The organism is Pseudomonas sp. Y39-6 (genome assembly GCF_023651955.1).
Lineage (GTDB): Bacteria > Pseudomonadota > Gammaproteobacteria > Pseudomonadales > Pseudomonadaceae > Aquipseudomonas > Aquipseudomonas veronii.
Window position 1 is genome coordinate 6,703,631 of the sequence record NZ_CP069594.1, and the last position, 55,554, is coordinate 6,759,184.

The 55,554-nt window shown below is 62.3% G+C and carries 54 protein-coding genes and 1 other RNA gene (2 of these 55 only partly in view); 25 read left to right on the forward strand and 30 right to left on the reverse strand.

All coding sequences use genetic code 11. The features are described 5' to 3' along the window. From JN756_RS30650 to JN756_RS30675, 6 genes are all read left to right on the forward strand, one after another. Nucleotides 1–1,382: the 3' portion of a GspE/PulE family protein gene (locus JN756_RS30650; RefSeq protein ID WP_201021632.1), read on the forward strand. Its footprint begins 301 nt before the window's first position; 1,382 of the gene's 1,683 nt are visible here — the last part of the coding sequence; its start codon lies beyond the left edge, outside the window; the stop codon is at nucleotides 1,380–1,382. Between the two features lie 77 nt (nucleotides 1,383–1,459). Further along, nucleotides 1,460–2,380, forward strand: coding sequence for an SPFH domain-containing protein (locus JN756_RS30655; RefSeq protein ID WP_046381704.1), 921 nt, complete (start codon nucleotides 1,460–1,462; stop codon nucleotides 2,378–2,380). A 10-nt stretch (nucleotides 2,381–2,390) separates the two neighbouring features. After that, nucleotides 2,391–2,837: an NfeD family protein gene (locus JN756_RS30660; protein WP_017845100.1), complete on the forward strand. Its 447-nt coding sequence runs from the start codon at nucleotides 2,391–2,393 to the stop codon at nucleotides 2,835–2,837. A 69-nt stretch (nucleotides 2,838–2,906) separates the two neighbouring features. Further along, nucleotides 2,907–3,221 carry a DUF2388 domain-containing protein gene (locus tag JN756_RS30665; protein WP_003176799.1) on the forward strand — a complete coding sequence of 105 codons (315 nt, stop codon included), beginning with the start codon at nucleotides 2,907–2,909 and terminating at the stop codon, nucleotides 3,219–3,221. Between the two features lie 183 nt (nucleotides 3,222–3,404). Then, complete coding sequence (locus JN756_RS30670; protein WP_046381703.1) at nucleotides 3,405–4,070, forward strand: outer membrane protein; 666 nt, start codon at nucleotides 3,405–3,407, stop codon at nucleotides 4,068–4,070. Nucleotides 4,071–4,227: 157 nt separating this feature from the next. Beyond that, nucleotides 4,228–5,367: a DegT/DnrJ/EryC1/StrS family aminotransferase gene (locus tag JN756_RS30675; RefSeq protein WP_017845102.1), complete on the forward strand. Its 1,140-nt coding sequence runs from the start codon at nucleotides 4,228–4,230 to the stop codon at nucleotides 5,365–5,367. Nucleotides 5,368–5,409: 42 nt separating this feature from the next. Here JN756_RS30675 and gcvH read toward each other — a convergent pair whose 3' ends face one another. The 8 genes from gcvH to JN756_RS30715 form a co-directional block, all read right to left on the reverse strand. Continuing rightward, nucleotides 5,410–5,793 carry a glycine cleavage system protein GcvH gene (gene gcvH, locus JN756_RS30680; RefSeq protein ID WP_046381702.1) on the reverse strand — a complete coding sequence of 128 codons (384 nt, stop codon included), beginning with the start codon at nucleotides 5,791–5,793 and terminating at the stop codon, nucleotides 5,410–5,412. A 51-nt stretch (nucleotides 5,794–5,844) separates the two neighbouring features. Next, nucleotides 5,845–6,927 carry a glycine cleavage system aminomethyltransferase GcvT gene (gene gcvT, locus JN756_RS30685; protein WP_046381701.1) on the reverse strand — a complete coding sequence of 361 codons (1,083 nt, stop codon included), beginning with the start codon at nucleotides 6,925–6,927 and terminating at the stop codon, nucleotides 5,845–5,847. A gap of 156 nt (nucleotides 6,928–7,083) precedes the next feature. Continuing rightward, on the reverse strand, nucleotides 7,084–8,700 hold the full coding sequence (locus tag JN756_RS30690; protein WP_201021633.1) for an ABC transporter permease: 1,617 nt from the start codon (nucleotides 8,698–8,700) through the stop codon (nucleotides 7,084–7,086). Between the two features lie 82 nt (nucleotides 8,701–8,782). Then, nucleotides 8,783–9,787, reverse strand: a complete 1,005-nt coding sequence (locus JN756_RS30695) for an extracellular solute-binding protein (RefSeq protein ID WP_079444903.1) — start codon at nucleotides 9,785–9,787, stop codon at nucleotides 8,783–8,785. 158 nt (nucleotides 9,788–9,945) lie between these two features. Continuing rightward, the gene (locus JN756_RS30700) at nucleotides 9,946–11,163 is read right to left on the reverse strand and encodes a 2-octaprenyl-3-methyl-6-methoxy-1,4-benzoquinol hydroxylase (protein ID WP_164887041.1); all 1,218 of its coding nucleotides are present in this window, start codon (nucleotides 11,161–11,163) and stop codon (nucleotides 9,946–9,948) included. Nucleotides 11,164–11,248: 85 nt separating this feature from the next. Next, a complete protein-coding gene (ubiH, locus tag JN756_RS30705) occupies nucleotides 11,249–12,436 on the reverse strand; it encodes a 2-octaprenyl-6-methoxyphenyl hydroxylase (RefSeq protein ID WP_046381698.1) in 1,188 nt (395 codons plus the stop codon). Beyond that, complete coding sequence (gene pepP, locus JN756_RS30710) at nucleotides 12,433–13,755, reverse strand: Xaa-Pro aminopeptidase (protein WP_046381697.1); 1,323 nt, start codon at nucleotides 13,753–13,755, stop codon at nucleotides 12,433–12,435. Before pepP ends, ubiH begins: the two co-directional genes overlap by 4 nt. Nucleotides 13,756–13,775: 20 nt before the next feature. Continuing rightward, entirely contained in the window at nucleotides 13,776–14,333 is a 558-nt protein-coding gene (locus JN756_RS30715) for a YecA/YgfB family protein (protein ID WP_017845110.1), read from the reverse strand. 137 nt (nucleotides 14,334–14,470) lie between these two features. Here JN756_RS30715 and JN756_RS30720 point away from each other — a divergent pair, with 137 nt between their 5' ends. The 4 genes from JN756_RS30720 to JN756_RS30735 all read left to right on the forward strand — a co-directional run bounded on the left by JN756_RS30720 (nucleotide 14,471) and on the right by JN756_RS30735 (nucleotide 15,890). After that, the gene (locus tag JN756_RS30720; RefSeq protein ID WP_017845111.1) at nucleotides 14,471–14,680 is read left to right on the forward strand and encodes a TIGR02449 family protein; all 210 of its coding nucleotides are present in this window, start codon (nucleotides 14,471–14,473) and stop codon (nucleotides 14,678–14,680) included. Continuing rightward, nucleotides 14,677–14,994, forward strand: a complete 318-nt coding sequence (locus JN756_RS30725; protein ID WP_017845112.1) for a cell division protein ZapA — start codon at nucleotides 14,677–14,679, stop codon at nucleotides 14,992–14,994. Before JN756_RS30720 ends, JN756_RS30725 begins: the two co-directional genes overlap by 4 nt. A gap of 30 nt (nucleotides 14,995–15,024) precedes the next feature. Further along, nucleotides 15,025–15,203, forward strand: a non-coding RNA gene (ssrS, locus tag JN756_RS30730) — 6S RNA. 57 nt (nucleotides 15,204–15,260) lie between these two features. Continuing rightward, nucleotides 15,261–15,890, forward strand: a complete 630-nt coding sequence (locus JN756_RS30735; protein ID WP_201022331.1) for a 5-formyltetrahydrofolate cyclo-ligase — start codon at nucleotides 15,261–15,263, stop codon at nucleotides 15,888–15,890. Between the two features lie 7 nt (nucleotides 15,891–15,897). On the opposite strand, the gene JN756_RS30740 is transcribed toward JN756_RS30735, so the two are convergent. Beyond that, entirely contained in the window at nucleotides 15,898–16,047 is a 150-nt protein-coding gene (locus tag JN756_RS30740; protein ID WP_090234720.1) for a hypothetical protein, read from the reverse strand. A gap of 195 nt (nucleotides 16,048–16,242) precedes the next feature. Between JN756_RS30740 and JN756_RS30745 the strand changes: the two genes are divergently transcribed. The 4 genes from JN756_RS30745 (at nucleotide 16,243) to JN756_RS30760 (ending at nucleotide 21,629) form a co-directional block, all read left to right on the forward strand. Next, on the forward strand, nucleotides 16,243–16,692 hold the full coding sequence (locus JN756_RS30745) for an EVE domain-containing protein (RefSeq protein WP_057003990.1): 450 nt from the start codon (nucleotides 16,243–16,245) through the stop codon (nucleotides 16,690–16,692). Between the two features lie 139 nt (nucleotides 16,693–16,831). Beyond that, nucleotides 16,832–17,797, forward strand: a complete 966-nt coding sequence (locus JN756_RS30750) for an HlyD family secretion protein (protein ID WP_057003991.1) — start codon at nucleotides 16,832–16,834, stop codon at nucleotides 17,795–17,797. Next, the gene (gene rbbA / locus JN756_RS30755) at nucleotides 17,794–20,511 is read left to right on the forward strand and encodes a ribosome-associated ATPase/putative transporter RbbA (RefSeq protein ID WP_108524982.1); all 2,718 of its coding nucleotides are present in this window, start codon (nucleotides 17,794–17,796) and stop codon (nucleotides 20,509–20,511) included. Before JN756_RS30750 ends, rbbA begins: the two co-directional genes overlap by 4 nt. Beyond that, nucleotides 20,511–21,629, forward strand: coding sequence for an ABC transporter permease (locus tag JN756_RS30760; protein WP_057003992.1), 1,119 nt, complete (start codon nucleotides 20,511–20,513; stop codon nucleotides 21,627–21,629). The genes rbbA and JN756_RS30760 overlap by 1 nt, the downstream gene beginning before the upstream one ends. 96 nt (nucleotides 21,630–21,725) lie before the next feature. Here JN756_RS30760 and JN756_RS30765 read toward each other — a convergent pair whose 3' ends face one another. Continuing rightward, on the reverse strand, nucleotides 21,726–22,133 hold the full coding sequence (locus JN756_RS30765; RefSeq protein ID WP_017845119.1) for a flagellar basal body-associated protein FliL: 408 nt from the start codon (nucleotides 22,131–22,133) through the stop codon (nucleotides 21,726–21,728). A gap of 150 nt (nucleotides 22,134–22,283) precedes the next feature. On the opposite strand from JN756_RS30765, the gene JN756_RS30770 reads away from it, so the two are divergent. Next, on the forward strand, nucleotides 22,284–23,270 hold the full coding sequence (locus JN756_RS30770; RefSeq protein ID WP_017845120.1) for an NADPH:quinone oxidoreductase family protein: 987 nt from the start codon (nucleotides 22,284–22,286) through the stop codon (nucleotides 23,268–23,270). 105 nt (nucleotides 23,271–23,375) lie between these two features. Here JN756_RS30770 and JN756_RS30775 read toward each other — a convergent pair whose 3' ends face one another. Continuing rightward, nucleotides 23,376–24,029: a gamma-glutamylcyclotransferase gene (locus JN756_RS30775; RefSeq protein WP_017845121.1), complete on the reverse strand. Its 654-nt coding sequence runs from the start codon at nucleotides 24,027–24,029 to the stop codon at nucleotides 23,376–23,378. Between the two features lie 240 nt (nucleotides 24,030–24,269). Here JN756_RS30775 and JN756_RS30780 point away from each other — a divergent pair, with 240 nt between their 5' ends. Then, nucleotides 24,270–24,752 (forward strand): hypothetical protein, encoded by a 483-nt coding sequence (locus tag JN756_RS30780; RefSeq protein ID WP_017845122.1) that lies wholly within the window; start codon nucleotides 24,270–24,272, stop codon nucleotides 24,750–24,752. A gap of 38 nt (nucleotides 24,753–24,790) precedes the next feature. Here the strand turns inward: JN756_RS30780 and JN756_RS30785 are convergent, their stop codons facing one another. The 6 genes from JN756_RS30785 to JN756_RS30810 form a co-directional block, all read right to left on the reverse strand. Continuing rightward, nucleotides 24,791–25,759: a CDP-6-deoxy-delta-3,4-glucoseen reductase gene (locus JN756_RS30785; protein WP_057003993.1), complete on the reverse strand. Its 969-nt coding sequence runs from the start codon at nucleotides 25,757–25,759 to the stop codon at nucleotides 24,791–24,793. Continuing rightward, nucleotides 25,759–27,225 carry a 4-hydroxy-3-polyprenylbenzoate decarboxylase gene (gene ubiD, locus JN756_RS30790; RefSeq protein WP_046381692.1) on the reverse strand — a complete coding sequence of 489 codons (1,467 nt, stop codon included), beginning with the start codon at nucleotides 27,223–27,225 and terminating at the stop codon, nucleotides 25,759–25,761. The genes JN756_RS30785 and ubiD overlap by 1 nt, the downstream gene beginning before the upstream one ends. Before the next feature lie 59 nt (nucleotides 27,226–27,284). Further along, complete coding sequence (locus JN756_RS30795; RefSeq protein ID WP_201021634.1) at nucleotides 27,285–29,267, reverse strand: acyltransferase family protein; 1,983 nt, start codon at nucleotides 29,265–29,267, stop codon at nucleotides 27,285–27,287. Between the two features lie 157 nt (nucleotides 29,268–29,424). Beyond that, nucleotides 29,425–30,684: a transcription termination factor Rho gene (gene rho, locus JN756_RS30800; RefSeq protein ID WP_017845130.1), complete on the reverse strand. Its 1,260-nt coding sequence runs from the start codon at nucleotides 30,682–30,684 to the stop codon at nucleotides 29,425–29,427. A gap of 234 nt (nucleotides 30,685–30,918) precedes the next feature. Beyond that, the gene (gene trxA / locus JN756_RS30805; protein WP_046381690.1) at nucleotides 30,919–31,248 is read right to left on the reverse strand and encodes a thioredoxin TrxA; all 330 of its coding nucleotides are present in this window, start codon (nucleotides 31,246–31,248) and stop codon (nucleotides 30,919–30,921) included. Nucleotides 31,249–31,369: 121 nt separating this feature from the next. Next, nucleotides 31,370–32,065 carry a FadR/GntR family transcriptional regulator gene (locus JN756_RS30810; RefSeq protein ID WP_017845132.1) on the reverse strand — a complete coding sequence of 232 codons (696 nt, stop codon included), beginning with the start codon at nucleotides 32,063–32,065 and terminating at the stop codon, nucleotides 31,370–31,372. A gap of 255 nt (nucleotides 32,066–32,320) precedes the next feature. On the opposite strand from JN756_RS30810, the gene JN756_RS30815 reads away from it, so the two are divergent. The 4 genes from JN756_RS30815 to JN756_RS30830 are packed head-to-tail and all read left to right on the forward strand — an operon-like array spanning nucleotide 32,321 to nucleotide 35,167. Then, nucleotides 32,321–33,106: a transporter substrate-binding domain-containing protein gene (locus JN756_RS30815; protein WP_046381688.1), complete on the forward strand. Its 786-nt coding sequence runs from the start codon at nucleotides 32,321–32,323 to the stop codon at nucleotides 33,104–33,106. Nucleotides 33,107–33,127: 21 nt separating this feature from the next. Next, nucleotides 33,128–33,796, forward strand: a complete 669-nt coding sequence (locus JN756_RS30820; RefSeq protein WP_046381687.1) for an amino acid ABC transporter permease — start codon at nucleotides 33,128–33,130, stop codon at nucleotides 33,794–33,796. Beyond that, on the forward strand, nucleotides 33,793–34,443 hold the full coding sequence (locus JN756_RS30825; protein ID WP_046381686.1) for an amino acid ABC transporter permease: 651 nt from the start codon (nucleotides 33,793–33,795) through the stop codon (nucleotides 34,441–34,443). Before JN756_RS30820 ends, JN756_RS30825 begins: the two co-directional genes overlap by 4 nt. Further along, nucleotides 34,430–35,167, forward strand: coding sequence for an amino acid ABC transporter ATP-binding protein (locus tag JN756_RS30830; protein WP_017845136.1), 738 nt, complete (start codon nucleotides 34,430–34,432; stop codon nucleotides 35,165–35,167). The genes JN756_RS30825 and JN756_RS30830 overlap by 14 nt, the downstream gene beginning before the upstream one ends. Here the strand turns inward: JN756_RS30830 and JN756_RS30835 are convergent. The 4 genes from JN756_RS30835 to JN756_RS30850 all read right to left on the reverse strand — a co-directional run bounded on the left by JN756_RS30835 (nucleotide 35,139) and on the right by JN756_RS30850 (nucleotide 39,668). After that, entirely contained in the window at nucleotides 35,139–35,687 is a 549-nt protein-coding gene (locus JN756_RS30835; protein WP_108524830.1) for a DUF1120 domain-containing protein, read from the reverse strand. The genes JN756_RS30830 and JN756_RS30835 overlap by 29 nt on opposite strands. Next, entirely contained in the window at nucleotides 35,677–38,178 is a 2,502-nt protein-coding gene (locus JN756_RS30840) for a fimbria/pilus outer membrane usher protein (protein ID WP_201021635.1), read from the reverse strand. Before JN756_RS30840 ends, JN756_RS30835 begins: the two co-directional genes overlap by 11 nt. A gap of 7 nt (nucleotides 38,179–38,185) precedes the next feature. Further along, nucleotides 38,186–38,902 (reverse strand): fimbria/pilus chaperone family protein, encoded by a 717-nt coding sequence (locus tag JN756_RS30845; protein WP_206614658.1) that lies wholly within the window; start codon nucleotides 38,900–38,902, stop codon nucleotides 38,186–38,188. Between the two features lie 106 nt (nucleotides 38,903–39,008). Next, nucleotides 39,009–39,668 (reverse strand): DUF1120 domain-containing protein, encoded by a 660-nt coding sequence (locus JN756_RS30850; protein ID WP_046381682.1) that lies wholly within the window; start codon nucleotides 39,666–39,668, stop codon nucleotides 39,009–39,011. Nucleotides 39,669–40,149: 481 nt separating this feature from the next. Here JN756_RS30850 and ppx point away from each other — a divergent pair, with 481 nt between their 5' ends. Beyond that, a complete protein-coding gene (ppx, locus tag JN756_RS30855; protein WP_017845141.1) occupies nucleotides 40,150–41,652 on the forward strand; it encodes an exopolyphosphatase in 1,503 nt (500 codons plus the stop codon). Nucleotides 41,653–41,786: 134 nt separating this feature from the next. On the opposite strand, the gene ppk1 is transcribed toward ppx, so the two are convergent. Further along, complete coding sequence (gene ppk1 / locus JN756_RS30860; protein WP_046381681.1) at nucleotides 41,787–44,012, reverse strand: polyphosphate kinase 1; 2,226 nt, start codon at nucleotides 44,010–44,012, stop codon at nucleotides 41,787–41,789. Between the two features lie 18 nt (nucleotides 44,013–44,030). Beyond that, nucleotides 44,031–45,044, reverse strand: a complete 1,014-nt coding sequence (gene hemB / locus JN756_RS30865) for a porphobilinogen synthase (RefSeq protein WP_057003998.1) — start codon at nucleotides 45,042–45,044, stop codon at nucleotides 44,031–44,033. A gap of 207 nt (nucleotides 45,045–45,251) precedes the next feature. On the opposite strand from hemB, the gene JN756_RS30870 reads away from it, so the two are divergent. Further along, nucleotides 45,252–45,899, forward strand: coding sequence for a DedA family protein (locus JN756_RS30870; protein ID WP_017845144.1), 648 nt, complete (start codon nucleotides 45,252–45,254; stop codon nucleotides 45,897–45,899). Here JN756_RS30870 and JN756_RS30875 read toward each other — a convergent pair. After that, nucleotides 45,880–47,115 carry a sterol desaturase family protein gene (locus tag JN756_RS30875; RefSeq protein WP_046381679.1) on the reverse strand — a complete coding sequence of 412 codons (1,236 nt, stop codon included), beginning with the start codon at nucleotides 47,113–47,115 and terminating at the stop codon, nucleotides 45,880–45,882. The two genes, JN756_RS30870 and JN756_RS30875, sit on opposite strands and share 20 nt — an antisense overlap. 115 nt (nucleotides 47,116–47,230) lie before the next feature. Between JN756_RS30875 and elbB the strand changes: the two genes are divergently transcribed. After that, nucleotides 47,231–47,896 (forward strand): isoprenoid biosynthesis glyoxalase ElbB, encoded by a 666-nt coding sequence (gene elbB / locus JN756_RS30880; protein ID WP_079444912.1) that lies wholly within the window; start codon nucleotides 47,231–47,233, stop codon nucleotides 47,894–47,896. Here elbB and JN756_RS30885 read toward each other — a convergent pair. From JN756_RS30885 to JN756_RS30905, 5 genes are all read right to left on the reverse strand, one after another. Then, nucleotides 47,893–48,348 (reverse strand): YaiI/YqxD family protein, encoded by a 456-nt coding sequence (locus JN756_RS30885; RefSeq protein ID WP_017845147.1) that lies wholly within the window; start codon nucleotides 48,346–48,348, stop codon nucleotides 47,893–47,895. The genes elbB and JN756_RS30885 overlap by 4 nt on opposite strands. A 2-nt stretch (nucleotides 48,349–48,350) precedes the next feature. Then, the gene (locus tag JN756_RS30890; protein ID WP_046381677.1) at nucleotides 48,351–50,246 is read right to left on the reverse strand and encodes an FTR1 family protein; all 1,896 of its coding nucleotides are present in this window, start codon (nucleotides 50,244–50,246) and stop codon (nucleotides 48,351–48,353) included. Nucleotides 50,247–50,540: 294 nt separating this feature from the next. Next, nucleotides 50,541–51,173 carry a LysE family transporter gene (locus JN756_RS30895; protein WP_026139801.1) on the reverse strand — a complete coding sequence of 211 codons (633 nt, stop codon included), beginning with the start codon at nucleotides 51,171–51,173 and terminating at the stop codon, nucleotides 50,541–50,543. Nucleotides 51,174–51,261: 88 nt separating this feature from the next. Continuing rightward, nucleotides 51,262–51,834 (reverse strand): mechanosensitive ion channel family protein, encoded by a 573-nt coding sequence (locus tag JN756_RS30900; RefSeq protein WP_046381676.1) that lies wholly within the window; start codon nucleotides 51,832–51,834, stop codon nucleotides 51,262–51,264. After that, complete coding sequence (locus tag JN756_RS30905; RefSeq protein ID WP_017845151.1) at nucleotides 51,834–53,744, reverse strand: ATP-binding cassette domain-containing protein; 1,911 nt, start codon at nucleotides 53,742–53,744, stop codon at nucleotides 51,834–51,836. The genes JN756_RS30900 and JN756_RS30905 overlap by 1 nt, the downstream gene beginning before the upstream one ends. Nucleotides 53,745–53,794: 50 nt before the next feature. Here JN756_RS30905 and JN756_RS30910 point away from each other — a divergent pair, with 50 nt between their 5' ends. Beyond that, nucleotides 53,795–54,259 carry a TIGR02444 family protein gene (locus JN756_RS30910; protein ID WP_104904263.1) on the forward strand — a complete coding sequence of 155 codons (465 nt, stop codon included), beginning with the start codon at nucleotides 53,795–53,797 and terminating at the stop codon, nucleotides 54,257–54,259. On the opposite strand, the gene JN756_RS30915 is transcribed toward JN756_RS30910, so the two are convergent. Continuing rightward, nucleotides 54,256–55,323, reverse strand: a complete 1,068-nt coding sequence (locus JN756_RS30915; protein ID WP_128192382.1) for an AlgP family protein — start codon at nucleotides 55,321–55,323, stop codon at nucleotides 54,256–54,258. The two genes, JN756_RS30910 and JN756_RS30915, sit on opposite strands and share 4 nt — an antisense overlap. A gap of 192 nt (nucleotides 55,324–55,515) precedes the next feature. Between JN756_RS30915 and JN756_RS30920 the strand changes: the two genes are divergently transcribed. After that, nucleotides 55,516–55,554, forward strand: partial view of an FKBP-type peptidyl-prolyl cis-trans isomerase gene (locus JN756_RS30920; protein WP_046381674.1) — the start only. Its footprint extends 639 nt past the window's final position; 39 of the gene's 678 nt are visible here — the first part of the coding sequence; the start codon lies at nucleotides 55,516–55,518; the stop codon falls past the right edge of the window.

Here is a 55,554-nt window from a genome sequence, read left to right on the forward strand (position 1 = left end):
CGCAGAGCGTCACGGTCGCCAGTGCCGAGCCTTACGTCACTGCCTGGGAAGCCGGGCTGGCGCAGGTGCTCAAGCGTTCGATCAAACGCGTGGTCGCCAACCCACAGGCCATCCAGCGCTGCATCGGCGAGTTTTATCGCCTGGCGAAGTCCGTCAGCGGCGCCGATCAAACAACGCCCGCGCCGGCACATTTCGAGTTGCTCAACCTCGGCGCCGGCGACCAGGCGCCGGACGCCAACGACGCGCATATCGTCAATATCGTCGACTGGCTGTTGCAGTACGCGTTCGGCCAGCGGGCCAGCGATATCCATATCGAGCCATGTCGCGAGCAGGGCCGCGTGCGTTTTCGCATCGACGGGCTGCTGCATGACGTCTACCAGTTTCCGCCCCAGGTCACGATGGCGGTGGTCAGTCGCCTGAAAAGCCTGGGCCGGATGAACGTGGCAGAAAAACGCAAACCGCAGGACGGGCGAGTCAAGACCAAAAGCCCGGCGGGCGCGGAAGTAGAATTGCGCCTTTCAACCTTGCCCACGGCGTTCGGCGAGAAACTGGTGATGCGGATTTTCGACCCCCAGGTCCTGCTCAAGGACTTCGACCAGCTTGGCCTGTCGGCCCAGGACCAGCAACGCTGGCACAGCCTGACCCGCCAGAGCCACGGCATCATCCTGGTCACCGGCCCTACCGGCTCCGGCAAGACCAGCACCCTCTACACCACCCTCAAGCGCCTGGCGAGCCGCGAGGTCAACCTGTGTACGGTGGAAGACCCGATCGAGATGGTCGAGCCGGCATTCAACCAGATGCAGGTACAGCACAATATCGACCTGAGCTTCGCCAGCGGCATCCGCGCACTGCTGCGCCAGGACCCGGACATCATCATGATCGGCGAGATCCGCGACCAGGAAACCGCCGAGATGGCGATCCAGGCCGCGCTGACCGGGCATCTGGTGCTGTCGACCCTGCACACCAACGATGCGCCGAGTGCGATCAGCCGATTGCAGGAACTGGGCATTGCTTATTATTTGATCAAGGCCACACTACTGGGAGTGATGGCGCAGCGCTTGGTGCGGCTCTTGTGCCCACGCTGCAAACGCACAACCAGCAGCAACGACACTGAAGCCATCGGGTGCGCGGAGTGCCGTGACAGCGGTTATCGCGGGCGCGCCGGGGTCTACGAAATCATGGTGCTGGACGACGCGCTCAAGTCGCTGATCACCCCCGGCACCGACGTGCAGGCCTTGCGCCGGGCGGCGCTCCAGCAAGGGATGTGCAGCCTGCGAATGGCCGGCATGCACAAGGTCGAAGCCGGGTTGACCAGCCTGGCGGAAATCCTGCGCACCACGCCTGGGGATTCAGAAACAAATCCGTTGGCTGTCGGGCGGTGAAACCCTTCTTATCGCAGACAACCCCGTTACAATCGGCCGAACGTCGTTTCACTGACATCTTCAGATAGGGAATCGCTATGCAGATCGGAACCGTACTGCTTCTTTTCGTGGGATTGGCCATCGCCATCCTGTTCATGGGCTTCAAAGTGGTGCCCCAGGGCTATCAGTGGACGGTCGAGCGCTTCGGCCGCTACACCAATACGCTCAAGCCCGGCCTCAACATCATCATCCCAGTCATGGACCGCATCGGTCGCAAGATCAACGTGATGGAAAGCGTGCTGGATATCCCGCCCCAGGAAGTGATCACCGCCGACAACGCCACCGTGCAGATCGACGCCGTGTGCTTCTTCCAGGTGGTCAACACCGCCCAGGCCGCCTATGAGGTGAACAACCTCGAACACGCCATCCGCAACCTGTTGCAGACCAACATCCGTACCGTACTCGGTTCTATGGAACTGGATGCGATGCTCAGCCAACGTGACGGCATCAACGAAAAACTGCTGCGCACCGTCGACGAGGCCACGGCGCCGTGGGGCATCAAGATCACCCGGATCGAGATCAAGGACATCAGCCCACCCGCCGACCTGATGGCCGCCATGTCGGGCCAGATGAAAGCCGAGCGGATCAAGCGCGCACAGATCCTCGAAGCCGAGGGCCTGCGGGCATCGGCGATCCTGACCGCCGAAGGCAAGAAGCAGGCGCAGATCCTCGAAGCCGAAGGCGGACGCCAAGCCGCGTTCCTGGAGTCCGAAGCCCGCGAACGTCAAGCCGAGGCAGAGGCCCGCGCCACCCAGGTAGTGTCCGAAGCGATCGCCACCGGTAACGTGCAGGCCATCAACTACTTCGTCGCCCAGAAATACATCGACGCGCTGGGCAAACTGGCTTCGGCCAACAACAGCAAGGTGATCCTCATGCCGCTGGAAGCCAGCCAGGTGATCGGCGCTGTCGGTGGTATCGGCGAAATCGTCAAAGCGACTTTCGACAACAAGAAAGGCTGAGGCCATCGCCATGTGGGATTTCCTGCAGCATCTTTCGTTTTGGGATTGGCTGGCACTGGGCACGGTGCTGCTGATTCTTGAAGTGTTCGGCGCCGGCGGCTACCTGTTGTGGATGGGGATCGCCGCGGCCGCCGTGGGCGTGATCAAGTTCCTGGTACCGCCGCTCGGGCTGGAATGGCAACTGCTGCTGTTCGCCGTGTTGTCGATATTGACGGCGGTGTACTGGTGGAAACGCCAGCGCAGCAGCGCCAAGGCCAGCGACCAACCGGGACTCAACGAGCGCGGTTCAGAGTTGATCGGCCATACGTTTGTCGTGCATCAGGCAATTGTGGATGGTCGCGGCAAGATAAAAGTCGGTGATGGCGTGTGGATCGTGACCGGCCCGGACACCCCCGTAGGCGCTCATGTATGCGTGGTTGCACAGGAGGGGACGGTTTTGCAGGTTGAAACTGTTTAGTCAGTGATGGAACTCGATTGGGCTAACTACAATCATAGAGTACAGATAACCCACCCGGAGTCACCCGCCATGCGTCTCAAATATGCTGTCGCCACCCTCGCTGTGCTTTCCCTACCTGTCGGCTCAGCCATGGCCGATAGCTTCTGGCGTAATGTCATCTCATCGGGCGCCACGACCGGCTCGACGTACCTGACCTTCAAGGACCACAAGCTGGTGGTTGCCGCCCAAGACGACGCAGGCAGCTTCGTTGCCAGCGACGGCGGCATCCGCGGCCCGTACCTGGAAGCCGCCATGCAGAAAGTCCGCGCCGATAACCCTGGCCTCCAGGCCACGGACATGGAATTGGCCAACGCCATCCTCGCGAAAAACGCTGTCACCGAGTAATCCTCGCCCCATAAAGAATGCCGCTTCCCAGCGGCATTTTTTTTGATCATTTCCTACAGTCATCGCCCCCGGGCACTACGCAGATAGTCTATTTTTTCCAGCCGCGGGCAGAGAAGTCCTGTCGAGCCCTCAAGCGCCAGGCAACAAGCTAAGGATTCCTTTTCCATCGAGCGAATCCCTTCCATGCAAAAACTCGCCTACGCGCTGCTGTTCTCTGTGTTCTTTACCCCCCATGCCCATGCAGAAAACGGGTACGGATCGTTGAAGCTCAACCACGCCCGTCAGAACCTCTCCAGCGCCCTGCTGACCAGCCCACGCGTCACCGAACGGGTGGAGGCGCCCGACAGCAGCAAGTCAATCGTCGCCTCTTTCGCCGTGGGTTATGCGTTTGCCGATGGCTGGCGCCTGGAAGGGGAATACACCATGCCGAAGCATTCGACCTTCAAATCCTACTGGGCGCCCTTCAATGCCAACGTCAACAGCCAACAGGTCCACAGCCAGCGCTTGATGCTCAATGGCTACAAGGACATCCCACTCAATGATTGGCTGTCGTTTTACGGCATGGCCGGCGTGGGGGTGGCGCGGATCGACGCCGAGGGCTACCAGACCAACGAGACCCGGCGCTTTGCCAGCCACCGCCAGCACAATTTCGCCTACAGCGTCGGCATGGGGCTGGAGGCCAAGGTCAGCGAACAACTCACCCTCGGCGCGGGTTACCGTTACACCGCCATGGGCGATGTGGAAACCGGCTACAACACCTTCGCCAACCGCGTGAACGCACGGGATGAGCAGCTCAAAGGCAAGCTCAAAGAGCAGAATATGTTTCTGGAAGCGCGCGTGTCCTTCTGACTCGCAGCAAAAAATGCCGCGCTCGACGCGGCATTTTTCACCGTTTGGGTGACGTTTCGTTCACAGAAGACAGGCTATATTCAGTCACGCCGTGCAACCATGCCGGTACTGATATGCCTTCTCTCATCGTCTATCTGAAACGGATGCCTTCGTCGTCATGAGCCAACAGCCCTTTCTGCCATTTTCCAAACCTACCATTGATGAAGCCACCATCTCGGCGGTCGGTGATGTACTGCGTTCGGGCTGGATCACCAGCGGGCCGAAAGTGCAGGCGTTCGAAGCGCAACTGTCGGAATACTTTGGCGGGCGACCGGTACGCACCTTCAACTCGGGCACCTGCACCATGGAGATTGCCTTGCGCATCGCCGGTATCGGGCCGGGCGATGAAGTCATCACCACGCCGATCTCCTGGGTTGCCACGGCCAACGTGATTCTGGAAGTCGGCGCCACGCCGGTGTTTGCCGATATCGACCCGGTAACCCGCAATATCGACCTGGCCCAGGTCGAAGCAGCCATCACCCCGCGCACCAAGGCGATCATCCCGGTGTACCTGGCCGGCCTGCCGCTGGATATGCCGATGCTTTACGCACTGGCCAACAAGTACAACCTGCGTATCGTTGAAGATGCCGCCCAGGCCCTGGGTTCGAGCTGGGACGGTGAACGGATCGGCGCCACCGGCGACTTCGTGTCGTTCAGCTTCCAGGCGAACAAGAACATCACCTCTTCCGAGGGCGGCTGCCTGGTGCTGAACAACGCCGACGAAGCACGCCTGGCAGAGAAGTACCGCTTGCAGGGCGTGACCCGCACCGGCTTCGACGGCCTGGACGTGGATGTGCTGGGCGGCAAGTTCAACATGACCGACATCGCCGCCGCCATCGGCCTGGGGCAATTTGCCCATATCCAGGAGATCACCGCCCATCGCCAGAACCTGGCGCGGCACTACTTCAAGTGCTTCGGCAGTGATTTTGAAGAGCAATACGGTGCGCAACTGCCACCGGCGGATTTCGAAAACAGCAACTGGCACCTGTTCCAACTGGTCCTGCCGGAGCGCCAGGACGGGCTGCCGGCCCGCGCCACATTCATGGAGCAGATGCAGGCCCACGGCGTCGGCATTGGCTATCACTACCCGCCAATCCACCTGTTGAGCCTGTATCGGGCACGCGGGTTCAAGGAAGGCATGTTCCCTGTAGCAGAACGTGTTGGGCGTTTGATCGTGTCGTTGCCGATGTTCACAGCAATGACAGAGGCAGATGTGGAACGCTCGGTAGCGGCGGTGAAGGCCGTGCTGAAGCGCTGAAAGGCTGTTGCAGGAGCCGGATGACCGGCTCCTGCAGCGGGATCACTCGCCGATGGCGGCTTTGTAGCCGGCGGCATCGAGCAGTTTTTCCAGGTCGGCCGGGTTGCTGGGCTTGAGCTTGAAGATCCAGGCGCCGTAAGGGTCGCTGTTCAACAACTCAGGGCTGCCGCTCAGTTCCTCGTTAACAGCAATCACTTCGCCAGCAACTGGCGAGTAGATGTCCGAAGCCGCTTTAACCGACTCCACGACACCCGCCGCGTCCCCCACCGCAAACGCTTTGCCGATTTCGGCCAACTCAACAAACACCACATCACCCAAGGCTTCCTGGGCATGGTCGGAGATGCCGACGGTCACAGTGCCGTCAGCTTCCAAACGGGCCCATTCGTGACTTTCGGCATAACGCAGGCCGGCAGGGATATCGCTCATAGTCTATGTCCTCAAGAAGAAATGTCAGCGGCCACTGGCCTGCCGGAATAGTTAGATCAAGGTTTTACCATGGCGCACGAAGGTCGGTTTGACCACTCGAACCGGATACCACTTGCCGCGGATCTCCACTTCGGCCCGATCGGCAGTCGCCGTCGGTACACGCGCCAAAGCAATGGATTTACTCAGCGTAGGAGAGAAACTACCACTGGTGATCTCCCCTTCGCCAACATTGGCGATACGAACCACCTGGTGAGCGCGTAAAACCCCACGTTCTTCCAGTACCAAACCGACCAATTTGGTCTGCACCCCGGCCGCCAGTTCGGCTTCCAGCGCGGCGCGGCCGATGAAACGGCGCTCGGCCGGTTCCCAGGCAATGCTCCAGGCCATGTTGGCCGCCAGGGGCGAAACGTCCTGGTGGATATCCTGGCCATACAGGTTCATGCCGGCTTCCAGGCGCAGGGTGTCGCGGGCGCCGAGGCCGATGGGGGAAATCCCCGCGCCCACCAGGTCGTTGAAAAAACCCGGGGCCTGATCGGCCGGCAGGACAATTTCCAGGCCGTCTTCGCCGGTGTAGCCGGTGCGGGCGATAAACCAGTCGCCATCGGCCTGGCCTTCGAAGGGCTTGAGCTGGTGGATCAGGGTGCCACGCGACTGGGTCACCAGTTCGGCGATTTTCTGCCGGGCGTGGGGGCCCTGGATAGCGAGCATGGCCAGTTCGGAGCGCTCGTGCAGTTGCACCGGGTAAGAGCCCAACTGCGCCTGCATCCAGGCCATGTCCTGGTCACGGGTGGCGGCGTTGACCACCAGCCGATAACCGGCTTCGGTACGGTAGACGATCATGTCGTCCACCACCCCGCCGTGCTCGTTGAGCATGGCGCTGTACAACGCACGGCCGCAGCCGTGCAAACGGTCGACGTCATTGGCCAGCAGGTACTGGAGCCATTCCTTGGCCTGGGGGCCGGTGACATCGATCACGGTCATATGAGATACATCGAACACCCCGCAGTCGCGTCGCACCTGATGGTGTTCTTCAACTTGCGAGCCATAGTGCAGAGGCATATCCCAACCGCCAAAATCGACCATTTTCGCGCCGAGGGCGAGATGCAGGTCATACAAAGGCGTGCGCTGTCCCATGGGTTTCTCCTTCCGGGCTTGGCGAAGGTACGCAGGGCTGCAGGATGGGCTTAACCCCTTGAATCAAAGGGCTTACAGCCACATCCGACGAGCCGGTCCGAAACACGGAGCGTACCGAATGCCGCGCATTGTAGCCTCAAGCCGTAGGACTGGCACCTAACCGATTTGCCGAGCGGAACGTCGTATCAGCCCGACCACCGGCAACAGGCCCACCAGCACCAAGGTCAAGGCCGGCAATGACGCCCGCGCCCACTCCCCTTCACTGGTCATCTCAAAGATCCGCACCGCCAGGGTGTCCCAGCCAAACGGGCGCATCAGCAGGGTCGCCGGCATTTCCTTGAGCACATCGACGAACACCAGCAACGCTGCGCTCAGGGTGCCCGGCAGCAACAGCGGAAGATACACTTTGCAAAACAGTCGTGGACCGCTCACCCCAAGACTGCGCGCAGCTTCGGGCAACGATGGACGGATACGCGCCAGGCTGTTTTCCAGCGGCCCGTAAGCCACCGCCAGGAAACGCACCAGATACGCCAGCACCAATGCCGCCAAGCTGCCCAGCAACAAGGGTTTGCCCGCGCCACCGAGCCAGCCCGACAACGGCACCACCAGCTCACGGTCCAGGTAGCTGAACGCCAACATGATCGACACCGCCAGTACCGAGCCCGGCAACGCATACCCGACACTGGCCAGGCTGATGCCGGAACGAATTGCCCGGGTCGGCGCCAGGCGGTTGGCGAAGGCCAGTATCAGGGCCACGCTGACCGTGACCAGCGCCGCGATACCGCCCAGGTACAGGGTGTGGACGATCAGGCCGGTATAGCGCTCGTCCAGATCGAAACGGCCGCGCTGCCAGAACCAGGCGAGCAGTTGCAGCATCGGAATGACAAAGGCACAGGCAAACACCAGGCCGCACCAACCACTGGCCGCCGCCGCCTTCCAGCCGCGCAGGTGATACAGCGCCTTGCCGCGCGGCCGCTCATTGCTCGGCCGACTGGCACCGCGGGCACGACGCTCGCCGTAGAGCACCAGCATCACCACCAGCAGCAACAGGCTGGCCAGCTGGGCCGCGCTGGACAGGCTGAAAAAGCCGTACCAGGTCTTGTAGATCGCGGTGGTGAAGGTATCGAAGTTGAACACCGAGACCGCACCGAAATCCGCCAGGGTCTCCATCAGCGCCAGGGCCACGCCGGCGCCAATCGCCGGCCGCGCCATGGGCAGGGCCACGCGCCAGAAGGCTTGCCAGGGCGATTGCCCCAGCACGCGCGCCGCTTCCATCAAGCCCTTGCCCTGGGCCAGGAACGCCGTGCGCGCCAGCAGGTAGACGTAGGGATAGAACACCAGCACCAACACAATGACCACCCCACCGGTGGAACGCACGCGGGGCAGCCGCACGCCGCTGCCGAACGCGTCACGCAGCAGGGTTTGCACCGGCCCCGAGAAGTCCAGCAGGCCGACAAACACAAACGCCAGCACATACGCCGGGATCGCGAACGGCAGCATCAGCGCCCAGTCGAGCCAGCGCCGCCCGGGAAATTCGCAGAGGCTGGTCAGCCACGCCAGGCTCACACCCAGCAAGGTCACGCCGACGCCGACGCAGAGCACCAGGGTCAGGGTATTGCCCAGCAGGCGCGGCATCTGGGTTTCCCACAGATGGGACCAGATCTGCGCGTCGATGCTTTGCCAGGACAGCAACAGCACGCTCAGCGGCAGCAACACCAGGGCGGCGACGCTGAAGACCGGCAGGTACCAGCGGCGTTGGGCGGGGTGGGCCAAGAGCAAATTCCCTGGGAATGGATGATCTACAGACAGACACAAAACAGTGTGGGAGGGGGATTACTCCCTCCCACAGACACATTCAGTTCCAGCCGGCCCGATCCATCAGGCGAATCGCCTCGGCCTGGCGCTTGCCCGCCACTTCCACCGGCAAGGTGTCCGCCACAAACTTGCCCCAACTGGCCACTTCAGCCGACGGCGCCACCACCGGGTTGGCCGGGAATTCCTGATTCACGTCGGCAAAGATCTTCTGCGCCTCAGGCGTGGTCATCCACTCCACCAGCGCCTTGGCTGCTTCCGGGTGCGGCGCGTATTTGGTCAGGCCGATGCCGGACAGGTTCACATGCACGCCACGGTCGCCCTGGTTCGGCCAGAACAGCTTCACCGCCAGGTTCGGCTTCTGCTTGTGCAGGCGGCCGTAGTAGTAAGTGTTGACGATGCCCACGTCGCACTGCCCGGCGTTGATCGCTTCGAGCACGGCGATGTCGTCGGAGAACACATCGGTGGACAGGTTATTCACCCAGCCCTTGACGATTTCTTCGGTCTTGGCCGCGCCATGGGTTTCGATCAGGGTGGCGGTCAGCGACTGGTTGTAGACCTTTTTCGCCGTGCGCAGGCACAGGCGGCCTTCCCATTGTTTGTCGGCCAGGGCTTCGTAGGTGGTCAGCTCGCCTGGCTTCACCCGGTCGGTGGAATAGGCGAGGGTCCGCGCACGCAGGCTCAAACCGGTCCAGGCGTGGGTGGACGAGCGGTATTGCAGCGGAATATTGGCGTCGATCAGCTTGGAGGTGAACGGTTGCAGGATGCCCATCTGCTCGGCCTGCCAGAGGTTGCCGGCGTCGACGGTGAGCAGCAGGTCGGCGGTGGCGTTCTCGCCCTCGGCCTTGATGCGCTGCATCAGCGGGGCTTCCTTGTCGGTGATGAACTTCACCTGCACCCCGGTTTTCTGGGTGTAGGCATCGAACACCGGCTTGATCAGTTCGTCGATGCGCGAGGAGTAGACCACGACTTCGTCGGCCGCCTGCACGGTGGTGCTGCCGATGAGGGTGAGTGCCAGGGCAGTCAGGAGGCGCTTGGGTGCCGACATGGGTGCGGTCTCTCGTGAACAAAAGAGTACAAATGATAAGGACTCACATTTAGCATCTCAATCACTCACTCGAGTGAGGCGTTACGAGATGTTGCAAAGCCGCGTTCGGCAGTGCGACGTATCGCCTCATCGCGGGCAGGCCCGGGCTGCAGGGTGTGTCAGGGCCTGGCCAGTTCCGGCAGATCCCCGCTCAAGCCAAGGGCCTGGCGCACGAAGATCGCCTTGGCTTCCGGCATCTGGTCGACCACCTTCAAGCCGGCATTGCGCAGCCAACGCAACGGCAGCTGGTCGGCCTGGAACAAGCGCTCGAAACCTTCCATCGCTGCCATCAGCGCCAGGTTGTGCGGCATGCGTCGACGCTCGTAACGGCTCAGCACTTTCACATCCGCCAGGCGTTCGCCGCGCTCGCTCGCCGATAACAGCACCTCGGCCAGCACGGCCGCATCGAGAAAACCGAGGTTCACCCCCTGCCCCGCCAACGGATGGATCACGTGGGCCGCATCGCCGATCAACGCCAGGCCTTCGGCCACATAACGTTTGGCGTGGCGCTGGCGCAGGGGCACACACACACGCGGGTCGGCGCTGAGCACCGTGCCCAGGCGCCCTTCGAAGGCACGCTCCAGCTCACGGCAGAAGTTTTCCTCATCCAACGCCATCAGGCGCGCGGACTCAGCCGGCGTGGTCGACCAGACGATCGAACACCAGTCCTCCTGCCCATCCCGCACCAGCGGCAAAAACGCCAGCGGGCCGGTGTCGGTAAAGCGTTGCCAGGCGGTGCGCCGGTGCGGTTGGCTGCTGCGCACGCTGGTGACGATAGCGTTGTGCAAGTAATCCCATTCGCGGGTCGCGGTGCCGGTCAGACGGCGCACCGCAGAGTTGGCGCCATCGGCGGCGACCACCAGCGGCGCACGCAGCGTGCGGCCGTCGGCCAGGGTCAGCAACCAGTCATCGCCGGAGCGGCGCATCTGTTCCAGGCGCGCGTTGGCCAGCAGGCCCAGGTCGCAGTCGTGCAGGCGATCGAGCAAGGCATCCTGGACCACGCGGTTTTCGACGATATGCCCAAGCACTTCGGCATGCACGCTGGCCGCCGAAAAATGGATCTGCCCGGTGCCGCTGCCGTCCCACACCTGCATCTCGCCATACGGGCTGGCGCGCCGTGCGACGATGCCATCCCACACGCCAAGGCGCTCAAGGATGCGCTGGCTGGCGGCCGACAAGGCGCTCACCCGCGGCTCGAAAGCCGCGTCAGGCTCGAACGGCTTGACGCTCAGCGGGCTGCCGTCGAGCAGCAGCACCTGCAGGCCACTGCCCTGCAACGCCAGCGCCAGGGCGCTCCCGACCATTCCGGCCCCGACAATCAGCACATCTGCGCGCATATCCATGCTTTAAGCCTGTCTCGCTGGCGGCTTGCGCCGCACGTAAAGGGTTAATCTCATCCCGTCCCGAACGATGTAGTCGCGGCTACGCATCGGGACGCGTGCCCAGGCCCATGGCTTGACGGGCGAACCAGCGTTTCGCCGGCGGCAGCAGGTCGAGGCCCAGCAGGCCCATGTTGCGCCCCAGCGCGACCAGCGGCTGGGCGCTGCCGAACAGGCGCGTGACCTGATCGGAGAAACCCACGGTCAGCGTTTGATCCATGCGTTGCCGCTCGCGATATGCCTGCAAGGTCGCCAGGTCACCCGGCACCGCCGGCCCGGCCAGCAAGGCCTCGGCCAAGGCATTCGCATCGCGCAGGGACAGGTTGAAGCCCTGCCCGGCAATCGGGTGCAGGCTGTGGGCGGCATTGCCGAGGATCGCCAGGTGCGAGCGCACTTGTTCTTCGGCTTCCACCAGGGTCAGCGGGTACAGATGCCGCGCACCGACCTGCTTCAGGGTGCCCAGGCGGTAGCCGAACACGCCCTGCAATTCACTGAGGAAACTGCGCTCATCCAGGTTGGCCAGGCGCTGAGCGTCCATGCCGGCACGGGTCCAGACCAGCGCGCAGCGGTTGTCCGGCAGCGGCAGCAGGGCCATCGGGCCTTCATCGGTGAAGCGCTCGAAGGCTTCGCCGTTGTGGGCTTCGCTCGGGGTGATATTGGCGATCAGCGCGCTCTGGTTGTACGGGCGGGATTTCACGCCGATCCCCAGTTGCTCGCGTAGGCCGGAGCGACCGCCGTCGGCCAGCACCGCCAGGTCGCACTCCAGCACGGTTTCGTCGTTGAGGGTCAGGCGATAGCCATCGGGCAGCGGCTCCATGCGCGTGACTTCGGCCGGGCAACGCCAGCTGACCACGTCCTTATCCAGGCCTTGCCACAGGCATTGGCCGAGCCAGGCGTTCTCAACCACGTAGCCGAGGGCCGGCACGCCCTCTTCCATGGCGGATAAGCGCGCGGTGGAGAAGCGCCCGCGGTCCGACACATGGATCTGCTTGATCGGCTCGGCGCGGCGGGAGATGGCCTGCCACAGACCCAGACGCTGATAGATCTGCCGCGCGCCATAGGACAGCGCCGAAGAGCGTGCGTCGTAGCTCGGCTGGTAGCTGTCGCCCGGTGCGAAGGGTTCGATCAGCAGGATCTTCCAGCCCCGCGCCTTGGCCCCGTCCTGCAGCGCCAACGCCAGGCTCGCGCCCACCAGGCCGCCGCCGATAATGGCCAGGTTGACCCGGCTCATCGGGCGGCCGCCATCAACGCTTCGATGTCGGCGACGGTCTTGGGCACGCCGCCGGTCAGAATGTCACAGCCTTGCTTGGTCACTACCACGTCGTCCTCGATGCGTACGCCGATGCCACGCCATTTCTTTGCCACGCTCTGGTTGTCCGGCGAAATATAGATCCCCGGCTCCACGGTCAACGTCATGCCGACCTCCAGCACACGCCATTCACCGCCCACTTTGTACTCGCCGACATCATGCACATCCATCCCCAGCCAATGGCCGGCGCGGTGCATGTAGAACGGTTTGTAGGCTTCGCCGGCGATCAGTTCGTCAACGTCCCCTTGCAGCAACCCCAGCCTCACCAGCCCGGCAGTGATGACCTGCACGGTGGCCTCATGGGCCTGGTTCCAATGCTTGTTCGGTGCAATCTCGGCGAAGGCGGCTTCCTGGGCGGCCAGCACGACTTCATAGATCGCCTGTTGCTCGGGCGAAAACTTGCCGTTGACCGGCCAGGTGCGGGTGATGTCGCTGGCGTAACAGTCGATCTCGCAACCGGCGTCGATCAGCACCAGGTCGCCGTCCTTGAGCAGCGCGTCATTCTGCTGGTAATGCAGGATGCAACTGTTGCGCCCGGCGGCGACGATGGAGCCATAGGCCGGCATCTTCGCGCCGCCTTTGCGGAACTCGTAATCCAGCTCGGCTTCGAGGCTGAACTCGCGCAAGCCGGCGCGGCTGGCCTGCATGGCCCGCACGTGGGCGGCGCAGGAAATCCGCGCAGCTTCGCGCATCACCTTCACTTCCGCCGCCGATTTATACAGGCGCATATCGTGGAGCAGATGATCCAGGGCAACGAATTCGTTCGGCGGCTGGGCGCCCAGGTGCGCTTTGGAGCGGATGATGTTGATCCACTCCATCAGGTGCCGGTCGAACTCGGCATTGCTGCCCATCGCCGAATACACCCGGTCGCGGCCTTCGATCAGGCCGGGCAGGATGTCGTGGATATCGGTGATGGGGAAGGCATCGTCGGCGCCGAAATCACGGATCGCGCCTTCGGTACCGGCACGCAAGCCGTCCCACAGTTCGCGCTCGGCATTGCGTTCGCGACAGAACAGCACGTACTCGCCGTGCGGGCGACCGGGCATCAGCACGATCACCGCTTCGGGCTCGGGGAAGCCGCTCAGGTACTGGAAATCGCTGTCCTGGCGGTAGACATGTTCGACATCGCGATTGCGGATGGCCACCGCGGCGGCCGGCAGGATCGCGATACTGTTGGGTTCCATCTGCGCCATGAGCGCCTTGCGGCGACGGGTGTATTCCGCTTTCGGGATATGGATCATGGGCAGACGGGCTTCCTTTCTCAGTGCAGCGACGGCTTGGGGGTGGCCGGTTCAGCGGACTTCTTGGTCTCGGTGAACAGCAGCAGCGGCGCGACGCGCAGGTATTCCATGACTTCCATGTAGTCGCCTTCGCCGTCTTCGGACTCTTCCAGGGCATCTTGCACCTGGGAGATGGCCGCCAGGTCCTGCAGCACTTCCTTGGCGTCGGTGCTCAGCTCCAGGCCGCCGGCATTCACGCCAAAGCCATGGAGGAAGCCCTGGCACCATTGGCCCAGCGCGGCAGCACGTTCGGTGAGCGGTGCATCGTCGGTCGGCAGCAGCAGGACCACGGTGACGTCATCACCGGTCAGCTCGCCCTTGACCATTTCCTGCAGGCCGATCAGCGCGTTACGCACGTTCTCGGAGGGCTCGGTTTCCAGCAGTTCGGCCACATCGGCCAGCCAGTTGTCGGCGTCAAAGCCAACACCGGTGCAACTGCGGCCCAGCAACACGCCGTGCAGTTCGGCGGGCGAGCAAGGATGACCGCTGGAGCTCAGCAGTTTGGTAAAAGCATCGTACGGGGAGTTCTGAATGGGCATGGTGAGCTAGGCGCCAGACGGCGCAATGTCTAGAATGAAGCGCTGTATCCTAGCACCGGCAGACGCACCAGACTATCAAGGGCGTCAGATCGTTTATCCTGCAGTTGCCATTCATCAGACAAATCCAGTGGAACCCAATGGAAGACACCGACCTGCAAGCGCTGATGGCCAGACTCGAATTGCTAATTGATCGGGTCGAGCAACTAAAGAGGCAAAACGGACTCCTATTAGCTCAGGAAAAGACCTGGCGCGAGGAACGCGCTCACCTCATTGAAAAAAACGAAATCGCCCGGCGTAAGGTCGAGTCGATGATTTCGCGCCTGAAGGCCCTGGAGCAAGACTCATGAGTTCAAGCAATAGCGTCACCGTGCAGATTCTCGACAAAGAATATTCGATCATCTGCCCCCAGGAAGAGCGCAGCAACCTGGTGAGCGCCGCCCGCTACCTGGACGGCAAGATGCGTGAAATCCGCAGCAGCGGCAAAGTGATCGGCGCCGACCGCATCGCCGTGATGGCCGCGTTGAATATCACCCACGATCTGCTGCATAAGCAGGAGCGCCCGGACGTGCAGGCCAGCGGCTCGACGCGCGAGCAGGTACGTGACCTGCTGGAGCGTGTGGACCTGGCACTGTCCAACGATTCCGACACATCCAAGGGCTGATTGCCGCATCTGTTTAAGGTATACTCGCCCCACTCCCTGGCGTGCTTGCCAGTCGGCGATGTCCCGGAGCCGATTCGCACTACCCTGGAAGTTGCACGTTTGGCTGGTGTGCATGTCCGCTAGACGGAAAGCCTTAAAGCCTACTGCTTCTTCCACCTTGAACTTTCGGGTTCAAGGGCTTAGTCGACAGCGGTTCTGTCGGGGAGCCTGAATCCCAAACTCAATGCCAGTCCCAGGACTGGCATTGTTTTATGAGCCGAAAAACCATGACCGAACCTGCGCCGCTTTCCCGTCCGCAACTTCGACGCATGTTGCGCAACGCCCGCCGCGCACTCACGCCAAGCGAGCAGCGAAAAGCCGCCCAAGGCGTGTATCGGCAACTGGCACAGCACCCGCTGTTTCGCCGGGCCAAGCATATTTCCCTGTATCTGCCGACGGACGGTGAAATCGATCCGCGCTTGCTGCTGCGTGCGGCTCAGCGGCGGGGCAAGGCCACTTACCTGCCGGTGCTCAGCGCCTGGCCACGGACCAAGATGGTGTTCCAGCGCGTTCGCCCCGGGGAGACGTTGCAGCCCAATCGCTTTCGCATTCTTGAACCACGGGTGAATGTCCGCCGCCAGCGCAAGGTCTTGGCGCTGGACCTGGTGCTATTGCCGTTGGTGGGGTTCGATGACGCGGGGGGACGGCTGGGCATGGGTGGCGGTTTTTATGACCGCAGCCTGGCTTACCTGGCGCGCCGCCAGCACTGGCGCAAGCCGACGCTGCTGGGCCTGGCCCATGAATGCCAGAAAGTCGAACAGCTGGTGCAGGCGAGTTGGGATGTGCCGTTGGCGGGCACCGTCACCGATAAGCAGTGGTATATCGCACAGGCGTCGCTGGAACCCGCGACGCCCTGAAGAAGGGTTAACGCTTGAACGGTTGTAGCGGCTGCTGGGTCAGTTCAACGGGCGCATCGGTCTTGTTCGACCATAAGCTTTGCGCATACCCGGTGGTCACGACGCCCAGACCAAACAAAATAACCAGTATCCATAGTAAATCCGGTTTGCGTTGCATCGATTGCCCCCCTTCAGGCACCTCGTACACGATGACAACAACGTTCCAAAGTAGTCCGTTGCAGCTGCGTCAAGCTTAAAATCCCGGCATTCTGCGTTAACGTGAACCAACACGCAAACCTTGACGCCAACCGACCGTCGGTTTGTCATGCAATTGCCCCACAACCTGTCCAACGCCTTTTTCAGGAGCCCCCCAATGGCCTACTGGCTGATGAAATCCGAGCCCGACGAACTCTCCATCACCGGCCTGGAACACCTCGGCGAAGCGCGATGGGACGGGGTTCGCAACTATCAGGCGCGCAACTTTCTGCGTGCGATGGCGGTGGGCGATGAGTTTTTCTTCTACCACTCCAGCTGCCCCGAGCCTGGCATTGCCGGCATCGGCAAAATCGTCGTGGCGGCGTATCCCGACCCCACCGCGCTGGAACCTTCCAGCCACTATTTCGACGCCAAGGCCAGCCCGGACAAAAACCCGTGGAGCGCGATCGACGTGGCCCACGTCCAGACGTTTCCCAAGGTGCTCGGCCTGGGCTATCTGAAGCAGCAAATCGCCCTGGCCGAACTGCCCCTGGTGCAAAAAGGCAGCCGTCTGTCAGTGATGCCGGTGACCGCCGAGCAATGGTCGGCGGTCCTCGCGCTGGGCTGAACCGCAGAACCTTGCAGTCACGCGCCCGACGCATGCATCTGCAGCGCAACCGGGTTAGGCTTGCGCTTCATTTGACCCGCATCAAGCGCCCTCGGGCCGAACCCGTCAGACTAGGACGCTAACACCGCAGGAAGCATCTATGTCCACGAACCACCGCACCTCCCAGCTGTTTGCCACCCTCCTGATTGTGTTGCTGCTCGCCGCTGGCGGTTTCGGTTACTGGAAATCCACCCAGGACCGCCTGCCCGAAGGCTTGAGCATGGGTAATGGCCGCCTGGAATCCACCGAAGTGCAGATCGCCGCCAAGATCCCCGGGCGTCTGGAAGAAGTGCGGGTGGATGAAGGCGACAAGGTACTCAAGGGCCAACTGCTCGCGCGCATGGACACCCGCACCCTGGAAGCCCAGCGCGCCCAGGCCGAAGCCGAAGTGCTGCGGGCCAGAGAAAACCTCGCCGCCGCCGAGGCCAATGTGCAATTGCGTCAGAGCGAACAACTGCTTGCCCACCAGGAACTCCAGCGGACCCAGGAGCTGTACAAACGCGGCTTCGCCAGTGGCCAACTGATCGACCAACAACAGTCGCGCCAGAACACCGGGAATGCGGCCGTGGTCGCCGCCCAGGCCCAGGTCAATTCGGCCAAGGCCGCCATCGGCGCCGCCCAGGCCCAGGTGGCGCAGCTCACCAGCGAAATCGACGACAGCAGCCTGCGCGCGCCCATCGACGGCATTATCCAACTGCGCCTGGCCGAGCCGGGCGAAGTGCTCGGCGCCGGCGGGCGCGTATTGCTGCTGATCGACCCCGAGGATCAGTACATGAACCTCTACCTGCCCGCCTCGGTGACCGGCGCCCTGACCGTCGGCAGCGATGCGCGCATCCTCCTCGACGCGCTCCCCGGCCAATCGCTGCCGGCCAAAATCAGCTTCGTCGCGGCCAAATCGCAGTTCACCCCCAAAGAGGTGGAGACCCGCGATGAACGCCAGAAACTGGTATTCCGCGTCAAATTGCGCCTGACCCAACCCAGCGCCGTGCCGCAGGCCAAACCGGGCATGCCCGGCGCCGGCTACATTCGCACGGCTGACATCCCATGGCCGGCCAACCTGCAATGACCGATCTGGCGCTGCACGCCACCGGCATCCAGCACCGCTACGGCAAACAACAGGCGCTGGTCGATATCGCCTTCAGCCTGCCCGCCGGCACGCGCTGCGGGCTGATCGGCCCGGATGGCGCCGGCAAGTCGAGCCTGCTGGGCTTGATCGCCGGGGTTAAAAAACTCCAGGACGGCCAACTGGAGGTGCTCGGCGGCTCCATCGCCAACCGCCGCCACCGCAACAGCCTGTACCCGCGCATCGCCTTCATGCCTCAAGGCCTGGGCGGCAACCTGTACCCCGAACTGTCCATCCGCGAAAACATCCGCTTCTTTGCGACGCTGTTCGGCCTGTCCAAAGCCGATTGCGACCAGCGCATGCACAACCTGCTGCTGGCCACCGACCTCGAGCGCTTCGCCGAACGGCCGGCCGGCAAACTCTCCGGCGGGATGAAGCAGAAACTCGGCCTGTGCTGCGCGCTGATCCACGACCCGGACCTGTTGATCCTCGACGAGCCCACCACCGGGGTCGACCCGCTGTCCCGTCGGCGCTTCTGGGAACTGGTCGAAACCGTGCGCAGCGAGCGTCCGCAACTGACGCTGCTGGTGGCCACGGCCTACATGGAGGAGGCCGAGCAGTTTGAACATTGCCTGATGCTCGACCGCGGCAAACTGATCGCCGACGGTTTGAGCAGTGAGCTGGCGGCAGTGACCCCCAGCGGCAAACTGGACGAAGCCTTCACCCACTTCCAGGGCGACAGCGCCCACGACAATCAGCCGCTGGTCATCCCGCCGCGCGCAGGCGACAACACCGATATCGCCATCGAAGCCCACGACCTGACCCTGCGCTTTGGCGACTTCACCGCCGTCGATAAAGTCAGCTTCGCCATCGGCCGGGGCGAGATCTTCGGTTTTCTCGGCTCCAACGGCTGCGGCAAGACCACCACCATGAAAGTCCTCACCGGCCTGATGCCGGCCACCGAGGGCAGTGCCACGTTGCTGGGCAACCCGGTGAACGCCAAGGACCTCGCCACCCGCAAGCGTGTGGGTTTCATGTCGCAGAGCTTTTCGCTGTATGGCGAACTCAGCGTGCTTCAGAACCTGGTGCTGCACGCGCAGTTGTTCGATTTGCCCAAGGTCGACAGCGGCAAGCGGATCGACGAGCTGATCCAGCGTTTCGACCTCAGCGAGGTGGCCGAGCAGCCGTCGGGCGAACTGCCCCTCGGCTTGCGTCAGCGCTTGTCGTTGGCCGTGGCGGTGCTGCATCGTCCTGAAGTGCTGATCCTCGATGAGCCGACCTCGGGCGTCGACCCGGCGGCGCGGGATGACTTCTGGCGGCTGCTGATCGAACTGTCGCGCGAACAAGGGGTGACGATCTTTCTGTCCACCCACTTCATGAACGAAGCCCAGCGTTGCGACCGCATCTCCCTGATGCACGCCGGCAAGGTGCTCGCCTGCGACACGCCCGACGCGCTGCAGCAGCAATTCCACGGCGACACCCTCGAAGCCGCGTTCGTCACGTGCCTGGAGCAAGCCCAGGGCGAGGCCGAACCTACCGCGCCCACCGCCACCGTCAGCGAAACCAGCACGCCGCCGGTGAGCAAGCGCGGCTTCAGCCTGTCGCGCCTGCTGGCCGTGGCCAGCCGTGAAGGCAAGGAACTGCTGCGCGACAAGGTGCGTATGGCCTTCGCCCTGCTCGGGGCGATGTTCATGATGGTGATCTTCGGCTACGGCATTTCCCTGGACGTGGAAAACCTCGCCTTCGCCGTCTACGACCAGGACCAGACCCCGCAAAGCCGCGCCTACCTGGAGGCGTTTCGCGGCTCACGCTATTTCGCCGAACAAACGCCGATCCAGGATGCCAACGAGCTGCACCGGCGCCTGCAACGTTCGGAAATCAAACTGGCCCTGGAAATCCCGCCCGGTTTTGGTCGTGACCTCTACGCCGGCCGCCAACCCAGCGTGGCGGCCTGGCTCGACGGCGGCATGCCGTTTCGCGCGGAAACCAGCCGGAACTATGTAGAAGCGGTCCACCAGGCCAACCTGCAGCAACTGGCCGAGCTGAGCAGCCAGCCGCAGAACAGCCAAGGCGCGGCCAAGCTCGAAACCCGCTTTCGCTACAACCAGGATGTGGTCAGTGTGAACGCCATCGGCCCAGGCGTGATGGCACTGATCCTCGCCTTCATCCCGGCGATGCTCACCGCCCTGGGCATCGTGCGCGAAAAGGAGCTGGGTTCGATCACCAACTTCTACGCCACGCCCCTGACCCGCCTGGAATTCCTGCTGGGCAAACAGACCCCGTACCTGGCCGTGAGCCTGATCAACCTGGCGGTGCTGGTCGCGATGAACCGCTGGCTGTTCGGCGTGCCGTTCAAGGGCAGCGGCCTGACCCTGGCGTTCGGCGGCCTGCTGTACGTGCTCGCCACCACCAGCATGGGCCTGCTGATTTCCGCGTTCACCCGCACCCAGATCGCCGCGATCCTCGGCACCATGATCATCACCAGCCTGCCGACCATTCAGTTCTCCGGGCTGATCGTGCCGCGTTCGTCCCTGGAAGGCGCGGCGGCGGTGATGGGCACGCTGTTTCCGGCGGGGCACTTTCTCGATATTGCGGTGGGCACGTTCACCAAGGCCCTCGACCTGCGGCAACTGTGGCCGCAGTGCCTGGCGCTGTTCGGGTTTTTCCTCGGGTTTACCGGGCTTAGCCTGATCATGCTGAAGAAGCAGGAGGCTTGATGCATAAGTTCGCGCACATCCTGCGCCTGGGGATCAAGGAACTGACCAGCCTGCGCCACGACAGCGTGCTGCTGCTGTTTCTGTTCTACGCCTTCACGGTCGCGATCTACATGCCCGCGGCCGGCTCGGTGATTGGCGTACACAACGCCAGCGTGGCGTTTGTCGACGAGGACCACAGCGCGATCTCGCGGCAGATGGCCGAGGCGTTGCAGCCGCCCGAGTTCCAGTCACCCGTGCCGTTGGCGTATGACCAGTTGGATAAGGTCATGGACAGCGGCCAGTACACGTTCGTGATCAACGTACCGGCGAATTTCCAGGCCGATCTGTTAGCCGGTCGCGAGCCGGATGTGCAGGTGAACGTCGATGCCACGGCGATGAGCCAGGCGTTCATGGGCGCCGGCTACATCTCACGGATTTTCCAACGCGAGCTGCTGACCTACAGCGGCCAGGCCGACTCCGCCAGCAAAGCGCCGGCGTTGCTGACAACGCGGGCGCTGTTCAATACCAACCTGGAGGGCGGCTGGTTCCTCGCAGTCATCCAGATCGTCAACAACATCACCATCCTCGCCATCGTGCTCACCGGCACCGCGCTGCTGCGCGAGCGCGAACATGGCACCCTCGACCATTTGCTGGTGCTGCCGCTGACGGCGCTGGAAATCATGCTGGCGAAAATCTGGAGCAACCTGCTGGTGGTGGTGCTGTGTACCTGGGTGTCACTGGAAGTGGTGGTCAAGGGCATGCTCGGCGTGCCGCTGGCCGGGTCGCTGAGCCTGTTTCTGTTCGTGACCGCGCTGTACCTGTTTGCCAGCACCGCCCTGGGGATCTTCCTCGCCACCCTCGCCCGCTCGACGCCGCAGTTCGGCTTGCTGGCAATCCCAGTGATCATCCCGATGCTGTTGCTCTCCGGCGGCAGCACGCCGCTGGACAGCATGCCCGAATGGTTGCAGTGGGTGATGCAGGCCTCGCCGTCGACGCACTTTGTGAGCCTGAGCGCGGCGATCCTGTTCCGCGATGCGGGCATGAGCGTGGTGTGGCCGGACATGCTGGCGCTGGCGGGAATTGGCTTGCTGTTCTTTTTGGTGGCGCTGGCGCGGTTCCGCAAGAGCCTGGCGTCTTGAGGTGCCTGCCCGGCCGCTATCGCAGGCAAGCCTGCTCTCACAGGTGGAACGCATTCCCTTGTGGGAGCGGGCTTGCTTGCGATCGTCGCGCCGTGACTATTGGATGATCAGGTTGTTGAACAACAGGTCTTCCACCACCGGCTTGCCGGTTTCGTCGTTCATCACTTGCTGGGTCTGCTTCAGGGCTTCCTGGCGCAGTTTTTCCTTACCCTCAACCGTGCTCATGGTCTCGTTGGTTTGCTGGGTGAACAGCGCCACCAGTTGATTACGAATCAACGCATCGTTGGCTTTGATGGCGGCGGCCGCGTCGGTGCCGGTCACACGCAGAGCGATATCGGCCTTGTACACCTTGAGCTTGGACGTACCGTCCAAGCCATAGTTGCCCACGAACGGCGGGGCCAGGCTGATATAGCTGACCTTCGGCGCCTCGCCTTCTTTCGCCTCTTGCGCCTGGGCTGCCATTGGCAAGGTCAGGGCCAGCATCAACAGAATCCACGCTTTCACAGTTCATTCCTCACATTCGGTAGCCCAGTAGCATAACGCTAGCAAGGCAGAGCACAAGCTTATGGCGACTTATCAGGCCCGGGCATGCTCGTTGACCCACGGGCATACCCTCCTACACTTATCGGCCACGACACCAAAAGGAATAGTCCGATGAAAGCTGTGCTGTGCAAAGCCTTCGGCCCCGCCGAAACCCTGGTGCTGGAAGACATCGCCAGCCCGGCGATCAAGAAGAACGAAATCCTGTTGGACGTGCATGCCGCCGGGGTCAACTTCCCGGACACGCTGATCATCGAGGGCAAGTACCAGTTCAAGCCGCCGTTCCCGTTCTCGCCGGGTGGCGAAGCGGCGGGCGTGGTCAGTGAAGTGGGGGAAAAGGTCAGCCACCTGAAGGTTGGAGACCGCGTGATGGCCCTGACCGGCTGGGGCAGTTTTGCCGAGCAGGTCGCGGTGCCCGGCTATAACGTGCTGCCGATCCCGCCCAGCATGGGCTTCAACACCGCCGCCGCGTTCAGCATGACCTACGGCACCTCGATGCATGCGCTGAAGCAACGGGCCAACCTGCAACCCGGCGAAACCTTGCTGGTCCTCGGCGCCTCCGGCGGCGTGGGCCTGGCTGCCGTGGAAATCGGCAAGGCCATGGGCGCCCGGGTCATCGCCGCCGCCAGCAGCGCCGACAAACTGGCGGTGGCCAAGGCCGCCGGCGCCGATGAGCTGATCAACTACAGCGAAGCCAGCCTGAAAGATGAGGTCAAGCGTCTGACCGACGGGAACGGCGCCGACGTGATCTACGACCCGGTGGGCGGCGACTTGTTTGACCAGGCCATCCGCGCCATCGCCTGGAACGGCCGCCTGTTGGTGGTGGGTTTTGCCAGCGGGCGCATTCCGGAGCTGCCGGTGAACCTGGCGCTGCTCAAGGGCGCGGCCGTGGTCGGAGTGTTCTGGGGCGCGTTCGCCCAGCGCCAGCCGCAGGACAATGCGGCAAACTTCCAGCAGCTGTTTGGTTGGTATGCCGAGGGCAAGTTGAAACCGCTGGTGTCGCAGGTGTATCCGCTGGAACAGGCAGCCCAGGCGATCAATGACCTGGGGCAGCGCAAGGCGGTGGGTAAGGTGGTCGTGCAAACCCGCCTGCCGAGGTGAAATGCGCTTGAATGTGGGAGGGGCGGTGTCCTCGACCATCACCTGTCTATTCGCGACATGTTCGTAGAGAACATGCATTTGCTCATATTTCCTGCGTTTGGCGCGTTAATCGCCTGAGCAATCCTTGGCACAACGCTTGAGCCGCGCCTCCAGGTTTTTGTCTGGCATGGCGTGGCTGCGCAGGGCGTTGACGGTCTGCTCGACATAATCGCGCGTCGTGCCGTAACGCCCGCAAGCGCTTTGCAGCACATGGCTGAGCACGATGTCGGGCAGATTGCCAGCGTAGCTCGGCAGGTGCCGCTCCAATACAAACCCCAATGCCTGCACCCGACTGCCATCTTCCAGACGGCAGCTGAGCCAGTGCGGCCGATAGGAGGGGTAAGGCATTTCGCGCTGCCACAAGGCGTACAGCGAGGCTTCTAACTGATCTTCCGGCAGACGGTAGGCAAACCCGCTGCACGAGCCGCCACGATCCAGGCCGAACACCAACCCGGGCAACTCCGGCGTACCCCGATGCTCGTGGGACCACAGGTACAAACCACGGTGATAGCCATGGACCCGCGCCCGAACCCGCTCGGTCGATGAACATTCCGGCCGCCAGATCAGCGAACCGTAAGCGAATAGCCAGACCGGCCCGCCCTTATGCCGGGCCATGGTGGCCTGCATCGAGTTCATCAACTGTTCGTGCGTGAGTTGCGGTCCCAGATCGAGCCGCGGAGGGTAAGCCAATTGCAAAAGATCGGATTCGATGGCGGTCATGGCGAAAAGTGGCTCGCCTCCTATGTGTTACCAATTGTTAGCAACTCTACCGTAATAAAACGCGCTGCTGTGACCATACGGCAAAAAAGTACAATAGGCTGAACGACCACCGCATTCTCCAGAAGCAATCCCAGTATTTTCAGCTCCGGTTCAGCCCGGCAAAGCGCTTGACCGTCAAAATAGCGCAGCTGGCACGACTCAGTCGGTCACCCTTCACACCGGTTACTCGAGGTCGCACCTATGAAAAAATTACGATTGCCGGGCCTGCTGCTCCTGGCCCAGGCCACCACCGCTCTCGCTGTCGAAACCCCGCCCGTCGACGATGACAAGGGCTTCTGGTATGCACAGACCAGCGTCTACACCCGGCACTTCTCCCCCGACCCGGACCACAACAACAACCAGGATTTGCTTGGCCTGGAGCGCAATGAAGCGTCAGGTTTGGTGTATGGGGCGGCGACGTTCCGTAACTCGTTCAGCCAACGCTCGTACTACGTCTACGCGGGCAAACGCTATGACATGACCGACTATCCGGTGTATCTGAAACTGACCGGCGGGGCGATCCAGGGCTATCGCGGCAAGTACCGCGACAAAATCCCGTTGAACCGTTTCGGCGTGGCGCCGGTGATCATACCGTCCGTGGGCACCCATTACGGGCCGGTGGCGGCGGAGTTGGTGCTGCTGGGGTTCAATGCGGCGATGATCACGACCGGCGTGCGTTTCTGACAGCAACGCCAGCTCCTCCACCAGAGCCGGCGCAGGTTTCAGGGCCGCGGGGCGTAGGCGAATACGTCGGCGCGCATCTGGTGTGCATCCATGCCCGCAGCCACCAGCGCATCCAATGTGCCGTAGATCATCGCCGGTGAACCGCTGGCGTAGACATGCACGCCTTTGAGGTCGTGGATGTCTTCGCACACCGCTTCATGCAACAGCCCACAGCGTCCTTCCCAGCCGCACAGGTCACTGACCACTTTGTGCAAGAACAGGTTGGGCAGCTGCTGCCATTGATCCCAATGCTCGATCTCGTAGAAATCTTCCGGACGCCGCACGCCCCAATACAGATGCACCGGGTGTTTGAAGCCGGTGGCGCGGCAGTGCTCGATCAGGCTGTGCATCTGCGCCATGCCGGTGCCCGCGGCGATCAGCACCAACGGCCCATCGGGCAGCTCGGCCAGGTGGGTATCGCCAAACGGCAGCTCAATGCGGGCCATCCGGTTGCGCTGCAATTGCTCGATCAGATTGCGCGCGCTGTCCTCGCGGGCCAGCACGTGCAGTTCCAGTTCGCGTCCGGCGTGGGGCGCCGAAGCCAGGGAAAACGCCGACTTCTCGCCGTTATCCCGTTCAATCATCAGGTATTGCCCGGCGTGGTAACGCACGGCCTTGCCGGCCGGGGCGAGCAAGCGCACGCGCCATACATCGCCACCGACTTGCACGCATTCACTCACTTGGCACGACAACTTGCGCAACGGCAACTCTCCCGGCGCCAGCACGCCATCCCACAACACCACACAATCCTCCAGCGGCTCGGCGATGCAGGTGTAGAACTCCCCGTGGTCGCGTATTTCACCGGACTGCCGCACCCGGCCGTCCACCAACAGCGCCGCGCACACGTGGCACACGCCATTGCGACAGGCTTGCGGGCATTCGTAGCCCAGGCGGCGCGCACCTTCGAGGATTCGCTCACCGGGGACCAGCTCCAATACGGCGCCGGAAGGTTGCAGGGTCACACGCATCAATCTATTCCCAACTCTTTCCAGATCGCATCGACACGCGCCGTCACGGCTTCGTCCTTGACGATCACCCTGCCCCACTCGCGGGTGGTCTCACCCGGCCATTTGTGCGTGGCATCCAGGCCCATCTTCGAGCCCAGGCCCGAGACCGGCGAGGCGAAATCGAGGTAGTCGATCGGCGTGTTGTCGATCATCACCGTGTCGCGCTTGGGGTCCATGCGCGTGGTGATGGCCCAGATCACGTCGTTCCAGTCGCGGGCGTTGATGTCGTCGTCGGTGACGATAACGAACTTGGTGTACATGAACTGTCGCAAAAACGACCACACGCCGAGCATGACCCGCTTGGCATGGCCTGGGTACGACTTCTTCATGGTCACGATGGCCATGCGGTACGAACAGCCTTCCGGCGGCAGGTAGAAGTCGGTGATTTCCGGGAACTGCTTCTGCAGGATCGGCACGAACACTTCGTTCAGCGCCACACCGAGAATCGCCGGCTCATCCGGCGGACGGCCGGTGTAGGTACTGTGGTAGATCGGCTTGATCCGATGAGTGATGCGCTCGACGGTGAACACCGGGAAGCTGTCGACTTCGTTGTAGTAGCCGGTGTGGTCGCCGTAGGGGCCTTCGTCGGCCATTTCGCCGGGGTGGATCACGCCTTCGAGGATGATTTCCGCGGTGGCCGGCACTTGCAGGTCGTTGCCACGGCACTTCACCAGCTCGGTGCGGTTGCCGCGCAGCAGGCCGGCGAAGGCGTATTCGGACAGGCTGTCCGGCACCGGGGTCACGGCGCCGAGGATGGTGGCCGGGTCGGCGCCCAGGGCCACGGAGACCGGGAACGGCTTGCCGGGGTGTTTTTCGCACCATTCACGGAAGTCCAGCGCGCCGCCGCGGTGGCTCAGCCAACGCATGATCACCTTGTTGCGGCCGATCACTTGCTGACGGTAGATGCCGAGGTTCTGGCGATCCTTGTTCGGGCCCTTGGTGACGGTCAGGCCCCAGGTGATCAGCGGGCCGACATCGCCGGGCCAGCAGGTCTGCACCGGCAGCATGCCCAGGTCGACGTCATCGCCTTCGATGACCACTTCCTGGCACACCGCGTCCTTGACCACCTTGGGCGCCATGGCAATGATCTTGCGGAAGATCGGCAGCTTCGACCAGGCGTCCTTCAAGCCCTTGGGTGGCTCGGGCTCCTTGAGGAACGCCAGCAACTTGCCGATCTCGCGCAATTCGCTGACCGACTCGGCGCCCATGCCAAAGGCCACGCGATCGGGGGTGCCGAACAGGTTGCCGAGCACCGGGATATCAAAACCGGTCGGGTTCTCGAACAGCAGCGCCGGGCCCTTGTTGCGCAGGGTACGGTCGCAAATCTCAGTCATTTCCAGCACCGGCGAAACCGGCACGTGGATGCGTTTCAACTCTCCGCGCTGCTCAAGTTGCTGCACGAAATCCCGAAGATCCTTGAATTTCATTAACCATGCCACCCGTAAAATAGGCGTACATCCTACCTGCTCTGAGGACGGCTGGCAGCTTAATTGGCCGTCAGCCCCCGTGATTGCAGCGAACGGAACAGCGGTTCCAGGAACGCCTGGACGTGTCGCGCGCCGACGTCGGAGAGGTGGTTATCGTCGGTGTACAGCGCGCGGCCGTCGAGCTCGACCCGGCACAGGCCGTCGGCGCCGCACAGCAGGGGCGCGGGGTCCAGCACGGTGACGCCACTGTCGGCGGCGGCCAGTTCGTCAAACAGTCGAGTGATAAAGGCCTGGCGCTTCTCGTGCTCCGCCACGGGGAGCCCTTCGCCGTCCACCGGCCGGTGCATCATGGCCAGGCGACTGAGGCGGTACGGCACGATGATTTCCTGCAGCGGTGCTTCCTTGATCAGCCACACATGGTGCCCGGCGGCACGCAGCCCCTGGATGCGTTCACGCAGGCCCTGTTCGAAACGCTGCTCGGCCACGGCACGCACGTACTTGCCGGTGCCCGGGTCTTTGAGCGCATGTTCCTTGTCGCCCGATATCTGCCCATAGAGGTACAGGCTCCAGCGCGCCGCCAGCACCACATCGCTGAACGACTGTGCGGCCAGGGCCTGCTCGACGCGCTGGTTGAAATGCGCGCACTGGGCAATATCCTCCAGCCCATCCAACGGTACGCAACCGGCGAAACTGGCCTGGACCAGACTGATATCGTGCCGTTTGGCCGCATCCTTCAGCGCCGGAATCAATGCGGTGGCGTGGCTGTCGCCCCAGACCAGCGCGGACACCGAGTGGCTTTGTGGGCCGAAATGGCAGAACAGCCGCTCATCCGGGGTGTTCTTGTCCGCCAGGCAGGCCGTCAGCTCCGGGCTCCACTTCTTCGCCTGGGCATAACGCAATGCCTGTTCGGACAGGCGCCACGGCACGCCATCGGCTTCCCGCAATGCCAGGCCAGTTAGGCCGAGGCACAAAATGCCGGCCGCGGCGCCAGCCAGGATCGCCTTGCGTCCGGCCAGCAGACGTTTTTCCCGGAATGGCGCCTCCACGAAGCGCCAGGACAAATAACCCAGCACCAGGCTCAGCAGCATCAACCCGGCCAATTCAGCCACGCTCAAGCCATCAACCGCTGCGTAGTTGGCGTACACGAACACCGGCCAATGCCACAGGTACCAGGAATAAGAAATAAGCCCCAGGCCCACCATCAGCCGCGAACTCAGCAGCCGCCCGACCCAGGTGGCTTGCTGCCCATTGGCCCAGATCAACCCGACCACGCCCAGCACCGGCAGCAAAGCGGCCGCGCCAGGGAACGGTGTATGCCGGTCGAAACCGAATATGGCGGCCAGGATCAATGCCAGGGAAGCCAGGCTGACCGCTTGCGCCAGGGGCGGCGAGGCGCGCCACTCAACCTTCGGCATGACCGCCAGCATGGCGCCGGCCAGCAATTCCCAGGCACGCATATGCAGCAGGTAGAAGGCTTTCTGCGGCTGATGGGAAACCGCCCAGACACTCATGCCAAACGACACCAGCAGCACCGCGAACAACGCCAGGCGCCAGTGTTTCAAACGGCTTGAAAGCAGGGCCAGCAGCAGCGGGAACAGGATGTAGAACTGCTCCTCCACCGCCAGCGACCAGGTGTGCAGCAAGGGCTTGATGTCGGAGGCAGCATCGAAATAACCGTGCTGGCGTGAAAACAGCAGGTTAGAGGTGAAGATCACCTGGTAGTGCGCCGACCGCCCCAGCTCTTCATAGTCCTTGGGCGCCAGCAAAAACCAGCCCACGGCCAGTGTCGCGGCCATCATCACGAACAACGCCGGCAAGATACGCCGGGCACGGCGCGCCCAGAAGCCCACGAAACTGAAACGCCCGGCCTGGCGTTCGCGCCAGATGATCGAGGTAATCAGGAAGCCGGAAATCACGAAGAACACATCCACACCGACGAAGCCGCCAGTGATCCCAGGAACGCCAAAGTGGAACAGCACGACAGCAAGGACAGCAACGGCACGCAGGCCGTCGATGTCTCTTCGGTAAGCAAGAGTGGTCATAAGAATTGTGGTCAATATGTTACGAATGGAGGCGAAAACAGGCGCACGCATACTTTTTGTTACTTAACGGATACTTATGACATAAAATCCACTCAATTTCGACGCAAAAAAAATGGCGCCCCTGAGGGCGCCATTTTTTTTGACCTGAAACGTCGTATTACTTACGCTTCATCGACAGGAAGAACTCGTCGTTGGTCTTGGTGGTTTTCAGCTTGTCGATCAGGAACTCGATGGCCGCGACTTCATCCATCGGGTGCAGCAGCTTGCGCAGAATCCACATGCGCTGCAGTTCGTCGTCGGCTGTCAGCAACTCTTCACGGCGGGTGCCGGAGCGGTTGATGTTGATCGCCGGGAACACACGCTTTTCAGCGATACGACGGTCCAGGGGCAGTTCCATGTTGCCGGTACCCTTGAACTCTTCGTAGATCACTTCATCCATCTTCGAGCCGGTTTCAACCAGCGCGGTGGCGATGATGGTCAGCGAGCCGCCTTCTTCGATATTCCGCGCGGCGCCGAAGAAACGTTTCGGTTTCTCCAGGGCGTGGGCATCGACACCACCGGTCAATACCTTGCCGGAGCTCGGGATCACGGTGTTGTAGGCACGGGCCAGACGGGTGATGGAGTCGAGCAGGATCACCACGTCTTTCTTGTGTTCGACCAGGCGCTTGGCCTTCTCGATCACCATTTCGGCAACCTGCACGTGGCGGGTTGGCGGCTCATCGAACGTCGAGGCAACCACTTCGCCGCGCACGGTGCGCTGCATTTCGGTCACTTCTTCCGGACGTTCATCGATCAGCAGCACGATCAGGTGAACTTCAGGGTTGTTACGTGCGATGTTCGCTGCAATGTTCTGCAGCATGATGGTCTTACCGGCTTTCGGCGGTGCGACGATCAGGCCGCGCTGGCCCTTGCCGATCGGGGCGCACAGGTCGATCACACGACCGGTCAAGTCTTCGGTGGAACCGTTGCCGGCTTCCATCTTCATTCGCACGGTCGGGAACAGCGGGGTCAGGTTCTCGAAGAGAATCTTGTTTTTCGCGTTCTCTGGACGATCGAAGTTGATCGTGTCGACCTTGAGCAGGGCGAAATAACGCTCGCCTTCCTTCGGAGGACGGATCTTGCCAACGATGGTGTCACCGGTGCGCAAGTTGAAGCGGCGGATCTGGCTCGGCGAGACGTAGATATCGTCTGGGCCGGCGAGATAGGAAGCGTCTGCAGAGCGGAGGAAGCCGAAGCCGTCCTGGAGAATCTCCAGCACGCCATCACCGGAGATTTCCTCGCCGCTTTTCGCGTGCTTTTTGAGCAAGGAGAAAATCACGTCCTGCTTGCGCGAACGGGCCATATTTTCTATGCCCATCTGTTCGGCCAATTCGAGCAGTTCGGTAATCGGCTTTTGCTTGAGTTCAGTCAGATTCATATAGGAATGACGTAATCATTTATGGAGGGGGGAAATTAAGCTTTTGGCTTAATGAGGCCGCGCCGCAGAGAAGGCGACAGGATCGCGTACTAATCGAAAAGGAATGCGTCGGCGACGGCTTGCAGGGGGCAGTGGAGAAACCAGTGCGGGGCCGAATGTACCACCTGAGTTTCGGAGCGTCTAGCCCTGTTTCACGAAAAAGCCCCGCAATTTGCGGGGCTTTTTTGACGGCGCTTAGAGGTTCACGTCGATGAATGCAGCCAGTTGGGACTTCGACAGCGCGCCCACTTTGGTCGCTGCGACTTCGCCGTCCTTGAACAGCATCAGGGTCGGAATACCACGCACGCCATGCTTGGCCGGGGTTTCCTGGTTTTCGTCGATGTTCAGCTTGGCAATGGTCAATTTGCCGTCGTACTCGGTTGCAATGTCGTCCAGAACCGGAGCGATCATTTTGCAAGGGCCACACCATTCAGCCCAGTAGTCAACCAGCACCGGGCCAGCAGCCTTGAGTACTTCGGCCTCAAAGGTCGCGTCGGTGACGTGCTTGATAAGATCGTTGCTCATGGATGTCTCCGGATTGTAAGCAAAAAAAACGTGGCCCATCATAGCTGCCCTTCCCTCGTTCAGGAAGCCGCCTCTGATTGAGTCTTGCTATGGTGGCGCATGAGTTTGGGTATCGCCTCGCTCACGGCGCTACGGGAGTCACGAAAGCAATCCCGGTGCGCAACGCCGCATTACGTACATGTTCCTGCATGGTTTTCTGCGCCGCCGCGCTCGCGCGCCGGGCCAGGGCGCGCAAGACTCTGCGGTGCTCCTGCCAGGTTTCCATGGCCCGCTCTGGCCGGATGAACGGTAGCTTCTGGCTCTCCAGGAACACCTCGGCGCTGGCACTCAGGATGCTGACCATCGCCTGGTTGCCGCTGGCGAGGAGGATGCGCTGGTGGAATTCGAAGTCCAGCCGCGCGGCCGCTTCGAAGTCGCCGGCCTTGAGCACCTTGCGCATGGCTTCGACATTCTCTTCCAGGCTATCCAGTTCATCAATGGTCAGCGTAACGGCCGCCAACCCTGCCGCAAACCCTTCCAGGGCATAGCGCAACTGGAAGATATCCAGCGGCGTCGCCTGGGCCGCGAAGGGCCACGCAAACCCCGGCGGCTCCTGTGCCTCTTGCACGAACACGCCTTTGCCCGGCTGCACGCTGACCACCCCCAAGGCACTCAGGGACGACAACGCTTCGCGCAATGACGCCCGGCTCACGCCCAACTGCAGCGCCAGGTCGCGCTGGGACGGCAGTGCGTCGCCCGGCCCGAAGCCTTGCTCCTTGATCAGCTTGCGGATGGCCTGCAAGGCCGCTTCCGGTACCGCTTGGGCGATGGAATTCATAAAAAACTCAAGGTTCCAGACAACTGAGCGGCTAGTTGTAAAGCTATTCGCGCCCGGCGGCAAGCCACGCCCCAAAGGGGCTCGCGCGCTTTGGGCGGCGCTCGAAAAAGGTGCGAAACCCGCGCTCACTGTTCAGACCAGTAAGACCACCGAAGCTCAACAAATCCCGGCCTTGCAGACGAACCGAGCCGGGATGGCATGGGCTGTGCACTGGGCAAAAACAGAATGCCCCTTCGCCCTTCTCGGAGAGTTCCCATGACCAAGCGCTACAGCGCCCTGCTCACCGCCCTGTTTGCCAGCCTGATGCTGAGCCAGGCACCCGCCCAGGCCAACGGTCTGGACGATATCGTTGCCCGCGGCACCTTGAAGGTCGCCGTGCCCCAGGATTTCCCGCCGTTCGGCTCGGTCGGCCCCGACATGAAACCACGCGGCCTGGACATCGACACCGCCAAGCTGCTGGCCGACCAGCTCAAGGTCAAACTGGAGCTGACCCCGGTCAACAGCACCAACCGCATCCCGTTCCTCACGACCGGCAAGGTCGACCTGGTGATTTCCAGCCTGGGCAAGAACCCCGAGCGGGAAAAGGTCATCGACTTCTCCAAGGCCTACGCGCCGTTCTACCTGGCCGTGTTCGGCCCGCCTGACGCCGCCATCAGCAGCACCGACGACCTCAAGGGCAAGACCATCAGCGTGACCCGCGGCGCCATCGAAGACATCGAGCTGACGGCCGTCGCGCCCAAGGAAGCCACGATCAAGCGCTTCGAAGACAACAATTCGACCATCGCCGCCTACCTGGCCGGCCAGGTCGACCTGATCGCCAGCGGCAACGTGGTGATGGTTGCGATCAGCGAGCGCAGCCCGAAACGCGTGCCAGCGCTGAAAGTGAAGCTCAAGGATTCGCCGGTGTACGTGGGCGTGAACAAGAACGAGCCGGCGCTGCTGGAGAAGGTCAACCAGATCCTGGTGGCGGCCAAGGCTGACGGCAGCCTGGAAAAGAATGCAATGCAGTGGCTGAAAGAACCTCTGCCTGCTGATCTCTGAAGCCCGCGACGGAGCTGATTCATGGCCTATCAATTCGACTTTGTGCCGGTGCTGGCCAATACCGACCTGCTGTTGCGCGGCGCCCTGTTCACCCTTGAACTGACGGCGATCGGCGCAATCCTGGGGGTGGCCCTGGGCACCGTCGGCGCAGTGGTGCGGGCGTGGAAAATCCAGCCGTTCGCCTGGTTCTTCGGGGTGTATGTCGAGTTGATCCGCAACACGCCATTTCTGGTGCAGTTGTTTTTCATCTTCTTCGGCCTGCCCTCCCTGGGGCTGAAAATCACCGAGTGGCAAGCGGCGGTATTGGCGATGGTGATCAACCTGGGCGCCTATTCCACCGAGATCATCCGCGCCGGCATCCAGGCGATCCCCAGTGGTCAGCTGGAGGCTGCCGCCGCCCTGGCGATGACGCGCTTCGAGGCGTTCCGCCATGTGGTGCTGCTGCCGGCGCTGGGCAAGGTGTGGCCGGCCCTGAGCAGCCAGATCATCATTGTGATGCTCGGCTCGGCGGTGTGTTCGCAGATCGCCACCGAAGAGCTGAGTTTTGCCGCCAACTTCATCCAGTCGCGCAACTTCCGCGCCTTTGAGACCTATGCCCTGACCACCCTGGTGTACCTGTGCATGGCGTTGATGATTCGCCAGTTGCTCAACTGGATCGGCCGCCGGTTTGTGATGAGGAACAGCCGATGAGTGATTTTTCCTTCTGGGACATCGTGCGCAACCTGCTCGTCGGCCTGCAATGGACACTGTTGCTGTCGCTGGTGGCGTTTGTGGGCGGTGGCCTGATCGGCCTGCTGGTGATGACGATGCGTATCAGCCGCAAAGCCTTCCCGCGCAATGTCGCCCGCACCTATATCGAACTGTTCCAGGGCACGCCGCTGTTGATGCAGCTGTTCCTGGTGTTTTTCGGCGTCGCCCTGCTCGGGGTGGATATCTCGCCCTGGCTGGCGGCGGCGATTGCCTTGACCTTGTTTACCAGCGCCTACCTCGCCGAGATCTGGCGCGGCTGCGTCGACTCCATCGCCCACGGGCAGTGGGAAGCCTCGGCCAGCCTGGCCCTGAGCCCGCTGGAACAGCTGCGCTACGTGATCCTGCCCCAGGCCCTGCGGATTGCCGTGGCGCCTACCGTGGGGTTCTCGGTGCAAGTGGTCAAAGGCACCGCGGTGACCTCGATCATCGGCTTCACCGAACTGACCAAGACCGGCGGCATGCTCGCCAACGCCACGTTCGAGCCCTTTATGGTCTACGGGCTGGTGGCCCTCGGTTACTTCCTGCTCTGCTACCCCTTGTCCCTCAGTGCGCGCTACCTGGAAAGGAGACTGCATGCCTCTGCTTAGAATTTCCGCCCTGCATAAGTATTACGGCGATCACCATGTGCTCAAGGGCATCGACTTGACCGTTGAAGAAGGCCAGGTCGTCGCGATCATCGGCCGCAGCGGCTCGGGCAAGTCGACCTTGCTGCGCACCCTCAATGGCCTGGAGTCGATCAACGACGGCGTGATCGAAGTCGACGGCGAATACCTCGACGCCGCCCGCGCCGACCTGCGCAGCCTGCGGCAGAAAGTCGGCATGGTGTTCCAGCAGTTCAACCTGTTCCCGCACCTGACGGTGGGCGAAAACGTCATGCTCGCGCCGCAGGTGGTACAGAAAGTGCCCAAGGCCAAGGCCGCCCAGTTGGCGCGGCAGATGCTGGAACGGGTCGGCCTGGGCGAGAAGTTCGACGCCTTCCCTGATCGCCTGTCCGGTGGCCAGCAACAACGCGTCGCGATAGCCCGCGCCCTGGCCATGTCGCCCAAAGTACTGCTGTGCGACGAGATCACCTCGGCGCTGGACCCGGAACTGGTCAATGAAGTGCTTAGCGTGGTGCGCCAACTGGCCAAGGACGGCATGACCCTGATCATGGTGACCCACGAAATGCGTTTCGCCCGCGAAGTCGGGGACAAACTGGTGTTCATGCACCAGGGCAAGGTGCATGAAGTGGGCCCGCCCCAGGCGCTGTTCGCCAACCCCCGCACCCCCGAACTGGCCAACTTCATCGGCTCGGTGGGGCAGCCGGGCTGACCAGCTCGAAGGTGCCCCGCCCCTCCAGCCGCGTTTCATCGCGGACCTGCAGGGCATCGGAAGGCAGGTCGATATCGACATCGACCTGGGCCGTCAGGCGCTGGCCGACCAGCGCTTGACCTGCTGCGCGTGCCACCAGGACCTGGCCCGGCAACAACGCCCCGCTGACGGTTTCACCGGGCAAGTGCGCCACCCCCCACTCGACGGCGCGCCCATCGACCTGGGCATGCTTGAGACTCAGGCGCATACGCCCCTGGCGGTCAAACCGGAAACCTTGCCCATCCGCCGCACCGATGAAGCGCAACGCTATCATCGAAGGCTGCGTACACACGACGTTCAGGTGCAGCGTGCGGGTGCCGAGGACCACGGAGGTACTTTGGACAACGGCCTCCCTGCGAATGACGCCATAGTCGAGGCGCGGCTGGCTCACGGACAACCGGCAGTTTTCAGCGCGCACGCCCTGGGCCATCAACAACGCGCAGAACAGGACGACGCCCGCGCTTCTCCACTTAGCGGCCATGGCACACCGCCGTCGTGGTCTCATAGAACTTGTCATGGTCAGGCTGGGTTCCGGGGTCAAGGCTCAGTTGGCAGGTGGAAGAGTCCGGCAACGAAACCCGCAGGCTTTGCGACTCATTGACGTCATTCAGGAAAATCATGCCTTCGCCCACCACGCTGGTGAGGAAGCGGCCATCCTGGCCGAACACCGACGCGCCCTGGGGCAACGGCTGACCGTGCTGATCGCTGGCGGTGAGCAACACGCGGCGCACTGTCACCACATCGAACGCGACGGTATTGAAGGACCCGCGACCGGCGGCGAGCACCTGGGTGCCGTTCTTCAGGTCAACCCGCCTGGGCAACGACTGCGTCTGCACTTCGACGCGGCTGTTGGCATACGCGGGCAAGCCGGCAATCACGGCCTGCCCGGTGAAGTCGGTCCACACCGGCCCCTGGGGGGTTTCGACTTTCGCGGAGCCGATATCCCCCACGGAGACGATGCCGAACGTGTCCTGCACGGGATAGGGCGAGAAGGTCAGGCCGTTTTCGTGCGCGACGATGCCGCCTTGCAGTTGCCCCGTATAACCGGTGCCCTGGGCATCTCGGCTGACGCCCAGGCCGACGCGGGTGTAGCGCGGCAGCAGGTCCACATGGCCGCGAACCGCTTGTTCGCGGGCGCTGAGGTCGCGCTCGACACCCACCTCGTAATTCACATAGTCATTGACCCGTTCGCTGAGTGCCGTGCCAGCGCGGGACTGGTGACCACGCCGGCTGACGTAGCTGTTCACACGACGATCACCGCCCAGCGGCACGCTGATCTGCAACCGTACCGACAGATCATTGTCCACCGTGCTATCGCGCCGGCCGGCGGCAACGCTGGCGTCACGCCGTGGCCGCGTGCCGCCCACCTGCGAGTCGGCGATCAAAGCGACATCGACGTGACTGAACGACTTGTTCCACGAAGCAAATACGTGCTCGGCCGTTTGCCGGTCAAATTGCGCGCTGCGCGAATAACCCAGGGAGAACACGCCCAAGGTTGGATCGGCCCAGCTCATGCCCGCCGTGTACTGGTTCTTGAAGCGCGAACCCAACTCGTCGGCCTTGAACGAGCGGCCCGCTTCAAGCACCTCGCGATACCCCCGGGTCTGGGTGGTGGCGCTGAAGTTGACGTCTATATTGGCGTAGACCGGGCTGCTCGCGGACACGCTGCTACGCGAACCCGACACCGCGTTACGGCCGTCTCGGGACACATTGTGGCGAGCGCCAACCGCAACCCGTTGGAAAAAGACGCTGCTCAGGGTGCCGCCTGCCGACCAGTATTCATCGGTGCTCAATAAGCCAAACCCCGCCGACGAATCACGCCCCAGGCCCCAGGTGCCGCTGCCCATGGCGACCACCGGCGACGGCGCCTGCGCGTCGTTGTTTTCGCGCACCTTGCCGAGCGAAAAATAATAGCCAGGCACCGCCGGGGCTGCCCCCGCGAACGAAGCCGCCGGCACCACGAAACTGCGCTTGGCGCCGCGTACATCGATCACGCTGACTTCGAGGTCGCTGGTGCCATTGAGCAAAGGCAACCGGGTCAGCCGGAAGGGGCCTTCGGGCACCAGCGTGCTATGGATCAGCACGCCAGACTGGCGCACTTCAATCCGCGACTGACTCTGGGCCAGCCCCTCGACCACCGCATTATTGCCGCCCGCCGGCACCCGCGACTGGCCATCGGGGGAAAACTGCACACCGGACAACTGGATGCCGCCAAACAGCGGATTGTTGCTGGAGAGCTGGCCCACCTGGAACGTCGATCGCAGCGCGGCCAGATCCCGCTGGGCGAAGGCGTACAGGTGTTCGGTGCGCGCGTCGCCATTGTCGGACACATAGAATTGGCGGCTGCGGACAATCCAGTCGCCCAGGTTGAAGCCTGCTTCGGTGTAGGCCGACACGAACCGGCTGGACTCACTGCGCGAACGGTTGTCGAAACCCAGCACGTCATAGTTGAACATCGCCGCTGCGCCACCCTGGGCAAAGTCCCCGGCCTCCCACTGGGGTTCACGCAATGACTGGGTCGGCACCACCAGTGCCACCTCATCGATGCCGGGCCGGAGCCGAACCATCGTCGTCGGGAAGGCGCCCAGAAAGTCATGGCAGGCCTGGTCCGGTGACACGCCTTTGCGGACAACGGCGCGGGGCTGCACCAACCCGGCTTTCTCGAGCAAGCCCGGGGTGAAACACAATTGCCCCTGTGCGTCGAACCGCGCATCGACTGACCCGAGCGGGTTCCCGTTGACCCGCAGCCCCACCACCTGGACGCCTTCGCGAAAACGCGCCGCACTGCGGAAGTAGTCGGAGACCTTCGGGTCAATACCGTGGGTGGTCAGTGCCGCGAGGTCGAAACCCTCGCCCAACTCCAGAGCTGGAGCCAGGCCGGGCAAGCTCCACAGGGTCGCAAACCCGATGAGCAGCGTGGGGCGGCGAGACCGGATGGAAACCGCAGGCGTATTACTCGACAGGTTTTTCATAAGCCGCTCAACCCCCATCGGTACTGATCGGGGCGCGGTAGCTGTCCACCGAAAACCCATAGACCGTGGCGGGCTGGATCTCGACTTCGGCCAAGCCGTCCAATGTTCCGTCAACCTTCGCCGTCAACGCCTCCCCCGGCAAAATGTAAGCACGCGGCAACGTCGCCAGAACCCGTTGGGGCAGCAACTGCACCTCCGGCGCCAGGCGCACCACATAAGCACTGTCGTTGTGAACAGCGAGCCTCTCTCCTGCCCGCCGCCACTTCAGCAGCTCCCAGGGCGTGTGATGTTGAGGCAAGCCTTTGGGGTGCAGGATCAGCGGCAGATTCTGCCGAAGGGTGATACCGATGGTCGCACCCCCTGCGGCACGCGCCTGCGGAATACCCTCGAAGGACACACGCTTCAAGCGCTGGGTCTTCAGCGGTGCTTCCAAGGTGCTGATGAAACGCACCAACTGGGTTTCACCGGGTTCCACACGCGCAATAGGCGGCGTGACAATCAATAGGGGCTCTACGTCTTCGGGCACGTTCAGTACGACTGAATGAAGCAGCGCCGGCCCCGAATCGGTGTTCTTGATATTTATCGTGGCCTCGCCTTGTTCCTCATAAAGAACCACAACCGAGGTTTCCGGCAACATTCCGTCCGCCAATACCATGCCGGTAAAACACAGGCACACACTTGCACACAACAACAGCAGATTATTTATTACTGAAAGACTACGCACTCAGTGTTCCCCGCAGACCATGAAGTTGGCAATTGATAGCCAAGCACCCACATGAAAACAGCCGATCAGAACGCGTGCGTTCTTTGATCGGCTGTATTTCAGCCGCTTAGAGGTAAACCAAAGTAAGCGTTGCGCGACCATCAAGAGTAACGTCGCGAGCCAGGTTCAAGTCTTGGCCTTTGTTGATCACGGCCCGTACTGCAATAGTCCCGGTCAGTTGAGAGAGTTCGGCCGGAATGAGCGAAGTGCCACTGCGCCACGAAGATTGGTTAGGCGATTTCGCGACTTTGCCATCACTGCTCTGCCAGGCCGCGCCTTCGCCGACACGTGTAATAGCCGTCAGCGTTTTGCTCGGCGACCTGAGGTCCCTGAGCGTAACCGCATAGCCACCGGTATTTTTGCCAGCGACCGAACCCAAGCCGAAGTTATGCACCTCGGTATAGCCTGCGCCAAGGGCACTGAGGATACCCGTTACCCTGCTGCCGGCCTGCAGGTCGGTGAATGTCAGCCCGAACGGAGCGCTGCCGGTGCCGCAATTGACGGACAGGGGCGTGGTCATTTCCCGAAGCGGGTTGAACGCCGTCTGGGAGAGTTGGCCCGAAGGAATATCGCCGTAATTGATAATGCCGCCGCCAGTCATGCTCAGGTTGCAGGCAGCGGGTTTGATCGTGCCCCTGACGACCAGTTCGGCACTGGTGGATGCGTTAGCACTGATGGCCGCAGCCAGGCAAGCGAGACCGAGAGTCAATCCAACAATTTTTTTCATATTCGACCTGTCACTGAAAGTTATCAGGCGTTCTTTATTTATCTCTCGGCAAGTCCAGCGCCAAACGGCTTATTTCTCCGGACCTGCACGACTATAAATAAATAACACCCAGGCAATATTGCCGGATGACAGTCTGTCGCTTTGGCACTTCATTAAAGAATCAGATAACACATCAGTTAGTGTGGGAGCCGTAAAAACAAAGAGTCGCCTTTACCCGACCGCGAGGTAGTCCTAAACAAAAAAACCAAAGGAACATCAACAAGCACTCTGTAGGGAAAATCATAAAAAGCTTTACAACAACAACTAGTTAAAAACTCCTACAAAACTAAAACCCCATTCATTGGATATTTAGAAACCCACCCTACATTTCCCACAAGAATTCCTCGCAGACACCCTTAGGAAAATTACCGGAGCGCTACGCGTTGGCTCCAGCGGTCGATCGTGGCACGATGGTCAGGTTATCGACCGAGACCCTCTAACCATGCCGCAATCCCAAGCCAAGAATCTGTCCCTGATCGCCGCCATCGACCTGGGCTCCAACAGCTTTCATATGGTCGTGGCCAAGGCCCAGAACGGCGAAATCCGCATCCTTGAGCGGCTAGGCGAAAAAGTCCAACTGGCTGCCGGAATCGACGACGCGCGCCAGCTCAATGAAGAATCCATGCAGCGCGGGCTCGATTGCCTCAAGCGGTTTGCCCAGTTGATCAACGGCATGCCCCCGGGTGCTGTGCGAATCGTCGGCACCAACGCGTTGCGCGAAGCCCGTAACCGGGGCGAATTCATCCGCCGCGCCGAGGAGATCCTCGGGCACCCGGTGGAAGTCATCTCCGGACGCGAAGAAGCGCGCCTGATCTACCTCGGCGTGTCCCACACCCTGGCCGACACCCCCGGCAAGCGCCTGGTGGCGGACATCGGCGGCGGCAGTACCGAATTCATCATCGGCCAGCGCTTCGAGCCGCTGCTGCGCGAAAGCCTGCAGATGGGCTGCGTCAGCTATACCCAGCGTTATTTCAAGGACGGCAAGATCACCCCGGCGCGTTATGCCCAGGCCTACACGGCGGCGCGGCTGGAGATCATGAGCATCGAGCACGCCCTGCATCGCCTGTCGTGGGATGAAGCGATCGGCTCGTCCGGCACCATCCGCGCCATCGGCCTGGCCTTGAAAGCCGGCGGCCATGGCACCGGCGAGGTCAACGCCGAAGGCCTGGCGTGGCTCAAGCGCAAGCTGTTCAAGCTGGGAGATGCCGAAAAAATCGACTTCGATGGTATCAAGCCCGACCGCCGCACGATTTTCCCGGCGGGCCTGGCGATTCTCGAAGCGATCTTCGACGCCCTCGAACTGCAACGCATGGACCACTGCGACGGCGCCCTGCGCGAAGGCGTGCTTTACGACCTGCTCGGCCGTCATCACCATGAGGACGTGCGTGAGCGCACCCTCAGCTCGTTGATGGAGCGCTATCACGCCGATCTGGAACAAGCGGCCCGCGTGGAACGCAAAGCCCTGCATGCCTTCGACCAGGTGGCCGCGGACTGGGACCTGGAAGACGGTGTATGGCGCGAACTGCTGGGCTGGGCGGCCAAGGTGCATGAAGTGGGCCTGGATATCGCCCACTACCATTACCACAAGCACGGCGCCTACCTGATCGAGCACTCCGACCTGGCTGGTTTCTCCCGGGAAGACCAGCAGATGCTCGCGCTGCTGGTACGCGGCCATCGCCGCAATATCCCCAAGGACAAGTTCGCCGAATTCGGTGACGAAGGCATCAAGCTGATCCGCCTGTGCGTGCTGCTGCGCTTTGCGATCCTGTTCCACCACATCCGTGGCACCCAGGAAATGCCCCAGGTGACCCTGCGCGCCAGCGGCGACAGCCTCGACGTGGTGTTCCCGGAAGGCTGGCTGGAGGAAAACCAGCTGACCCAGGCGGACTTCGCCCAGGAAGCGGAGTGGCTGACGCGGGTGGGGTTCAGCCTGAACGTGCGCTAAAGAACACCGAAAATACATGTGGGAGGGGCGGTGCGACGATTCGACTTGCCCCCGATGGCGGTGTGTCAGTCACTTGGTACTTTGACTGAACCATCGCCATCGGGGGCAAGCCCCCTCCCACATTATTAGGTCGGTTAATTCACCGCGAGAATCGGGCTACCCAGCCTTTCCAGCAAGGTGGCCTGGGCGCTGCGCGGGTTCTGGTTGCCGGTCGGCGTGTTGCGCACGTAGCGGCCGTCCGACTGCAGGCTCCAGCTGTGGGTGTTATCGGTGAGATAACTTTCCAGCTCTTTCTTGACCCGCATGATCAGCTTCTTGCCTTCCACCGGGAAGCACGTCTCCACACGCTTGTCGAGGTTGCGCTCCATCCAGTCGGCGCTGGAGAGGTACATCTGCTCCTCCCCGCCGTTGAGGAAGTAGAACACCCGCGTGTGCTCCAGGAACCGCCCGATGATCGAGCGCACATGGATGTTGTGCGAGACCCCGGCGATGCCCGGCCGCAGGCAGCACATGCCGCGTACCACCAGGTCGATACGCACGCCGGACTGGCTGGCCTTGTACAGCGCGCGGATGATCTTCGGATCGGTCAGCGAGTTGAACTTGGCGATGATGTGCGCCGGTTTGCCGTCGAGCGCGAACTGGGTCTCGCGGGCGATCATGTCGAGCATGCCCTTCTTCAGGGTGAACGGCGCATGCAGCAGCTTCTTCATGCGCAACGTCTTACCCATGCCGATCAACTGGCTGAACAACTTGCCGACGTCTTCACACAAGGCGTCGTCGGAGGTCAGCAGGCTGTAGTCGGTGTAGAGCTTGGCGTTACCGGCGTGATAGTTGCCGGTGCCCAAGTGCGCGTAACGCACGATCTCACCGGCTTCGCGGCGCAGGATCAGCATCATCTTGGCGTGGGTCTTGAACCCGACCACACCGTAGATCACCACCGCGCCGGCCGCTTGCAGGCGACTGGCCAGTTGCAGGTTGGACTCTTCGTCGAAGCGCGCGCGCAGTTCGATCACCGCGGTGACTTCCTTGCCGTTACGCGCAGCGTCCACCAGGGCGTCGACGATCTCCGAGTTGGCGCCGCTGCGGTACAGGGTCTGGCGCACGGCGAGTACATGCGGGTCCTTGGCGGCCTGGCGCAACAGGTCGACCACCGGGGTGAAGGACTCGAACGGGTGCAGCAACAGGATGTCCTGCTTGCTGACCACGCTGAAAATGTTTTCGCTGTTTTGCAGCAGTTTCGGGATCTGCGGCGTGAACGGCGTGTATTGCAGCTCCGGGTGGCTGTCCAGGCCGGTGATGCTGAACAGACGCGTCAAGTTGACCGGGCCGTTGACCTGGTACAGCTCGCTCTCACCGAGGTTGAACTGCTTGAGCAGGTAGTCCGACAGATGTTTCGGGCAGGTGTCGGCCACTTCCAGACGCACCGCATCGCCGTAGCGCCGCGAGAACAGCTCGCCGCGCAGGGCGCGGGCCAAGTCTTCGACGTCTTCGGAGTCCAGCGCCAGGTCGGCGTTACGGGTCAGGCGGAACTGGTAGCAGCCCTTGACCTTCATGCCCTGGAACAGGTCATCGGCGTGCGCGTGGATCATCGACGACAGGAATACATAGTTATCGCCAGCGCCCCCCACCTCTTCCGGTACCTTGATGATCCGTGGCAGCAGACGCGGTGCCGGGATGATCGCCAGGCCGGAATCGCGACCGAAGGCGTCGATACCTTCAAGCTCAACGATGAAGTTCAGGCTCTTGTTGACCAGCAACGGGAACGGGTGAGTCGGGTCGAGACCGATCGGCGTGATGATCGGCGCGATCTCGTCGCGGAAGTAGCGACGCACCCAGGTCTTGATCTTGGTGGTCCAGTGGCGACGACGGATGAAGCGGACCTGATGTTTTTCCAGTTCCGGCAGCAGGATGTCGTTGAGGATCGCGTATTGGCGATCCACATGCCCGTGTACCAGTTCGCTGATGCGCGCCAGGGCTTGATGCGGTTGCAGGCCATCGGCGCCGGCTTGTTCACGGGCGAAGGTGATCTGCTTCTTGAGGCCGGCGACGCGGATCTCGAAGAACTCGTCCAGGTTGCTGGAGAAAATCAGCAGGAATTTCAGGCGTTCCAGCAACGGATAGGACTCATCCAGCGCCTGTTCCAGCACGCGGATGTTGAATTGCAGTTGTGACAACTCACGGTGAATGTACAGGCTGCTGTCATCCAGGTTGGTCACCACGGCAGGCGCTGGCGCCGGGGCCGGCGCTTCGGCGACCACCACCGGCGGCGCCGGCTCCGGCACCGGCGGGGTCTCGGCGACGGATTCGACCACCGGGTGGGCGTCTTTTACGGCAACTTCTGAGAGTCCTTCGGTATTCATCGAGTGTTCCTGTGAGGGCTATTGTTGCTCTCTAAGCAATTGGGCAGCGCGGGCGGCGAAGTAGGTCAGAATGCCATCAGCGCCAGCACGTTTAAAGGCTGTCAGGGATTCGAGGATCACCCCTTCACTCAACCAACCATTCTGGATCGCGGCCATGTGCATGGCGTATTCACCGCTGACCTGATAGACAAAGGTCGGCACCTTGAATTCCTCTTTGACCCGATAAAGGATGTCCAGGTAAGGCATCCCGGGCTTGACCATCACCATGTCGGCGCCTTCGGCCAGGTCGGCGGCCACTTCGTGCAGGGCTTCATGGCTGTTGGCCGGGTCCATCTGGTACGAGGCTTTGTTGGCCTTGCCCAGGTTCAGGGCCGAGCCCACCGCATCGCGGAACGGACCATAGTAGGCACTGGCGTATTTGGCCGAGTAGGCCATGATCCGCACATTGACGTGGCCGGCCAGCTCCAGGGCTTCGCGGATCGCCTGGATGCGGCCGTCCATCATGTCCGACGGCGCGACCACCTGGGCCCCGGCGGCGGCATGAGACAAGGCTTGCTTGACCAGCGCGTCGACGGTGATGTCGTTCTGCACGTAGCCGTCTTCATCCAGGATGCCATCCTGCCCGTGGGTGGTGAACGGGTCCAGGGCCACATCGGTGATCACCCCCAATTCCGGGAAGCGCTCACGCAACGCACGGGTGGCGCGCTGGGCGATCCCTTGCGGGTTCCAGGCTTCGGCGGCATCGAGGGACTTGAGTTCAGCAGGCGTGACAGGGAACAGCGCCAGCGCCGGAATCCCCAACTCGACCCAGTTCGCCGCCTCTTCCAGCAGCAAATCAATGGTCAAGCGCTCGACACCCGGCATCGACGCCACGGCTTCCCGACGGTTTTCCCCGTCCAGCACAAAGACCGGCAGGATCAGATCGTTCGTGGTCAGTACGTTTTCACGGACCAGACGGCGAGAGAAATCATCACGACGGTTGCGACGCAGACGGGTCGCGGGAAACAGGCGATTGGCAGGGGTAAAGCTCACGACAGACTCCTGAGCCCGCGTTTACGGGCGAGTGTTGCAGTTATAAGCGGCCATTATGACGAAGGTATGACAGTTGTGCTTAACGATGCGACCTGTAGTCGCATTCGGCGTTTCTGTAGGAATTGTTCACTTCGTGACACATCTCGATACTTTCACGAATGATCGCGAAGGCGTAGGCTGCGCGTTCATTTCGCCAGCACCCAGACCATGCTTCAACAATTTCTGCATGACTTCGGCTACTTTGCCCTCTTCCTCGGGACGTTCTTCGAAGGCGAGACCATACTCGTTCTCGCAGGCTTCCTGGCGTTCCGTGGGTACATGGATATCAACCTGGTGGTGGTCGTTGCTTTTTTTGGCAGCTACGCCGGCGACCAGCTTTGGTATTACATGGGGCGCAAGCACGGCCGCAAACTGTTGGCACGTAAACCGCGCTGGCAATTGATGGGCGACAAAGCCCTGGAACATATCCGCAAGCACCCGGATATCTGGGTGTTGAGCTTCCGCTTTGTCTACGGATTGCGCACGGTGATGCCCGTGGCGATTGGCCTGTCCGGCTATCCGCCCTTGCGCTACCTGTTACTCAACGGTATTGGCGCGGCGGTCTGGGCGGCGGCACTCGGCGCGGCGGCGTACCATTTCGGCGCGGTGCTGGAAGGCATGCTGGGCAGCATCAAGAAGTACGAGCTGTGGGTGCTGGGTGCGTTGTTACTGCTGGGCCTGGTTCTCTGGCTGCGGCGGCGGTTCAAGAACGCGCGCATCGCCCGTCAAGCCTGTGCCGACGCCAAGGCCCGACTGGCGGCCGCACAACTGAGTGAGACCAGCCCGGCCGAGCCGCCTAAGACGCCAGTCGAGTAAGCCGACCTCGGCAGCAGTAGAGGCCAATCAGGCTCAGCAAGCTGTAGCTCAACAGGCCTGGCCAGCCCAGGTGGCTGGCCGGCCAAAGCCCGACCAGCGGCGCCAGCCATACCAGCGGCACATTCAGGCCCAGGCGCACCAGTTCCGCCTTCAACGCCCACGGGCGGTTCTCCAGGGCGACGCCCAGGCTGAACAGACCCAACGCCATTGCACTCCAGCCCAGCACCAACGCCGCCGTGGGCAGCCCTTCGCCGACGTTCATCAGATAACTGCCAAACCCCACATACACCGCGAATTGCAGGGCGACGTACACCTGTTGCCGCGTATCCAGCGGCACCTCGAATTTGCGGAACTGGCTCAAGTCCGGCTTGGTCAACGGGTAGTTGGCCTTCACGTCGGCCGGCCGCCAGCCGGTACGCATGAACCAGATGCGCAGCTTGTCCCAACGGCTTTGCGTGCGCCGCGCGTCACTCCACAACTGCGCATAGAACTGCAGGTTGGCCCACAGCGGGTTCCAACTGGCCAAGGGGGTGGTGACGCCAAAGATCACCGGCTCGTTTTCGTCTTCCTCCTGAAACGAGCCAAACAGCCGGTCCCAAATAATGAACACCCCGCCGTAGTTGCGATCCATGTAGAGAGCGTTCTGTGCATGGTGGGCCCGATGATTGGACGGGGTGACGAAGAACCACTCGAACCAGCCGAGCTTGGGCACATGGCGGGTGTGGACCCAGAATTGATACAACAGGTTGAGCGAAGCGACGCTGATGAACACCACCAGCGGCACGCCGAGCACGGCCAGAGGCAGATAGAAGATCCAGCTCAGCAGAAAGCCGGTGCTGGTCTGGCGCAAGGCGGTGGTGAGGTTGTAGTCCTCGCTCTGGTGATGCACCGAATGCGCGGCCCACAGGATATTGCGCTCGTGACCGCAGCGATGCAGCCAGTAATAGCAGAAGTCGTAGAACACAAAGGCGAACACCCAGGTCCAGACGCTCTCGGCCGACAGCTCGATCAGCGCCAGGTGCTTGAGGGCGAATGCGTAGGTCAGCAATCCCACGCCCTTGGTCAGCAGCCCGGTGGTGGTGGACAGCACGCCAGTGCTGAGGCTGTTGATGGCATCCGCCACCCGATAATTGCGCGCGCCGCGCCAACGGTCGACGAGCAGTTCAACCACGATCAAGGCGATGAAAAACGGTACCGCGTAAGGCACGAAGTCCATGGGCTAGTCCGGTCTGTTTTTATTGCATCAAGATTAGGGGCTGCGGCGAGAGTTCCCATTGGCAACAGATGACAAATTAGTAGACATTTAACGCCATGAATCAGGAGAAATGCCCATGAGCAAAAAGATTGCAGTGATCCTTTCCGGCTGTGGCGTGTACGACGGTGCAGAAATCCACGAAAGCGTGATCACCCTGCTGCGCCTGGATCAGCGCGGCGCTCAGGTCCAATGCTTTGCACCCGACATCGCGCAGTTGCACGTGATCAACCACCTCACGGGCGAAGAAATGCCCGAGTCGCGCAATGTGCTGGTGGAATCCGCCCGCATTGCCCGGGGCGACGTGAAAGACATTCGTGAAGCCAACGCCGAGGATTTCGACGCGCTGATCGTGCCTGGCGGGTTTGGCGCGGCGAAGAACCTGTCGAACTTTGCCAGCGCAGGCGCCGGTTGCAGCCTCAACCCGCAGGTATTGGCGCTGGCCGAAGCCTTTGTCGAAGCGGGCAAGCCGCTGGGACTGATCTGCATCTCGCCGGCCCTGGCCGCGAAGATCTATGGCCCGGGAGTGACCTGCACCATCGGCAACGATGCCGACACCGCCGCCGCGCTGGACAAGATGGGCGCCCACCACCAGGCATGCGCGGTGGACGATATCGTCGAAGACACCGCGCGCAAGCTGGTCAGCACTCCCGCCTATATGCTCGGCAAGAACATCAGCGAAGTTGCGTCAGGCATCAACAAGCTGGTGGATCGGGTGCTGGAGTTGACCCACGAAAACGATTAACCGGCCCGCATCAAGCGTGTGAGCAGGCGGTCGAGTGCGTTGGCGAACGCTTGCTTGTCCTTTTCCCCATGGGGCGGTGGACCACCGCCCATCTGGCCTTGCTCGCGCAGATCGGTGAACAGGTTACGCACCGCCAGCCGCTCACTCATGTTCTGCGGGCTGAATTCCTTGCCGCGCGGGTCGAGGGCCGTCACGCCGTTCTTCACCAGGCGGTCGGCCAGGGGCACGTCGCTGCAGATCACCAGTTCACCGGGCACCGCGTGCTCCACCAGGTAGTCATCCGCCGCGTCCGGGCCGCTGGGCACCACGATCAGCTTAACGCAGGCGAAGGCCGGCTTGATCTGGCTCTGCCCGGCCACCAGCACCACCTCGAACTGACGCTTGAGGGCGAACTTCACCACCTGGTCCTTGGCCGCGCGCGGGCAGGCATCGGCGTCGATCCACACGCGCATGCTTATGCCGCCAGCCGGCGCTTGTCGGCGATCCGACTGCGGCCATACATCACCATAATCGCCAGGATCGCCACCACCTGCGCACTCAGCGAGTAGGCATCGGCGTGGATACCCAGCCAGTCGAAGTCAAAGAACGCCACCGGCCGCGTGCCGAAGATGCCGGCTTCCTGCAACGCCTTCACGCCGTGCCCGGCGAACACCACCGACAACGCACACAGCAGCGCCGCGTTGATCCCGAAGAACAGCGCCAATGGCAGCTTCGCCGAACCGCGCAGGATCACCCACGCCAGGCCCACCAACAGCACCAGCGCCGTGGCGCCACCCCCCAGCACGGCGTTGTGCCCGGCCGGGCCGGCTTGCAACCACAGGGTTTCATAGAACAGGATCACTTCGAACAGCTCGCGGTACACCGAGAAGAACGCCAGCAGCGCGAAGCCGAAACGGCCACCGCCGCCCACCAGGCTGCTCTTGATGTAGTCCTGCCAGGCCGCTGCGTGGCGCCGGTCATGCATCCACACGCCGAGCCACAGCACCATCACACTGGCAAACAACGCCGTGCAACCTTCGAGCAATTCGCGCTGGGCGCCGCTCACATCGATCACATAGGCGGCCAACGCCCAGGTGGCCAAGCCGGCCAACAAGGCCAGGCCCCAGCCGACATGGACGCCGCGCACCGCCGATTCCTGGCCGGTGTTACGCAGGAAGGCGAGGACCGCCGCCAGCACCAGGATCGCTTCCAGACCTTCGCGCAGCAGGATCAGCAAGCCTGAGATAAAGCTCAACGACCAGCTCAGGCCATCGCCACCCAACAAGCCGGCAGATTCGGTGAGCTTGCCCTTGGCGGCATCCAGGCGCTGCTGCACCTGTTCGAGCGGCAAGCCGTCCTGCAACGACTGCCGATAGGCCATCAGGGCCTTCTCGGTGTCTTTGCGCACGTTGGCGTTGACGTTGTCCAGGGAGCTTTCCACCAGCTCGAACCCTTCCAGATACGCCGCTACCGACAGGTCGTAGGCTTGCTCATGGTCACCGCTGCGGAACGCCGCAAGGCTCTTGTCGAGGGTCGCGGCGGTGTAGTCGAGCAACTGCGCCGGGCCGCGCTTGACCTGCGGCGGCTGGGCACGCTGGGCGCGGAACGTCGCAGCAGCGGCCGGGCCGTTGGCGGCCAACACTTCATTGGGGGTCTGGCGGGCCAGGTCGGCGAGGTTGAACGGTTGCGCGCTTTTCGCGGCAGCCGGGTCGGCCGTGAAGCCGGCGATGTAGGTGGCCAGGTCCCAGCGCTGGCGGTCGTCCAGTTGGTCGGCGAAGGACGGCATGTCCGTGCCTTCGACACCCAGGCCCAGCGTGTTGTAGATCGCATAGAGGCTCAGGCGGTCCAGGCGCTCCGCGTTCTGCAGGTTCGCTGGCGGCGGCGTCATGCCGACGCCCGCCGGGCCATCACCGGCGCCGGCCGTGCCGTGGCAGACCGAGCAGTGCTGGGCATACAGTGGTGCGCCGCGGGTCGGGTCGGGCGTAATCGCCGGGGCCTGGCTGACTTCATACGCCGCCGCCAGCTTGGCGCCCAACTGCCGGGACTGGCGGGCCACGCTGGCACCATCCTGACGAGCGGTCACGGCCGCGACCAATTCATCGACCCCTTTGACCAATTCCGCGCGCTCGGGCTTGGACGGCAGCTCAGCCACCAGGCCCTGCAATACCCCCAGAAATTCCACCTGCTCACGGTATTCCGATTCATCGACGACCTTGCCCGCCGCTACCGTCGGCGGATAGTCCGCGCCGATGTAGTCCAGCAAATGCAGGGCTTTCGTGGCGCCCTCGGCAGGCGCGGCCAACAGATTGAAGCTGCACGACATCAACGCCGGCAATAGCAGCCAGGCGAGAAAACGGAAGGGGGCAGTCATGAACGAATCTCAAAGGGAAATACGAAGTAACACATTGTTGAGCTTTATGAGATTTGACTCAAGGTGTAAGTGATTTGTATTTTGAGTAACAGAGCAGATTGAGCTGTAGCAATGACGCCACGCCCGACGATTCTGCGCTGCCCCCAACGCGCACAGGCAACGCAAAAACAATGTGGGAGCGGGCTTGCTCGCGATAGCAGTGGGTCAGCCGACTGACTCGGTGACTGACACTCCACTATCGCGAGCAAGCCCGCTCCCACATTGTCGATTCGGTTTCTTCAGCCCGGTCCGGGTTCAAGCCGTCGCGCGATGCAAGCTGGCGAGGAAGCCCGCAGCCCCCACGAACAACCCGGCAAACGTGCGGTTCATGCGTTTTTGCTGCTTGGGCGTGCGCAACAGGCGCAAGACTTTCGACGCCAGGCCGGTATAGCCCGCCATCACGATCATATCGACGCTGATCATCGTCGCGCCGAGGATCAGGTATTGGATCAGCAGCGGCGCCTGCGGGTTCACGAACTGCGGCAGCACCGCGAGCATGAACACCAACGCTTTGGGGTTGCTGGCGTTGACCAGAAAGCCACGGAACATCATCGCCATCGGCTTGCCGATCGGCCGTACTGCGGCGTCATCGGTCATGTCCATGGGCAACGCGCGCCATTGCTTGACGGCCAGGTACACCAGGTACGCCACGCCAAACCATTTGATCGCATAGAACGCGGTGGACGACGCCGCCAGAATGGCTCCCAAGCCGCCGGCGACCACGGCGATCTGCATCGCCAGGCCGATTTGCAGGCCGATGGCGTTCCAGTAACCGCGCAGGAAACCGTATTGCAAGCCACTGGACATCGAGGCGATGGCGCCTGCGCCAGGAGAAAGGGAAATGATCCAACTAGCGAGGAAAAAAGCCAGCCATGTGTCGAGTGCCATTGCACACCTCAGCAGCGAGTTTGCGGTTGTGCCTTAAGCTAACGCTGCCGACCGAAGGCTGGCTATAGTTTTTTGCAAGATGTGAACGCTAGCGCTGGCCCGGGAGGACAGCACTGTCGCGCCAGCGGCGCACCGAGCGTTGGAAGAACAGGCTATTGGGCACCTGCACCGTCACGCCGCCGGTCCCCGCCTCTTCCACTTCGATCAGCGTGGTGTAAAGCAGGTTGATCGCCACTACCCGGCCTTTGACGCCGGGCTTGTCGACGGTGTCCACCAGCTCGACCACATCACCGAGGCGGAACGGCCCGACGGTGAAGATCAGGATCGCGCACAACAGGTTGGACAACACCGACCACATGGCGAAAAACGCCACCGCCGCCACCGCGACAAACCCCGACAGCGCGGTCCACAACACCGTGGCGGACACGCCCAGGCGCTCCAGCACGAAGATCAGCGCACTGCCCATGATCAGCCAGCGCAAGCCGCCACGCAGCGGCATCAACAGCTGCGGCGGGAAGGGGTAGTGCTCGCCGAGGCGAGTCAGGCCTTTGGCGACAAACCGCTGGGTCAGGTAGCCGGCCAGCAGGATCAGCAGGATTTGCACGCCGATCCACACGGGGGCGACCCATTGCGCCGGCAGCGGCAGTTGCAGCGCGTCCATCAGGACAGCGCCTCCAGCTCCGCTTGCAGGCTTTCGAGCAGTTCGAGGGCTTCCATCCAGCTTTCCTCCAACTGCCCTTCACGGACCTTGAGCTTGGCCTGCTCGGCCAGCAGATCGCGCAGTTCATCCTTGCGCGCGGCTTCGTACACGGCACTGTCGCCCAGGCTGGTTTCGATCTTGGCCAGGCGCTCGTGGACCTTGCCCAACTCGGCTTCCAGCTTGTCGGCTTCGCGCTTGTGCGGCGCCAACTGCTGACGCAGGGCGGCAGCGGCCTGGCGCTGGGCCTTCTTGTCGGTTTTGTCCGGGTTGACCGGGGTGTTGCTGGTCGGCGCGTTGCGCAGGCGGTATTCCGTCAGCCAGCGCGCGTAGTCGTCGAGGTCGCCGTCGAACTCTTCGACTTTGCCGTCGGCCACCAGCAGGAAGTTGTCGGTGGTACTCTTGAGCAAGTGGCGATCGTGAGACACCACCAGTACCGCACCGCTGAACTCCTGCAAGGCCATGGTCAGCGCCAGGCGCATTTCCAGGTCGAGGTGGTTGGTCGGTTCGTCGAGCAGCAACAGGTTCGGCCGGTCCCAGGCGATCAACGCCAGGGCCAGGCGGGCTTTTTCGCCGCCGGAGAAATTCAGCACCGGCTCATCGATGCGCGCGCCACGGAAGTCGAAGCCGCCGAGGAAGTCGCGCAGGGGCTGCTCGCGTTCGGTCGGCGCCAGGCGCTGCAGGTGCAGCAACGGGCTGGCCTTGGCGTCCAGGGAGTCCAACTGATGCTGGGCGAAGTAGCCGACCACCAGGTTCTCGCCACGGGTCAGGCGCCCGGCCAGGGGTTGCAGCTCGCCCGACAGGTTCTTGATCAGCGTCGACTTGCCCGCGCCGTTCGGCCCGAGCAGGCCAATGCGCGCGCCCGGCGTGAGTTGCAGCTTGACCTTCTCGAGGATGGTTTTCTCGCCATAGCCCAGGCGGGCATCGGACAGGTCGAGCAACGGGCTGGAGATCTTCACCGACTCGCGGAACACGAAATCGAAAGGCGAATCGACGTGGGCCGCCGACAGTTCTTCCATGCGCTCCAGCGCCTTGATCCGGCTCTGGGCCTGGCGGGCCTTGGTGGCCTGGGCCTTGAACCGGGCGATGTAGCTTTCCATGTGCGCGCGCTGCGCCTGCTGCTTCTCGAACGCCTGCTGTTGCTGGGCCAGGCGTTCGGCGCGGGCGCGTTCGAATGCGGTGTAGCCGCCACGGTAGAGGGTGATTTTCTTCTGTTCGACGTGGGCGATGTTGTCGACCACGGCGTCGAGGAAATCCCGGTCGTGGGAAATCAGCAGCAAGGTGCCCTGGTAGCTCTTGAGGAAATCCTCCAGCCACAGGATCGCATCGAGGTCCAAGTGGTTGGTCGGTTCGTCGAGCAGCAACAGGTCCGAGGGGCACATCAGTGCCTGGGCCAGGTTCAGGCGCATGCGCCAGCCGCCGGAGAAGTCGGCGACCGGGCGGTCCATCTGTTCGTTGGTAAAGCCAAGGCCGGCGAGCATCTTGCGCGCACGGGCGTCGGCGGTGTAGCCGTCAGCGCTGTCCAGTTCCGCGTGCAGGCGGGCTTGAGCGGCGCCGTCCTGGGCTTTCTCGGCCGCGGCCAGGTCGTGTTGCACCTGGCGCAGACGCAGGTCGCCATCGAGCACGTAGTCGATCGCGATGCGGTCCAGGGTGTCGATCTCCTGGCGCATATGGGCGATGCGCCAGTCGGCCGGCAGCAAGCAGTCCCCGGAGTCCGGGGTCAGCTCACCCAGCAACAGGGCGAACAACGTGGATTTGCCGGCGCCGTTGGCACCGATCAGGCCGGCTTTGTGACCGGCGTGCAGGGTCAGCTCGGCGTCTTCGAGAAGACGTTGCGGGCCACGCTGTAATGTTAGGCTTTGAAGTCGGATCATAATGGCGGCGGAGTCTACCAGCTTCGTTGGCCGCTGGCTTGGGTGTGAATATGTGCGCTGACCTGTGGAGCTTTGCCCTCTCGACTTACGCCCGCCCGGGCGTCGAGGCTGCGTGCCTGCGAGTGCAGGAACAAGGCGCGGATGTGTGCCTGTTGCTCTGCGGGGCGTGGCTGGAACAGCGGGGCGTGGCGCTGACGCGTGAACGCGCGCTGGCGCTGAGGCATATCGCCGAGCCCTGGCAATCGCAGGTGGTTGAACCGTTGCGACAGGTACGCCGGCAATGGCGGGCCGTGGCGCAGCAGGATGCGCCCTTGGCGGCGTTACGGGAGCGGGTCAAAGCCCTGGAGCTGGACGCGGAACGCGAGTTGCTGGCGCGCCTGGAAACGCTGGCAACGACATGGCTGACAGGCGAGGCGATGGGTCAACGATGGTTGGAAGGCCTGGCGGCTGAGGGAGCCGCCAACCTTGACCACGACGCGCTGCAGCAGCTGCGCGTCGCAGTCACCGGCACTTAGGAAGCGCTGGTTGGAGTGCTGTTGCTTGGCGCGACCGACGCAGGGGTGCTGGTCGATGCGCTTGGCGCTGCTGGGGTAGCAACCGATGCTGCCGGGGTGGCTGGCTTGGCCGGTGCTGGTTTTGCAGCAGCAGCTTTAGCCACTGGCTTGGCGGCTGGTTTTGCAGCAGCGGCTTTAACCACTGGCTTGGCAGCTGGTTTGGCAGCAGCGGCTTTAACCACTGGCTTGGCAGCTGGTTTGGCAGCAGCGGCTTTAGCCACTGGCTTGGCAGCTGGTTTTGCAGCAGCAGTTTTGGCAACTGGCTTGGCGGCCGGTTTTGCAGCAGCGGCTTTAGCAACTGGTTTGGCAGCGGGTTTTGCAGCAGCGGCTTTAGCCACTGGCTTGGCGGCTGGTTTGGCAGCGGCCGTTTTGGCAGCTGGCTTGGCAGCCGGTTTTACAGCAGCGGCTTTAGCGGCTGGCTTGGCGGCTGGTTTGGCAGCAACGGCTTTAGCCACTGGCTTGGCGGCTGGTTTTGCAGCAGCCGTTTTGGCAGCTGGCTTGGCGGCCGGTTTTGCAGCAGCGGTCTTGGCAACTGGCTTGGCAGCTGGTTTTGCAGCAACAGTCTTGGCAGCTGGCTTGGCGGCGGCCTTAGCCGGCGCTTTGGCGGCAACGGCTTTTGCCGGTGTACGAGCGCCCAGCACTTTCGATACAGCTTCCTTCACACGACCAACGCCCTGGGCCAGTTTCAGGCTTTCTTGAGCATCTTTTTTGAGTTGGGAAATGTAGGTGCGGGTTTCGGCTTGGCGATCCTTGAGGGCGTCCAGCAGGTCCTCAAGTTCTTTGACTGCGTCTTTGGCTTTGGCTTGAGCCTTGGCTTTGCCGGCAGTGGCGGCGTCTTGCAATTTGGTGCGGGACTTATGCAGTTTTTCTTGCGCTTTACCGCGTTGTTTTTCCAACTTGGCGAGCAGTTTTTCTGCATCAGCCAAGGCTTGGGAACACGCGCTTTCCAAATGTTCGAGCAGACTGCCCGAGAGTTGTTGGAGTAAGTGCAACGGGGTATTTACAGGCTTCTGTTTGGCCGACATGGTTTACCTCCTGGCTGACGTGGGTGCGGCTCATACTAGCCCTCTGCTCTTACCGCCGCTAGGGCATGTTGACAGTATCGTTTGCCTTGCGTTGCACCGTGCGAAAAATCTTATCGATATAACGAAAAACCACGCCACTTTTTACCCTCTCACACTGGCATAATCCGTCGCACTTTCGGCTGGAGAAGACCCATGTCGCGTTACCTTTTTCTTGCGCTTGGTTTGGCGATT

Excerpts from the sequence above, each read along its gene's own strand:
- JN756_RS30655 (WP_046381704.1), top strand. The coding sequence starts at position 1,460 with ATGCAGATCGGAACCGTACTGCTTCTTTTCGTGGGATTGGCCATCGCC.
- JN756_RS30660 (WP_017845100.1), top strand. The coding sequence starts at position 2,391 with ATGTGGGATTTCCTGCAGCATCTTTCGTTTTGGGATTGGCTGGCACTG.
- JN756_RS30665 (WP_003176799.1), top strand. The coding sequence starts at position 2,907 with ATGCGTCTCAAATATGCTGTCGCCACCCTCGCTGTGCTTTCCCTACCT.
- JN756_RS30670 (WP_046381703.1), top strand. The coding sequence starts at position 3,405 with ATGCAAAAACTCGCCTACGCGCTGCTGTTCTCTGTGTTCTTTACCCCC.
- JN756_RS30675 (WP_017845102.1), top strand. The coding sequence starts at position 4,228 with ATGAGCCAACAGCCCTTTCTGCCATTTTCCAAACCTACCATTGATGAA.
- gcvH (WP_046381702.1), bottom strand. The coding sequence starts at position 5,793 with ATGAGCGATATCCCTGCCGGCCTGCGTTATGCCGAAAGTCACGAATGG.
- gcvT (WP_046381701.1), bottom strand. The coding sequence starts at position 6,927 with ATGGGACAGCGCACGCCTTTGTATGACCTGCATCTCGCCCTCGGCGCG.
- JN756_RS30695 (WP_079444903.1), bottom strand. The coding sequence starts at position 9,787 with ATGTCGGCACCCAAGCGCCTCCTGACTGCCCTGGCACTCACCCTCATC.
- JN756_RS30700 (WP_164887041.1), bottom strand. The coding sequence starts at position 11,163 with ATGCGCGCAGATGTGCTGATTGTCGGGGCCGGAATGGTCGGGAGCGCC.
- ubiH (WP_046381698.1), bottom strand. The coding sequence starts at position 12,436 with ATGAGCCGGGTCAACCTGGCCATTATCGGCGGCGGCCTGGTGGGCGCG.
- pepP (WP_046381697.1), bottom strand. The coding sequence starts at position 13,755 with ATGATCCATATCCCGAAAGCGGAATACACCCGTCGCCGCAAGGCGCTC.
- JN756_RS30715 (WP_017845110.1), bottom strand. The coding sequence starts at position 14,333 with ATGCCCATTCAGAACTCCCCGTACGATGCTTTTACCAAACTGCTGAGC.
- JN756_RS30720 (WP_017845111.1), top strand. The coding sequence starts at position 14,471 with ATGGAAGACACCGACCTGCAAGCGCTGATGGCCAGACTCGAATTGCTA.
- JN756_RS30725 (WP_017845112.1), top strand. The coding sequence starts at position 14,677 with ATGAGTTCAAGCAATAGCGTCACCGTGCAGATTCTCGACAAAGAATAT.
- JN756_RS30735 (WP_201022331.1), top strand. The coding sequence starts at position 15,261 with ATGACCGAACCTGCGCCGCTTTCCCGTCCGCAACTTCGACGCATGTTG.
- JN756_RS30740 (WP_090234720.1), bottom strand. The coding sequence starts at position 16,047 with ATGCAACGCAAACCGGATTTACTATGGATACTGGTTATTTTGTTTGGT.
- JN756_RS30745 (WP_057003990.1), top strand. The coding sequence starts at position 16,243 with ATGGCCTACTGGCTGATGAAATCCGAGCCCGACGAACTCTCCATCACC.
- JN756_RS30750 (WP_057003991.1), top strand. The coding sequence starts at position 16,832 with ATGTCCACGAACCACCGCACCTCCCAGCTGTTTGCCACCCTCCTGATT.
- rbbA (WP_108524982.1), top strand. The coding sequence starts at position 17,794 with ATGACCGATCTGGCGCTGCACGCCACCGGCATCCAGCACCGCTACGGC.
- JN756_RS30760 (WP_057003992.1), top strand. The coding sequence starts at position 20,511 with ATGCATAAGTTCGCGCACATCCTGCGCCTGGGGATCAAGGAACTGACC.
- JN756_RS30770 (WP_017845120.1), top strand. The coding sequence starts at position 22,284 with ATGAAAGCTGTGCTGTGCAAAGCCTTCGGCCCCGCCGAAACCCTGGTG.
- JN756_RS30775 (WP_017845121.1), bottom strand. The coding sequence starts at position 24,029 with ATGACCGCCATCGAATCCGATCTTTTGCAATTGGCTTACCCTCCGCGG.
- JN756_RS30780 (WP_017845122.1), top strand. The coding sequence starts at position 24,270 with ATGAAAAAATTACGATTGCCGGGCCTGCTGCTCCTGGCCCAGGCCACC.
- JN756_RS30785 (WP_057003993.1), bottom strand. The coding sequence starts at position 25,759 with ATGCGTGTGACCCTGCAACCTTCCGGCGCCGTATTGGAGCTGGTCCCC.
- ubiD (WP_046381692.1), bottom strand. The coding sequence starts at position 27,225 with ATGAAATTCAAGGATCTTCGGGATTTCGTGCAGCAACTTGAGCAGCGC.
- JN756_RS30795 (WP_201021634.1), bottom strand. The coding sequence starts at position 29,267 with ATGACCACTCTTGCTTACCGAAGAGACATCGACGGCCTGCGTGCCGTT.
- rho (WP_017845130.1), bottom strand. The coding sequence starts at position 30,684 with ATGAATCTGACTGAACTCAAGCAAAAGCCGATTACCGAACTGCTCGAA.
- trxA (WP_046381690.1), bottom strand. The coding sequence starts at position 31,248 with ATGAGCAACGATCTTATCAAGCACGTCACCGACGCGACCTTTGAGGCC.
- JN756_RS30810 (WP_017845132.1), bottom strand. The coding sequence starts at position 32,065 with ATGAATTCCATCGCCCAAGCGGTACCGGAAGCGGCCTTGCAGGCCATC.
- JN756_RS30815 (WP_046381688.1), top strand. The coding sequence starts at position 32,321 with ATGACCAAGCGCTACAGCGCCCTGCTCACCGCCCTGTTTGCCAGCCTG.
- JN756_RS30820 (WP_046381687.1), top strand. The coding sequence starts at position 33,128 with ATGGCCTATCAATTCGACTTTGTGCCGGTGCTGGCCAATACCGACCTG.
- JN756_RS30825 (WP_046381686.1), top strand. The coding sequence starts at position 33,793 with ATGAGTGATTTTTCCTTCTGGGACATCGTGCGCAACCTGCTCGTCGGC.
- JN756_RS30830 (WP_017845136.1), top strand. The coding sequence starts at position 34,430 with ATGCCTCTGCTTAGAATTTCCGCCCTGCATAAGTATTACGGCGATCAC.
- JN756_RS30835 (WP_108524830.1), bottom strand. The coding sequence starts at position 35,687 with ATGGCCGCTAAGTGGAGAAGCGCGGGCGTCGTCCTGTTCTGCGCGTTG.
- JN756_RS30840 (WP_201021635.1), bottom strand. The coding sequence starts at position 38,178 with ATGAAAAACCTGTCGAGTAATACGCCTGCGGTTTCCATCCGGTCTCGC.
- JN756_RS30850 (WP_046381682.1), bottom strand. The coding sequence starts at position 39,668 with ATGAAAAAAATTGTTGGATTGACTCTCGGTCTCGCTTGCCTGGCTGCG.
- ppx (WP_017845141.1), top strand. The coding sequence starts at position 40,150 with ATGCCGCAATCCCAAGCCAAGAATCTGTCCCTGATCGCCGCCATCGAC.
- ppk1 (WP_046381681.1), bottom strand. The coding sequence starts at position 44,012 with ATGAATACCGAAGGACTCTCAGAAGTTGCCGTAAAAGACGCCCACCCG.
- JN756_RS30870 (WP_017845144.1), top strand. The coding sequence starts at position 45,252 with ATGCTTCAACAATTTCTGCATGACTTCGGCTACTTTGCCCTCTTCCTC.
- JN756_RS30875 (WP_046381679.1), bottom strand. The coding sequence starts at position 47,115 with ATGGACTTCGTGCCTTACGCGGTACCGTTTTTCATCGCCTTGATCGTG.
- elbB (WP_079444912.1), top strand. The coding sequence starts at position 47,231 with ATGAGCAAAAAGATTGCAGTGATCCTTTCCGGCTGTGGCGTGTACGAC.
- JN756_RS30885 (WP_017845147.1), bottom strand. The coding sequence starts at position 48,348 with ATGCGCGTGTGGATCGACGCCGATGCCTGCCCGCGCGCGGCCAAGGAC.
- JN756_RS30890 (WP_046381677.1), bottom strand. The coding sequence starts at position 50,246 with ATGACTGCCCCCTTCCGTTTTCTCGCCTGGCTGCTATTGCCGGCGTTG.
- JN756_RS30895 (WP_026139801.1), bottom strand. The coding sequence starts at position 51,173 with ATGGCACTCGACACATGGCTGGCTTTTTTCCTCGCTAGTTGGATCATT.
- JN756_RS30900 (WP_046381676.1), bottom strand. The coding sequence starts at position 51,834 with ATGGACGCGCTGCAACTGCCGCTGCCGGCGCAATGGGTCGCCCCCGTG.
- JN756_RS30905 (WP_017845151.1), bottom strand. The coding sequence starts at position 53,744 with ATGATCCGACTTCAAAGCCTAACATTACAGCGTGGCCCGCAACGTCTT.
- JN756_RS30910 (WP_104904263.1), top strand. The coding sequence starts at position 53,795 with ATGTGCGCTGACCTGTGGAGCTTTGCCCTCTCGACTTACGCCCGCCCG.
- JN756_RS30915 (WP_128192382.1), bottom strand. The coding sequence starts at position 55,323 with ATGTCGGCCAAACAGAAGCCTGTAAATACCCCGTTGCACTTACTCCAA.